General features: G+C 70.7%; 48 protein-coding genes (1 of these 48 cut by a window edge). 26 read left to right on the top strand and 22 right to left on the bottom strand.

Features of this window, described 5'->3' with window-relative positions; translation table 11 throughout:
• The first annotated feature begins 17 nt into the window (after window positions 1-17).
• Window positions 18-404 carry a VOC family protein gene (locus E0493_RS01805; RefSeq protein ID WP_160935187.1) on the top strand — a complete coding sequence of 129 codons (387 nt, stop codon included), beginning with the start codon at window positions 18-20 and terminating at the stop codon, window positions 402-404.
• Here the strand turns inward: E0493_RS01805 and E0493_RS01800 are convergent.
• Both E0493_RS01800 and E0493_RS01795 read right to left on the bottom strand, forming a co-directional pair.
• Window positions 401-2,059 (bottom strand): Na/Pi cotransporter family protein, encoded by a 1,659-nt coding sequence (locus tag E0493_RS01800; protein WP_160935186.1) that lies wholly within the window; start codon window positions 2,057-2,059, stop codon window positions 401-403. The genes E0493_RS01805 and E0493_RS01800 overlap by 4 nt on opposite strands.
• Before the next feature lie 71 nt (window positions 2,060-2,130).
• Window positions 2,131-5,052 (bottom strand): PAS domain S-box protein, encoded by a 2,922-nt coding sequence (locus E0493_RS01795; protein ID WP_160935185.1) that lies wholly within the window; start codon window positions 5,050-5,052, stop codon window positions 2,131-2,133.
• A 293-nt stretch (window positions 5,053-5,345) separates the two neighbouring features.
• On the opposite strand from E0493_RS01795, the gene E0493_RS01790 reads away from it, so the two are divergent.
• Complete coding sequence (locus E0493_RS01790; protein ID WP_160935184.1) at window positions 5,346-5,516, top strand: hypothetical protein; 171 nt, start codon at window positions 5,346-5,348, stop codon at window positions 5,514-5,516.
• Here E0493_RS01790 and E0493_RS01785 read toward each other — a convergent pair.
• Complete coding sequence (locus tag E0493_RS01785) at window positions 5,510-6,736, bottom strand: SH3 domain-containing protein (RefSeq protein ID WP_160935183.1); 1,227 nt, start codon at window positions 6,734-6,736, stop codon at window positions 5,510-5,512. The two genes, E0493_RS01790 and E0493_RS01785, sit on opposite strands and share 7 nt — an antisense overlap.
• 889 nt (window positions 6,737-7,625) lie before the next feature.
• Here E0493_RS01785 and E0493_RS01780 point away from each other — a divergent pair.
• From E0493_RS01780 to E0493_RS01770, 3 genes are all read left to right on the top strand, one after another.
• Window positions 7,626-8,609 (top strand): hypothetical protein, encoded by a 984-nt coding sequence (locus E0493_RS01780; RefSeq protein WP_160935182.1) that lies wholly within the window; start codon window positions 7,626-7,628, stop codon window positions 8,607-8,609.
• Window positions 8,610-8,615: 6 nt separating this feature from the next.
• On the top strand, window positions 8,616-10,151 hold the full coding sequence (locus tag E0493_RS01775) for an MBOAT family O-acyltransferase (protein ID WP_160935181.1): 1,536 nt from the start codon (window positions 8,616-8,618) through the stop codon (window positions 10,149-10,151).
• 131 nt (window positions 10,152-10,282) lie between these two features.
• Window positions 10,283-11,701: an MFS transporter gene (locus E0493_RS01770; protein WP_367614437.1), complete on the top strand. Its 1,419-nt coding sequence runs from the start codon at window positions 10,283-10,285 to the stop codon at window positions 11,699-11,701.
• Between the two features lie 44 nt (window positions 11,702-11,745).
• Here the strand turns inward: E0493_RS01770 and E0493_RS01765 are convergent, their stop codons facing one another.
• The 4 genes from E0493_RS01765 to rpsU form a co-directional block, all read right to left on the bottom strand.
• Entirely contained in the window at window positions 11,746-13,323 is a 1,578-nt protein-coding gene (locus E0493_RS01765; RefSeq protein WP_160935180.1) for an ArnT family glycosyltransferase, read from the bottom strand.
• Between the two features lie 416 nt (window positions 13,324-13,739).
• Complete coding sequence (locus tag E0493_RS01760) at window positions 13,740-16,820, bottom strand: efflux RND transporter permease subunit (RefSeq protein WP_160935179.1); 3,081 nt, start codon at window positions 16,818-16,820, stop codon at window positions 13,740-13,742.
• 12 nt (window positions 16,821-16,832) lie between these two features.
• Window positions 16,833-17,972 (bottom strand): efflux RND transporter periplasmic adaptor subunit, encoded by a 1,140-nt coding sequence (locus E0493_RS01755; protein WP_160935178.1) that lies wholly within the window; start codon window positions 17,970-17,972, stop codon window positions 16,833-16,835.
• Between the two features lie 298 nt (window positions 17,973-18,270).
• Window positions 18,271-18,474, bottom strand: a complete 204-nt coding sequence (gene rpsU / locus E0493_RS23225; RefSeq protein ID WP_007006360.1) for a 30S ribosomal protein S21 — start codon at window positions 18,472-18,474, stop codon at window positions 18,271-18,273.
• Between the two features lie 191 nt (window positions 18,475-18,665).
• Between rpsU and def the strand changes: the two genes are divergently transcribed.
• From def to E0493_RS01725, 5 genes are all read left to right on the top strand, one after another.
• Complete coding sequence (gene def, locus E0493_RS01745) at window positions 18,666-19,205, top strand: peptide deformylase (RefSeq protein ID WP_160935177.1); 540 nt, start codon at window positions 18,666-18,668, stop codon at window positions 19,203-19,205.
• Window positions 19,202-19,786 (top strand): COQ9 family protein, encoded by a 585-nt coding sequence (locus tag E0493_RS01740; RefSeq protein WP_160935176.1) that lies wholly within the window; start codon window positions 19,202-19,204, stop codon window positions 19,784-19,786. The genes def and E0493_RS01740 overlap by 4 nt, the downstream gene beginning before the upstream one ends.
• 129 nt (window positions 19,787-19,915) lie before the next feature.
• Window positions 19,916-20,371 (top strand): 5-(carboxyamino)imidazole ribonucleotide mutase, encoded by a 456-nt coding sequence (purE, locus tag E0493_RS01735; protein WP_235913538.1) that lies wholly within the window; start codon window positions 19,916-19,918, stop codon window positions 20,369-20,371.
• The gene (locus E0493_RS01730; protein ID WP_160935174.1) at window positions 20,371-21,525 is read left to right on the top strand and encodes a 5-(carboxyamino)imidazole ribonucleotide synthase; all 1,155 of its coding nucleotides are present in this window, start codon (window positions 20,371-20,373) and stop codon (window positions 21,523-21,525) included. Before purE ends, E0493_RS01730 begins: the two co-directional genes overlap by 1 nt.
• Window positions 21,526-21,695: 170 nt before the next feature.
• Complete coding sequence (locus tag E0493_RS01725; RefSeq protein ID WP_160935173.1) at window positions 21,696-22,811, top strand: OmpA family protein; 1,116 nt, start codon at window positions 21,696-21,698, stop codon at window positions 22,809-22,811.
• Window positions 22,812-22,932: 121 nt separating this feature from the next.
• Here the strand turns inward: E0493_RS01725 and E0493_RS01720 are convergent, their stop codons facing one another.
• Window positions 22,933-23,133: a DUF465 domain-containing protein gene (locus E0493_RS01720; RefSeq protein WP_160935266.1), complete on the bottom strand. Its 201-nt coding sequence runs from the start codon at window positions 23,131-23,133 to the stop codon at window positions 22,933-22,935.
• Window positions 23,134-23,358: 225 nt separating this feature from the next.
• On the opposite strand from E0493_RS01720, the gene E0493_RS01715 reads away from it, so the two are divergent.
• The gene (locus E0493_RS01715; protein ID WP_160935172.1) at window positions 23,359-23,529 is read left to right on the top strand and encodes a YdcH family protein; all 171 of its coding nucleotides are present in this window, start codon (window positions 23,359-23,361) and stop codon (window positions 23,527-23,529) included.
• Between the two features lie 200 nt (window positions 23,530-23,729).
• Window positions 23,730-23,984 (top strand): DUF3126 family protein, encoded by a 255-nt coding sequence (locus tag E0493_RS01710; protein WP_160935171.1) that lies wholly within the window; start codon window positions 23,730-23,732, stop codon window positions 23,982-23,984.
• A gap of 67 nt (window positions 23,985-24,051) precedes the next feature.
• On the opposite strand, the gene E0493_RS01705 is transcribed toward E0493_RS01710, so the two are convergent.
• Window positions 24,052-24,621 (bottom strand): DUF1013 domain-containing protein, encoded by a 570-nt coding sequence (locus tag E0493_RS01705; RefSeq protein ID WP_160935170.1) that lies wholly within the window; start codon window positions 24,619-24,621, stop codon window positions 24,052-24,054.
• 170 nt (window positions 24,622-24,791) lie between these two features.
• Here E0493_RS01705 and E0493_RS01700 point away from each other — a divergent pair, with 170 nt between their 5' ends.
• The 4 genes from E0493_RS01700 to fzlA all read left to right on the top strand — a co-directional run bounded on the left by E0493_RS01700 (window position 24,792) and on the right by fzlA (window position 32,769).
• Window positions 24,792-25,742 (top strand): complex I NDUFA9 subunit family protein, encoded by a 951-nt coding sequence (locus E0493_RS01700; protein WP_160935169.1) that lies wholly within the window; start codon window positions 24,792-24,794, stop codon window positions 25,740-25,742.
• 234 nt (window positions 25,743-25,976) lie between these two features.
• Window positions 25,977-27,416 carry an NAD(P)-dependent oxidoreductase gene (locus E0493_RS01695; RefSeq protein ID WP_160935168.1) on the top strand — a complete coding sequence of 480 codons (1,440 nt, stop codon included), beginning with the start codon at window positions 25,977-25,979 and terminating at the stop codon, window positions 27,414-27,416.
• 5 nt (window positions 27,417-27,421) lie between these two features.
• Window positions 27,422-31,963: a glutamate synthase large subunit gene (gltB, locus tag E0493_RS01690; protein ID WP_160935167.1), complete on the top strand. Its 4,542-nt coding sequence runs from the start codon at window positions 27,422-27,424 to the stop codon at window positions 31,961-31,963.
• A 137-nt stretch (window positions 31,964-32,100) separates the two neighbouring features.
• Window positions 32,101-32,769: an FtsZ-binding protein FzlA gene (gene fzlA / locus E0493_RS01685; protein ID WP_160935166.1), complete on the top strand. Its 669-nt coding sequence runs from the start codon at window positions 32,101-32,103 to the stop codon at window positions 32,767-32,769.
• A 12-nt stretch (window positions 32,770-32,781) separates the two neighbouring features.
• Here fzlA and E0493_RS01680 read toward each other — a convergent pair whose 3' ends face one another.
• Window positions 32,782-33,669 carry a polysaccharide deacetylase family protein gene (locus tag E0493_RS01680; protein WP_160935165.1) on the bottom strand — a complete coding sequence of 296 codons (888 nt, stop codon included), beginning with the start codon at window positions 33,667-33,669 and terminating at the stop codon, window positions 32,782-32,784.
• A gap of 98 nt (window positions 33,670-33,767) precedes the next feature.
• Between E0493_RS01680 and cydD the strand changes: the two genes are divergently transcribed.
• The 3 genes from cydD to E0493_RS01665 all read left to right on the top strand — a co-directional run bounded on the left by cydD (window position 33,768) and on the right by E0493_RS01665 (window position 37,792).
• Window positions 33,768-35,450 (top strand): thiol reductant ABC exporter subunit CydD, encoded by a 1,683-nt coding sequence (gene cydD, locus E0493_RS01675; RefSeq protein WP_160935164.1) that lies wholly within the window; start codon window positions 33,768-33,770, stop codon window positions 35,448-35,450.
• Window positions 35,447-37,111, top strand: coding sequence for a thiol reductant ABC exporter subunit CydC (gene cydC, locus E0493_RS01670; RefSeq protein WP_160935163.1), 1,665 nt, complete (start codon window positions 35,447-35,449; stop codon window positions 37,109-37,111). Before cydD ends, cydC begins: the two co-directional genes overlap by 4 nt.
• A gap of 78 nt (window positions 37,112-37,189) precedes the next feature.
• Entirely contained in the window at window positions 37,190-37,792 is a 603-nt protein-coding gene (locus E0493_RS01665) for a YidB family protein (RefSeq protein WP_160935162.1), read from the top strand.
• On the opposite strand, the gene E0493_RS01660 is transcribed toward E0493_RS01665, so the two are convergent.
• Genes E0493_RS01660 through E0493_RS01650 form a run of 3 tightly spaced genes read right to left on the bottom strand, consistent with a single transcriptional unit; the run spans window position 37,786 to window position 40,790 of the window.
• Window positions 37,786-38,592: a tetratricopeptide repeat protein gene (locus E0493_RS01660; RefSeq protein WP_160935161.1), complete on the bottom strand. Its 807-nt coding sequence runs from the start codon at window positions 38,590-38,592 to the stop codon at window positions 37,786-37,788. The genes E0493_RS01665 and E0493_RS01660 overlap by 7 nt on opposite strands.
• A gap of 57 nt (window positions 38,593-38,649) precedes the next feature.
• Complete coding sequence (locus E0493_RS01655; RefSeq protein ID WP_160935160.1) at window positions 38,650-39,591, bottom strand: hydroxymethylglutaryl-CoA lyase; 942 nt, start codon at window positions 39,589-39,591, stop codon at window positions 38,650-38,652.
• Window positions 39,588-40,790 carry a CaiB/BaiF CoA transferase family protein gene (locus tag E0493_RS01650; RefSeq protein WP_367614436.1) on the bottom strand — a complete coding sequence of 401 codons (1,203 nt, stop codon included), beginning with the start codon at window positions 40,788-40,790 and terminating at the stop codon, window positions 39,588-39,590. The genes E0493_RS01655 and E0493_RS01650 overlap by 4 nt, the downstream gene beginning before the upstream one ends.
• A 41-nt stretch (window positions 40,791-40,831) precedes the next feature.
• On the opposite strand from E0493_RS01650, the gene E0493_RS01645 reads away from it, so the two are divergent.
• A complete protein-coding gene (locus E0493_RS01645; RefSeq protein WP_160935159.1) occupies window positions 40,832-41,512 on the top strand; it encodes an IclR family transcriptional regulator in 681 nt (226 codons plus the stop codon).
• Window position 41,513: 1 nt separating this feature from the next.
• Here E0493_RS01645 and E0493_RS01640 read toward each other — a convergent pair whose 3' ends face one another.
• Genes E0493_RS01640 through E0493_RS01630 form a run of 3 tightly spaced genes read right to left on the bottom strand, consistent with a single transcriptional unit; the run spans window position 41,514 to window position 44,962 of the window.
• A complete protein-coding gene (locus E0493_RS01640) occupies window positions 41,514-42,338 on the bottom strand; it encodes an ABC transporter permease (protein ID WP_235913522.1) in 825 nt (274 codons plus the stop codon).
• Window positions 42,335-43,267 (bottom strand): ABC transporter permease, encoded by a 933-nt coding sequence (locus E0493_RS01635; RefSeq protein WP_160935158.1) that lies wholly within the window; start codon window positions 43,265-43,267, stop codon window positions 42,335-42,337. Before E0493_RS01635 ends, E0493_RS01640 begins: the two co-directional genes overlap by 4 nt.
• Window positions 43,268-43,288: 21 nt before the next feature.
• Window positions 43,289-44,962 carry a peptide ABC transporter substrate-binding protein gene (locus E0493_RS01630; protein WP_160935157.1) on the bottom strand — a complete coding sequence of 558 codons (1,674 nt, stop codon included), beginning with the start codon at window positions 44,960-44,962 and terminating at the stop codon, window positions 43,289-43,291.
• Window positions 44,963-45,050: 88 nt separating this feature from the next.
• Here E0493_RS01630 and E0493_RS01625 point away from each other — a divergent pair, with 88 nt between their 5' ends.
• Window positions 45,051-45,464 (top strand): DUF4345 domain-containing protein, encoded by a 414-nt coding sequence (locus tag E0493_RS01625; protein ID WP_160935156.1) that lies wholly within the window; start codon window positions 45,051-45,053, stop codon window positions 45,462-45,464.
• Window positions 45,465-45,491: 27 nt separating this feature from the next.
• On the opposite strand, the gene E0493_RS01620 is transcribed toward E0493_RS01625, so the two are convergent.
• Both E0493_RS01620 and E0493_RS01615 read right to left on the bottom strand, forming a co-directional pair.
• Window positions 45,492-46,829 carry an Nramp family divalent metal transporter gene (locus E0493_RS01620; RefSeq protein ID WP_160935155.1) on the bottom strand — a complete coding sequence of 446 codons (1,338 nt, stop codon included), beginning with the start codon at window positions 46,827-46,829 and terminating at the stop codon, window positions 45,492-45,494.
• Window positions 46,830-46,989: 160 nt separating this feature from the next.
• On the bottom strand, window positions 46,990-47,715 hold the full coding sequence (locus tag E0493_RS01615; RefSeq protein WP_160935154.1) for an orotate phosphoribosyltransferase: 726 nt from the start codon (window positions 47,713-47,715) through the stop codon (window positions 46,990-46,992).
• A gap of 51 nt (window positions 47,716-47,766) precedes the next feature.
• On the opposite strand from E0493_RS01615, the gene E0493_RS01610 reads away from it, so the two are divergent.
• The 3 genes from E0493_RS01610 to E0493_RS01600 all read left to right on the top strand — a co-directional run bounded on the left by E0493_RS01610 (window position 47,767) and on the right by E0493_RS01600 (window position 50,645).
• Complete coding sequence (locus tag E0493_RS01610; protein ID WP_160935153.1) at window positions 47,767-48,696, top strand: mitochondrial fission ELM1 family protein; 930 nt, start codon at window positions 47,767-47,769, stop codon at window positions 48,694-48,696.
• 536 nt (window positions 48,697-49,232) lie between these two features.
• Complete coding sequence (locus tag E0493_RS01605; RefSeq protein WP_160935152.1) at window positions 49,233-50,306, top strand: tartrate dehydrogenase; 1,074 nt, start codon at window positions 49,233-49,235, stop codon at window positions 50,304-50,306.
• Window positions 50,307-50,405: 99 nt separating this feature from the next.
• Window positions 50,406-50,645 (top strand): hypothetical protein, encoded by a 240-nt coding sequence (locus tag E0493_RS01600; RefSeq protein WP_160935151.1) that lies wholly within the window; start codon window positions 50,406-50,408, stop codon window positions 50,643-50,645.
• 284 nt (window positions 50,646-50,929) lie between these two features.
• Here E0493_RS01600 and ggt read toward each other — a convergent pair whose 3' ends face one another.
• The gene (gene ggt, locus E0493_RS01595; protein ID WP_160935150.1) at window positions 50,930-52,615 is read right to left on the bottom strand and encodes a gamma-glutamyltransferase; all 1,686 of its coding nucleotides are present in this window, start codon (window positions 52,613-52,615) and stop codon (window positions 50,930-50,932) included.
• Window positions 52,612-53,364, bottom strand: coding sequence for a gamma-glutamyl-gamma-aminobutyrate hydrolase family protein (locus tag E0493_RS01590; protein ID WP_367614435.1), 753 nt, complete (start codon window positions 53,362-53,364; stop codon window positions 52,612-52,614). The genes ggt and E0493_RS01590 overlap by 4 nt, the downstream gene beginning before the upstream one ends.
• 146 nt (window positions 53,365-53,510) lie before the next feature.
• On the opposite strand from E0493_RS01590, the gene E0493_RS01585 reads away from it, so the two are divergent.
• Window positions 53,511-54,029, top strand: coding sequence for an ankyrin repeat domain-containing protein (locus tag E0493_RS01585; protein ID WP_160935149.1), 519 nt, complete (start codon window positions 53,511-53,513; stop codon window positions 54,027-54,029).
• A 23-nt stretch (window positions 54,030-54,052) separates the two neighbouring features.
• Here the strand turns inward: E0493_RS01585 and cuyB are convergent, their stop codons facing one another.
• Both cuyB and E0493_RS01575 read right to left on the bottom strand, forming a co-directional pair.
• On the bottom strand, window positions 54,053-54,805 hold the full coding sequence (cuyB, locus tag E0493_RS01580; RefSeq protein ID WP_367614434.1) for a cysteate racemase: 753 nt from the start codon (window positions 54,803-54,805) through the stop codon (window positions 54,053-54,055).
• Entirely contained in the window at window positions 54,802-55,614 is an 813-nt protein-coding gene (locus tag E0493_RS01575) for a sulfite exporter TauE/SafE family protein (protein ID WP_367614433.1), read from the bottom strand. The genes cuyB and E0493_RS01575 overlap by 4 nt, the downstream gene beginning before the upstream one ends.
• 41 nt (window positions 55,615-55,655) lie before the next feature.
• On the opposite strand from E0493_RS01575, the gene E0493_RS01570 reads away from it, so the two are divergent.
• Window positions 55,656-55,910 carry the 5' portion of a sulfite exporter TauE/SafE family protein gene (locus tag E0493_RS01570; RefSeq protein WP_160935147.1) on the top strand. It continues 576 nt past the right edge of the window, so the window shows 255 of its 831 coding nt (coding positions 1-255); it begins with the start codon at window positions 55,656-55,658; its stop codon lies off the right edge, out of view.

Below are 55,910 nucleotides of genomic sequence, written 5' to 3'. Positions count from 1 at the left end.
ACGGAAGGAACCCCCGCATGGCGCGCTTCAAGAGCGACCACATCCATCTCCGCAGCCCCGACCCGGAGGCCGCCGCCCGCTTCTATGCCGAGGTGCTGGAGGCCAGCGAGGTCACCCGGATGAAGAACGGCGAGGCGCTGCGCATCGTCATGGACCTTGGCGGGCTGCCGCTGTTCATCGAGCAGGTGCCAAGCGGCACGATGGCCGCGCCGCCTCCGCCCTTCATCGGCATCGAGCATGTCGGCCTGGCCGTCACCGGCTTCGACGACATCATCGCGGAGCTGAAGGGCAAGGGCGTGCGCTTCCTTGGCGAGCCCAGCAGCCCGCGCCCGGGCATCAAGATCGCCTTCATCGAAGGCCCCGACGGGGTGCGGATCGAGCTGCTGGAGCGCAGCGCCGCCTAGGGCTCCGGCGCCACCCGCGTCGGCAGCAGGGCGCCCTCGCTGCGCAGCACCGGATAGGCCGCGGCCTCCACCAGATGCGCGTTGACGCGCTTGAGGTCGCGGATCATGTCCAGTTGCAGCGCGTCCACCTCGGCGACGCCGCCCTGGCCCTGCCGCAGGGCGGCGAAATGCGCCTGGGTCGCCGCCAGCTCGATGGCGCGGAACTGCTCCTTCTCCTCCGCCAGCAGCCGCGCCGCCCGCCGGTCCTCGGTCAGGAACAGCGAGGCGGCGAGGCCGAGATTGGCCGCCAGCCGGTCCGCCATGACCAGCAGCGCCTTCCGCTGCTCCGGCCGGAAGGCCAGGCCGCGCTTCAGACGCTTGCCGGCCAGCGCCATCAGGTTGCGGTCCACCACGTCGCCCGCTTGCTCGATCTGCGTGGCGAAGATCAGGATGCGCTCGGCGCGGCGCTGGTCCGCCTCCGTCATCGCCTCCGGGTCCAGCGCCATCAGATAGGCCTTGATCGCGCCGTTCAGTCGGTCGAGCACGTCGTCCATGCGCCGCGTCTCGGTGATGCGGCGGCGGTTGTCCTGGGCGAAGGCGTCGCGCACGCCCTGCAGCATTTCCTGCAGCACGTCGGCCAGCCGCAGCGCCTCCCGCGCCGCGAGACCCACCGCCACCACGGGCGCCTCCAGCGCGGCCTTGTCGAGGTGCCGCGGGCGGGTGGGATCGTCCTGCTCCAGGCGGGCCGGCAACAGGCGCTTCAGCAACGCGGCATAGGGCGGCAGCAGCGGGAGAAAGGCCAGCGCGAGGATCAGGTTGAAGGCGGTGTGGAAGTCGGCAAGGGCACGGGGCGCATCGGGTTCGGCGGCGAGCAGCAGCGGCGCCAGCCAAGGCAGCAGCGGCAGCGCCACCAGGCAGCCCAGCGCGCGGATCAGCAGGTTGCCGAGGGGCAGGCGTCGGGCCGCGGGATCGTCGGCCGGAGCGCCCTCCAGCACGGGGTTGGCCGCGGTGCCGAGGTTGGCGCCGAGCACCAGAACCAGCGCGGCTTCCGGCGACACCACGCCACGCCCGGCCAGCGACATCACCAGCAGCACCACGGCGACGCTGGAATGCGCCGCCCAGGTCAGCGCCGCAGCCAGCAGCAGCGCCACCACCGGTTCCGCCGAAAGCAGCGCGAAGACGTCCCTGAGCGCCGGCAGCGCCTCATAGGGCGTCAGCGCGGCGAGCAACTGGTGCAGCGCCATCAGCATGAGCCCGAGCCCGATGGCGACGCGGCCAAGATCGCGCGTGCGGGTCGCCATGCCGCGGCGGAACATCAGGAATCCGGCCAGCACCAGCAGCGGCGCGACTTTCGCGACATCGAAGGAAAGCAGCTGCACGATCAGCGTGGTGCCGATGTTGGCGCCCAGCATCACCGCCAGGGCCGGCACCAGCCCGACCACGCCGCCCGCGGCCAGGCCCGTCACCATCAGGCCGGTGGCGGTGCTGCTCTGCAGCAGGGTGGTGACGCCCAGCCCGGCCAGGAAGGCGCGTGGCCGGCTTCCCAGCGCCGCCGCCAGCACGACCCGCAGCCGCGGCCCGAAGGCCCGCTGCACCCCGGTCTGCACCATGCGCACGCCCCAGAGCAACAGCGCGACGATGCCCGCGAGGTCCAGCAGGGTCAGGATGATGGTCATGCGCGCCTCCCGCTTCCGCGCCACCGCTTCCGAGGAAGGAGCGCGCTACAAAGGAGGGCGCCGCGAGGCCGTCATCGCCGGTTCCGCCGCAGCACCGACCGCATCTTCGCCGCCAGCTCCTCCATGCTGAAGGGCTTGGTCATCACGTCCATGTCGGGCCCTAGCGTGGCCTCGCCGATCGCCGCCTTCTCGGCGTAGCCGGTGATGAACACGACCTTCAGCTCGGGCCGGCGCACCCGCGCGGCATCGGCCAGCTGGCGGCCGTTCATGCCACCAGGCAGCCCGACATCGGTCAGCAGCAGGTCCACCCGCGCATCGCCCTCAAGGATGAGCTGCGCCGCCGCCGCATCCGCGGCTTCCAGGACGGCATAGCCGACCTCTCGCAGCGCCTCGGCCATGAGGATGCGGATGGCCGGCTCATCATCCACCACCAGCACGGTTTCGTTGCGCCGGGCGTGGCCGAGGGGTGCCGGCCTCCGGCCGGCGGCCTCCTCATCCGTCCCGCCGAGGTGCCGGGGCAGGTCGATCTCCACCGTCGTGCCGCGGCCCGGCTCGCTGGCGATGCGCACCTGGCCGCAGCTCTGCCGCGCGAAGCCGTACACCATCGAAAGGCCGAGCCCGGTGCCCTGGCCCAGCGGCTTGGTGGTGTAGAAAGGATCGAAGGCGCGCGCGAGCACCTCCGGCGCCATGCCGGTGCCGGAATCGGTCACGCGGAGCGCGACATACTGCCCCGCCTTCATCTCCGGCGCGGGAGGGCGCCCGTGGCGGAAATCCGCATTCTCCGTGCCGATGATGAGGCGTCCGCCATCGGGCATGGCGTCACGGGCATTGATGCAAAGGTTCAGCAGGGCATTCTCGAGCTGGTTGCGGTCGCAGCGCGTGAGCCAGAGATCCTGGGCGAGCGCGAGCTCCACCGCGATGGCCGGCCCGACGGTGCGGCGGATCAGCTCCTCGATCTCCTTGACCAGCCGGTTCATGTCGGTCGGCTGCGGGTCGAGCGTTTGCCGGCGGGAGAAGGCAAGCAGGCGGTGGGTGAGGGCGGCGGCCCGGTCGGCGGCGCCGCGAGCCAGGCGGATATAGCGGTCCAGTTCCTTGAAGCGCTGCTGCGCGACGCGCGTCTGCAGCATCTCCAGCCCGGCGATGATGCCGGCGAGCAGGTTGTTGAAATCGTGCGCCAGCCCGCCGGTCAGCTGGCCGACCGCTTCCATCTTCTGCGAGTGCCGGAGTTGCTCCTCGGCTTGCGCCAGGGCGATCGCCTGCTCCTTCTCGGCCGTGACGTCGCGGACAACCGTGTAGACCAGCCCGCCTTCGGTGGCCGTGCTCCAGGAAAGCCAGCGGTAGCCGCCGTCGGCGGTGCGGATGCGGTTCTCGAAGTGGGGGCGCGGCTCGCCGCGCGCCACGCGCGCCAGCTCGGCGCAGGTGGCCGGCCGATCCTCCGGGTGCACCATCCACTCCGGCGGCCGGCCGACCAGCTCCTCCTCATGCCACCCGAGCGTGCGTGTCCAGGCGGGGTTGACGCTGAGCAGGGTGCCCTCCGCATCGGCGATGCCGAGCATGTCCCGGCTGAGTCGCCAGATCCGGTCACGCTCGCGCGTACGCTCTGCCACACGCTGCTCAAGCGTGTCGTTGAGCTGGCGGATGGTCTCCTGCGCGCGGTACTCGGCGTCAACGTCGGTGGAGCCGCCGAACCAGCGCAGGATGCGGCCGGTCCGTGGGTCGCGGTGGGGTTCGCCAACGGTGAGGAGCCAGCGGTACTCGCCTTCGGCGGTGCGGAGGCGGTGGTTGACGCGGAAGCTGTGGCCGGACGCCTTCGCACCCCGCCAGGCCGCCAGCGTGACCGCCACGTCGTCGGGGTGCAGCAGGTCAAGGACGCGGTTGCCCGAGAGGCCCTCCTCGACGGGCAGGCCCGTGAACTCCGCCCAGCGCCGGTTGAGGAAGTCGAGCCGGCCCTCCGCGTCAGTCTGCCAGACGATCTGCGGCACGGTATCCGCCATCAGCCGCAGCCGCATCTCGCTGCTCCGCAGGGCCTGCAGGGAGCGCTCCTCCGCGAGGCTGCTCAGTCCCGCGCTGATGATGCCCACCAGAAGCTGCGCCAGGGCGGCATCCCGCTCGCTGAAGGCATCGGGCCGGCTGGAGGCCAGCTTCAGCACGGCGACGAAGGCGCCCCGGTGCGGCACCGGCACGGTGATCACCGACCGCGTGCCGAGCTTCCGGTACAAGGCAGCATCGTTCTGCGGGTCGGCCAGAACGTCGTTGCAGAGCAGCATCCGCCCTTCATCCAGGCAGCGGCCGGACAGCGTGCGGTGGCGGGGAAGGCGCGTTCCCACGGTGCAACTGCCCGCGGTCACGCGATAAACCAGCTCCTCGCCTTCCTCCGTCTCGATGCAGCCGCTCTCCGCCGAGCCAATCACGCCCATGGCGGCCGAGATCACGGCCCGCCAGATCGTCATCTCGTCGCCCGGGCCGTGGGTTGCGGCCTGCTGCGCGGCGAGGAGCCGCTGGTACTCGGTCGCCGGCTCAGGCTTGCCGCCCTCCCGCAGCACCTTCACACGGCTGACGTGCACATGGCTGACGTGCAGACCTTCCTCGCCATTTCCCCGGAAACGGCCGCGCCGCCGGCGCCGTGGCGTGGCCGCTGCAGCCTCCAGGAGTGGTGCAAGCTGCGCGCTGGCTTGCCCGGCGAGTTCGCGCAGCTGCCCGTGCTGCTTCGCGCTCAGGGTGCTCCGACGCGGCTGCGTGTCGAACACGCAGAGCGCCCCAAGGGGCCGTCCTTCCCATTCGACCGGGACTCCGGCGCAGAAGTGCAGCGCGCCGGAGGATTGCCAGGCATCAGGCAGGATCTCCGCAGCCTGCGCGACCTGGGCGCAGAAGGCGAGCGCCTCCGCAAGATGGGAGCGGGGCACCGCGTGCTCCACCAGGAGGGGCAGGATCTCGCTGGAGGAAAGGTGGAGGATGGCGGCGGGCGCCTCCAGCAGTTCGGCCGCCGCTCGCACCAGCACCCTCAGCGCGGGCCCACCGGGGGCATTTGACAGCTCGGGCGGCGGCTGTCCGCCATGGCGCAGCGCTTCCCGCGCTGAAGGTAAGGGAGGCTGCGCGGTCATCCGCGCCCATCCCAAAGGCCGCATTCTCGCCCGAAAGGAGCCTGATGGGCGGAAGAGCCGGGCATGTCCCCCATGGAAACTTCTGGACCTCCCCGGAGTATCGGCATCCGTGACCGCCGCCGCCTTGCGCGGCTCAGGCTGCTTGAGGCACGCCTGCGAGCGTCATGCGCGCCGCTGGAGGGTCCTTGAGCAAGCCGCAAGAGCCGGCCGAGGCAACGGTCTTAAACACCTTCCTTGGTAGCGACGGAAGTGTAACGGATTCGCGCTGTGGTGGAGCAGAAAAACGTGATCCGCAGAATGCGAGCGGCGGAAAAATTTCGACCGCGAGCGCAAAACGGGAGTTGTCCGTCTACTGAATCAATCCGCCGTAGATCCATCCGAGCGTCGTGCCATCCGGCAAGGCGACGCGCAGCCAGCCTTCGCTGTTTTCGATGATGCGGACCTGTGTTCCCCCTGGCACCACCCGCAGGATCGGCGCGCCCCCGAAGGGCGCCGCGCGCACGTTCGAGTCCTGTGTGACCAGGCCAGGACGCCACATGCCACCCAACTGGCCACCGGACGGTGGTGCGGGGGTGGCGGAAGGTGCCTCGGCCGCGGCAGGCGGCGCGGAAGGCGGAGACCCGGGCTGCGCGGGGGCCGGAACCGGAGGCGGCGCAGCGGCGATGGGCGGCGGGGGCGGCGCCGGAGGAGGCGGCAGGGGCAGCTCAGTCCCGCCATTCTGCGGCGGCGGTGCCGTCACGCCCACGGGGGGAACCGGCATGGGCGCGGCAGGCCCGGGAGCCTGCTCAAGCCGCGGCTGCGCGGCCGGCGGCGCCTGCAATGGCGGCGGCTGCGGCGCCCTGGCCGGTGCGGGCGTGTCCGGGCCGGTGGCGAGAACGCCAAGCAGATAGGCCGCGGCAAGGGCGGGAGGCACCGCCAGCCAGCCCCAGACCAATCCGGGATGGCGGCCGCGTTCCGGGGCCGACTGACGGGCACTCAGCGGCGCCGCCGGGCGGGGCGGGGCGGGGCGTTGCGGCTGCTGCGGCGACTGCGGCTGCGTTGCGGGGTCGGCTGCCGGCGCGACGGAAGCCCCAAGCTGCCGGTAAGGGTGCAGCATCTTATAAGGGCAGCCCGCCAGCACCTCGAGATAGGCCCGGTAGGCGGCCACGAAGGCCCCCCCGAGTGCCGCATTGCTGATCGCCAGGGATTTCACCAGGCCATCGCCGCTGATGTCGATGCGCATGTACTGCGCCAGCGGTCCGGTCTCGGCCTGGCCGATGATCTCGGCATCGCCGGACGGCGAGCTCTCGACGAAGCGGAAACTGCCGACATCCATGGCGATGCGGCGGCCTTCGATCACACGCTCGCTGCCGTAGAAGAAGCCCGGCAGGAACTCCCAGAAGCCGACGCCCATCAGCACGACGGTGTGGCAGTCCTTCTCGATCCCCTGCTCGGGCACGGCGGCGACGGAAAGGCCACGCGGTTCGCGCGGGGCCATGCCTCCCTCAGGACCGCTGCGGTGTACCATCTCGAACACCATCCCGGCCTCGGCGAGGTCGGTGGCGGCGCGCACGAAGGCTTCATAGGCCTGGCGCAAGGCCGGATCCTGCAGCACCGCCCGCGCCTGCGGCAGAATGGCCCGGCGGCGCTCACTGGTGGCCGGCTGCGGCCCGAACTCCCCTGTCAGCGCCGGGTCGAGCGGATGCTGGGGAGCCGCTTGCTCGGAAGCGGGTTTTGGTAGGTCCGGCATAGGCGGCACCGGGCGTGCCTGCCGCCCGGGTCCGGCAGGATCGGCCCCCGGGCGGGGCTGGGAGCTGTCAGGCGTATGCAGGCGGGAGAGCATGGCGAACCCTTCGCATACGAGATTCTCGCGTCAAGACACCGGGCCCGACGCAGTGGCCGTGACGATGTGCAAATCCTTGCCAGCACCGCATGGCCATGGCGGGGGCAGCGCAACTCGGACGCGGAAGGCAAGGTCAAGCCTGCCGTGGTTTGCCGGAAGCGGCGAAGGCTTTCTTCCCTGGCGAAGGCGCCGCTCGCCTCACATCCCTGTTAGAGCTGGCGGCATAGGACCTGGCCGCACTCCCTGATTGAACAAAGGGATTGGGCGATCGCTGCTCCCATGAACGTGTCCAGAGGAAATGCCTTCAGGCAGAACGCCAGATTGAAAACTCATGGCCAAAATGTCAGAAAGTTTCCATGAAACAGCCATGTTTCCTGGCGGCCGTTGGTGCGGCCATCACGCCGCCATAGAGAATCTGGCCTTGCCGTCACGCGGCCAGGGAAGGGCAGGTTTCTCCTGCCTTCGGCGGGGCTGAACGGGCTGCGGCGCTGCGCTGCGATCCGTTCCTCCGCCCACCTCCCGCGCTGAAGGCGAAGGGTGCCGCCCGCCTGCCGGCGCCCCACTCCCCCCGCTTGTTCACCGACCCGTACCGAGATGTGACGCGCGGCTCCATGACTCGCGCGCCCAGCCGAAGGGGCCGACCGTGTCTGATCAGCACTCCTCCCACCGCAAGGACACCACCGCCGCTGCGCCGCTGAGGCGTCCAGCCATGCGCTTCCTCGCCGCCTTTCTGCTGCTGGTGCTGAGCGGAATCGGCGTCGCCGCCGCCCTGCACATGGCACTGGCGCGCAAGGGGCTGCTGCCGCCGCCGCCGCTCGCCGCCACCTGGTGCATCGACGAGAAGTTCGCCTTTCTCCGCGAAACACGCCTGGAAGAGGTCACGCTCTTCGCAATCGGTTCCTCGGCCACCTGGCGCAACCTGGACATGCCGCTGCTGGAGCGGCGCCTGCCAGGCACGCGCGCGCTCAACGCGGCGCCCTGCTACCTGCATATCGACCAGACCGCCTTCATGGCCGGGTTCCTGCTGGAGCGCATGCCGCGGGTGGATACCGTGCTCGCCGTCGTCGCGCCGCGCGACTTCGAGGCCTGCCCGCTCAGCCAGCGCGCCTTCTTTGACCCGCATCTCGGCGGTGCCTACCTCAACGGCGCGGTGCCGGGCTGGCTGCCCTATGTCACCGGCTTCCGCCCGATGTACCTGGCGCGCGAGGCCATCGAGCAGGAGAACCTGCCACCCGGACCCGACGACGTCGCGCTGGATGGCCATGGTTCCAGCATCCTGCGCAAGCCACATTTCTGGCGCCCCGCGCCGGCCTTCGACCCGGCCTGCTACGAGGGGCTTGCCGCGCTGGAGGAGGCGGCCAGCTCACGCGGCGCCCGGCTGGTTGTCGCCACCCTGCCGGTGATGCCGGAATGGGGCGAGCGCTTCGACCGGAACGGCAGCCTGGTGGAAAGCTGGACGCGCGAGATGCGCGCGGCATTGCGGCAGCCCGAAACCCTTCTTCTGGACGGTCGCGGCCTGGCTTGGGGCAACCAGCGCTTCGCCGACCCGGTGCACCTGCTGTACCCCTACCATCGGCCCTTTACCGACTTCATCGCCAGCGCCCTTGCCCGGCAGACGGGGAGCTGAGGCGCCATGCTCTTCAACTCACACGTTTTCATCCTGCTCTTCCTGCCGCTGACCCTGGCCGGCTTCTTCCTGCTGGGCCGGCTGCGGGATAGGCGGCCGGCGCGGCTCTGGCTGCTGGCCGCCTCGCTGGTCTTCTACGGCTGGTGGAGCCTGACCTATCTCGGCCTGCTGCTCGGCTCGATGCTGGTGAACTACGCGCTGGGCCGGCGCATCGGCACCATCCGCTTGGCCGCGCCGGGGCGGGCGAAAGCGCTGATGCTGCTTGGCGTGGCCGGCAACATCGCCCTGCTGGCCTGGTACAAGTACGCCATCTTCATCGCAGGCAACCTGGCGACGCTGACGGGGCTGGACTTCGCGGTGGGCGGCGTCGTGCTGCCGCTCGCCATCTCCTTCTATACCTTCCTGCAGATCGCCTATCTCGTGGACACGCGGAACGGTCGCGCGGAGGACTACAGCCTCCTCGACTACACGCTGTTCGTGACCTTCTTCCCGCACCTGATCGCCGGGCCGATCGTGCACCACCACGAGCTGATCCCGCAGTTCCACCGGCGCGCCACCTACCGCTTCCAGCCGGAGGAGGTGGCGGCGGGGGTGACCTTTTTCGCCATCGGGCTGATCAAGAAGCTCGTCATCGCCGACCCCGTCGGAGCGCTGGCGACGCCGGTCTTCCAGGGCGCGGCGGAGGCGCCGCCCGGCCTGCTCGAGGCATGGCTCGGCACCGTCGCCTTCTCGGTCGGGCTGTATTTCGACTTCTCCGCCTATTCCGACATGGCGATCGGCCTTGCCCGCATGTTCGGCGTCCGTTTCCCCTACAACTTCAACTCGCCGTACAAGGCGGACTCGATCATCGACTTCTGGCGGCGCTGGCACATGACGCTGTCACGCTTCTTGCGCGACTACGTCTACATCGCCATGGGCGGCAGCCGGCGCGGTCCGCTGCGGCGGCACGCCAACCTGATGGCCACCATGCTGCTGGGTGGCCTGTGGCACGGCGCGGGCTGGACCTTCGTGGTCTGGGGCGGGCTGCACGGCGCCTATCTGCTGGCGAACCATGCCTGGAGGTCGGTGGCGCGGAGCGAGCATGGGCTGCCGCGCCTCGGCCCGCGCGCGGCGCAGCTGTTGACGCTGCTGGCGGTGATGCTCGCCTGGGTGTTCTTCGCCGCGCCCGATCTCGGTGCCGCCCTGGCGGTGCTCGGCGGCATGGCCGGATTGAACGGCCCGATGCAGGCGGGCACCGCCGACCTGCTTGGCGCCGCGCTGCAAGGTGGCCCCGCCGCGGTGGTGGCGATCACCGGCGGCATGGCGCTGCTGCGGGGCATGCTCAGCCTGCTGATCCTTGGAGGAGCGCTGCTGGCGATCTTTCTGGCGCCCAACTCCCAGGAGATCGTGGACGGCCGGGCCGGCGCGCCGGACGAGCCGCAACGCTGGCGTAGATTGCGCTTCCGGCCGCGGGCCACCTCCGCCTGCACCGCCGCGGCCGCCTTTCTGCTGGCGCTGGCGCTGATGGCCGATGTGAAGGAGTTCGTCTACTTCCAGTTCTGACCGGCTGCCCCGGCAGGCGCGGCGGCCGCGAGCGGCTCCGGGCGGCGCCGCTTCCGCCCTGTGCAGCGTGCAACGCGGCCTGACCGCCAGGGGTCATGGTCGCCGCGGGGGCCACGGCGTAGCCTGCTTCCGTGCGTGACGATTCGACCTCCCCCGAGCCCAGGCTCCCCGACCCCAGGGTGATGGCCGCCATCGTGGCCAGCGCCCTGTTCATGCAGAACCTCGACAGCACCGTGGTGGCCACCGCCTTGCCGGCGATGGCGCGTTCGCTCGGCGAGGACCCGCTGGTGATGGGGGTGGCCATCACCTCCTACCTGGTGGCGCTGACCGTCTTCATCCCGCTCAGCGGCTGGGTGGCGGACCGCTTCGGGGCGAAGCAGGTCTTCATGGCGGCCATCGCTACCTTCACCCTGGCCTCCGTCTTCTGCGGGCTTTCTGGCGGGCTGGCTGAACTGGTGGCGGCGCGCGTGCTGCAGGGCCTGGGCGGAGCGATGATGGTGCCGGTCGGGCGCCTGCTTCTGTTGCGGCGGATCCGGAAGGAGGAACTGCTCTCCGTCACCACCTGGCTGACCATGCCCGGCCTGCTCGGTCCGCTGCTGGGCCCGCCGGTGGGCGGCCTGCTGACGGACCTGATTTCCTGGCGTGCCGTGTTCTGGATCAACCTGCCGGTCGGCATCCTCGGCCTGCTGCTGGTGTGGCGGATCATCCCGGCGCTGCCGGCCAGCCTGCCGCCGCCGCCGGATCTCCGCGGGCTGACCCTGGTCGGGGCCGCGCTGGCCTGCCTGATGTTCGCTTTCGAGACGCTTGGGCGTGGCCTGGTGCCTGGCGGCGTGGCGGAAGCGATGCTGGTGCTCGGGCTGGTGCTGGCCGTGGTTGCCGTGCGGCACTGCCTGCGGGCGGCCAATCCGGCGCTGGATTTCAGCCTGATGGCCATCCCCAGCTTCCGTGTTCCGAACGTTGCGGGGGTGCTGTTCCGCATCGGCGCCGGTGCCGTGCCCTTCCTGGTGCCGCTGACGCTGCAGCTCGGCTTCGGCGCCAGCGCCGCGGAGAGCGGCATGATCAGCTTCGCCACCGCGCTCGGCGCCTTCGCCATGAAGCCCATGGCGAAGTTCGCGCTCGGCAGCTTCGGCTTCCGCAACGTGCTGGTCTGGAACGCGGTCCTCGCCTCCGGGGCCATCGCCGCCTGCGCCACCTTCCGGCCGGGATGGCCCACCGCGGCGGTGTTCGTGGTGCTGCTGCTGGGCGGCCTGTTCCGCTCGCTGCACTTCACCACGCTGAACACCCTGGCCTATGCCGACGTGCCGCAGGAGAAGCTCTCCGCGGCAACAAGCCTCTACAGCACCGCGCAGCAGCTGCCGCAGGCCATCGGCGTGGCGGTGGCCTCGGCGGTCTTGCAGACGAGCGTCGCGCTGGGCGGGCGTGAGGCGGCGGCCATGCCGGATTTCACGGCAGGCTTCCTGGTCGGCGCCCTGTTGACGTTGAGCGCCGCACCCCTGGCGGCGAGGCTGCCGAAGAATGTGGGGGAGGGGATCGTCCGCGGGCGCCGGTGAGGCCAGTCGGTGAGGCCAGCCGGTGAGGCCAACCGGCTCCCAGCTCAGCGCAGGCCCCAGATCTCCACCGTGCCGCCCGCTCCTTCCACCGTGTTCGCGAGGTGGTAGTCCCGCGCAAGCGCTTCGGTGATCAGCCCGGCCGCGTCGGGGCGGACCGAGCTCCAGCGGCCGCGATGCAGCACGATGGCGCGGGGGTGCTGGCCGAGAACCCGGGCAACCTCCTGGAGCTGGTCGATCATGGCGGGGTTGCTGTCGCTCCCCAGCCGGCTGTCGGTCTGGTCGGCGAGGTGCTGCGGGAAGACGTAGGGCGTAGCCACCCCGCCATGGGCCAGCATGTAGATGATCGGATCCTCGTTCACCACGTAGATCGGATCGCCGGGCCGGATCACCGCGGAGACGTCACGCGCCACCTCGACCAGCGGGTTGCGCAGGCCGAAGCCGGTGCGGACCCGCTCCGAGAGGGCGATGGCCCATGGCGAGAGGCTGGCGGCCAGCACCACCAGGGCAAAGGCAAGCCTTGCCTCGGCCGGCCGCAGGCTGCGTGCGAGCTGCCGGGCGCCGACGGCGCCGACCACCGAAAGCGGCGCCAGCCAGGTCAGGAAGTAGTGGTCGTAGAACTTGCTCAGCGTGACGATGCCGGCCGTTGCCGCAGCGAACCAGAAGGTACAGCCGAGCAGAAGCAGGCCCAGGCCGGCGGGACGCCCTTGCGCACGCGGCCGCCACACCAGGGCGACCAGCGCCACCGCTCCGAGGCCGAAGGCCCAGCAGAAACCGAGCAAGGCCAGGGCGACCTGCCGCAGCGCCTCGGTGCGCGACGCGCTTTCGGTGATGTAGTTCAAGGGCGCGACGAAGTTCGGAAAGGCGTAGGCCAGGAGCTCGCCCCGCAGCAGGTAAGGCAGGCCAGCCAGCAGGATTGGTGCCGCGCAGACCATGGCATAGCAGAGCGCAAGCCCGGCCAGGCGCGGCAGGGTCAGGGCATGGCAGCGCCAGGCCACGAGGACGACCAGCAGAAAGGCCGCTGATCCTTCCATGACCACGACGCTCTTCATCACCAGGGCAAGCCCGATGGGAACCCCCATCAGCAGCATGTCACGCCAGGCGGGTGGCGCGCCGCCTTCGAGGATTCGGCGGCAGGTGCGCAGCGTTGCCGCCATGCTCAGCGCAACAAGAGGCGCGAAAAGGATCTCGGTGTTGGTGGAGGAGCCGTTCAGGAGGAGGCTCTGGCCGACGTAGAGCAGCCCGGCCGCGAGCCCGGTGCTGCGCGACCCGCCGGCCGCCCGCACCACCAGGATCAGCGCCGAGGCCGCGGCCGTGACGGAAATGATGCCGAGCAGGCGGATGCTGAACAGGCTCTCGCCCAGCAGGGCGAAGGTGGCGGCGAAAACAGCCGGCACTCCGAGTGGATGCATGTCCCACACGGCGAGGTAGGGTAGGCCGCCGCGCAGCCACTCCCGTGCCTGGACCATGTAGAGGCCCTCGTCCGGGGTCAGCCCCACAGGAAAGAAGGCGGGAATCCGCAATACGAAGGCGGCCAGAAACAGGAAGCCGATGGCGCCGACCCACCAGCGCATCCCGGCCGAGACGCGGGTGCGGCGAAGGCTCGGGCGAGCAGGGTATGGCATCTCTCCGCCGCCAATCGGCACCGCGCCGGAGCTTCCCGGCAAGGCTGCAACTCCAGGCACGTCGTTCATGCATCCGGCTCCGCGGGTACGACGACCACCCCGCTGGTTGCCGTATGAGCCCCCGGTGATCGCAGTGCACATAATTGGATAGCGATCTTGCGGTGCGCCACAACGCACATAATTGTTTGGCGTCACAAGCCAGATACGAAACTAAATAGTTGAAAAGAAAAGAGAAAACGGTTTCTGAAATGGGGGGCTGCTCATGATTGCGCCCAAGAAACACAAATTCTTTATGAAAATTAAACATAATTCGCGCGATTTGGCGCGTCGCCTTACAACCAGGGCGAGCTGCCGGTGGTGCGGGCATGGCAGGGCGGAGCCTGGAGGGGGACAGATGGAAGTGATCGCGGAAGCGCTTACTCGGCGGCCTGCGGCGCGACCGAGCTCCGGCTGAAGCGGCGCGCCAAGCCCTCGAAAGCCAGGAACAGCACCGGGGTGACGAACAGCGTGAGTGCTTGGGAGACGGCGAGGCCACCCACGACCGCCAGGCCCAGGGGCTGCCGCAGCTCCGCCGAGGCGCCCCATCCGGCGGCGATTGGCACGGCGCCGGCGGCGGCGGCGAGCGTGGTCATCATGATCGGCCGGAAGCGAAGGATGCTGGCCTCGCGCACCGCCGTCAGCGGGTCCTCGCCGGTGCGCTGGCGCGCCAGCGCCACGTCCACCACCATGATGGCGTTCTTCTTCACCAACCCGATCAGCAGCAGCACGCCGATCACCGCGATGACCGAGAGGTCCAGCCCGAAAAGCCAGAGCGTCGCCAGCGCGCCCAGCGCGGCGGGCGGCAGGCCGGACAGGATGGTCAGCGGATGGACCAGGCTCTCATAGAGCACGCCCAACACCACGTACATGATCAGCACCGCCGCCAGCAGCAGCATGCCCTGGCCGGCCAGCGCCTCCTGGAAGATCTGCGCCGTGCCGGCATAGCCGGAGACGATGGTGGGCGGCAGGCCGAGCTCCTGCTCGGTGCGGGCGATGGCCTGGGTCGCGTCGCCCAGCGCCACGCCAGGGGCCGTGTTGAAGCCGATGGTGACGGCCGGGAGCTGGCCCTGATGCGCCACCGTCAGCGGGCCGACGCTGCGCGAGATGGTGGCGATGCCGGCCAGCGGCACCAGCCGGCCCGAAGCCGCGCGCAGGTAAACCTTGGCCAGCCCCGCCTCGTCCTGCTGGTCACGCGGCAGCGCTTCCAGGATGACGGCATAGCTGTCCGAGGCGCCGAAGATGGTGCTGATCTGCCGCGCGCCATAGGCGGAGTAGAGCGCCTGGCGCACCTGCTCCACGGTGACGCCCAGCGCGGCGGCGCGATCGCGGTCCACGTTCACGGAGAGGATGGGAGCGGCCATCTGCAGGTCGCTGTTGACGTCCTGCAGCTCGGGCAGCTTGTGCAGCGCCTCGGTCATGCGTTCGGACCAGTCGTAGAGCTCATCCGCCCGCAGGCCCTGCAGCGTGTACTGATAGAGCGTGCGGGAGGGGCGGGCCCCGAAGTTCAGGTTCTGGATCGGGTTCAGGAAGACCCGCATGCCCGGGATGCCGCTGGTCTGGCGGCGGAGCTGCTGGATGACCTCGCCCACCGGCGGCCGCTCGGCGCGGGGCTTGAGCTGCACGAACATGCGGCCCTGGTTCAGGGCGCCGCTGCTGCCGCTGATCCCGATGATGGAGTTCACCAGTTCGACCGAGGGGTGCTTCGCGATGATCTCGGCGATCCGCGCCTGCCGCGTCGCCATGTCGTTGAAGGAGGTGTCCTGCGGCCCCTGGGTGCCGACGCTGAGCAGGCCGGTATCCTCCACCGGAAAGAAGCCCTTGGGAATGGTGACGGCGAGCCAGGCGGAAAGCCCGATGGAGGCGAGGAAGACCAGCCAAACCGCCGGGCGGAAGCGCAGCGCCTTGTCCAGCAGCCAGCCATATCCGCGCTCGACGGCCCGGAAGCCCTTCTCCAGCGCGGCGTCGAAGCGGGAGGGGCGGCCATGCGCCGGCAGGCGGCTGGCCATCAGCGGCGTCAGCGTCAGCGAGACGAAGCAGGAGACGATCACCGCCAGCGAGACGGTGGCGGCGAAGGCGTTGAACACCCGCCCCACGACCCCGCCCATCAGCAGGATCGGCAGGAAGACCGCGATCAGCGAAAGGGTGATGGAGATGATGGTGAAGCCGATCTCCCGCGCGCCGCGCATGGCGGCGGCAAGAGGCTTCATGCCCTCCTCCATGTGCCGGACGATGGCCTCCAGCATGACGATGGCATCGTCCACCACCAGGCCGACGGCGAGCGTCAGGCCAAGCAGGGTGATGTTGTCGATGCCGTAGCCCAGCGCGTACATCAGCCCAAAGGTGCCGGCCAGCGAGATCGGCACCGCGACGCCCGGGATCAGCGTGGCGCTCAGCTTGCGCAGAAACAGGAAGATCACCAGCACCACGAGCCCGACCGCGATCATCAGGTGGTGCTGCACGTCATGCACCGCCTCGCGGATCGAGACCGAGCGGTCGAGCATCACGGTCAGCTCGGCGCCAGGGGGGAGGGCGGCCTGCAGGGCGGGAAGCGCCGCCTTCACGCCATCCACCACGTCCACCGTATTGGCGTCGGGCTGGCGCTGCACCGCCAGCGTCAGGCCGCGGGTGCCGTTCATCCATGCGGCGACGCGGTTGTTCTCCACCCCGTCCACCACCGCGGCGACGTCCTGCACCCGGATCGGCGCGTTGCCGCGCCCGCCGATGATGAGGCGGCCAAACTCGCGGGCGTCCTGCAGCTGGTCGTTGGCGCGCAGGGTGAGCTGCTGGCGCGGGCCGTTCAGCGTGCCAACCGGGGCGTTGCTGTTGGCTGCCGCGATGGCCCGCTGCGCCTCGTCGAATCCAAGGCCGAGGGCGGCGAGGCGGTCCGGGTCGAGCTGCACGCGGACGGCGTATTTCTGCTCGCCGTAGGTGATCACCTGCGCCACGCCCGGGATGCGCGAGAGGGCAGGGGAGATCAGCACCGCCGCCACCTCGTTGAGCCGGTAGAGCGGCACGTCGCCACCGCGCAGGTTCAGCAGCACCACCGGCGCGTCGGCCGGGTTGGATTTCCGGAAGGAGGGTGGGGTGGTCATCTCCTGCGGCAGTCGCCGCTGCGCGCGGGAGAGGGCGGACTGCACGTCGAGCGCCGCCGCGTCGATGTCGCGGCCAAGCACGAACTGCAGCGTGATCTGCGTGGTGCCCTGGCCGCTGCTGGAAGACATCTGCTCGATGCCGGAGATGGTGGAGAACTCGCGCTCCAGCGGCAGCGCCACCGAGTTGGCCATGGTTTCCGGGCTGGCGCCGGGGAGCTGGGCCGAGACGCTGATGACCGGGAAGTCCACCCGGGGGATCGCCGCCACGGGGAGCTGGAAATAGGCCACGATGCCCGCCAGCACGGCGGCGGCCGCCAGCAGCCCGGTCATCACCGGGCGGCGGATGCAAAGCTCGGAGAGGTGCATCGTGGCGGCTCCTCAGCTCTGCCGGTCGCGGGGCGCCGGGCGGCCCGGGCGTTCCGAGACCCGCGCGCCGTCGGTGAGGAGCTGCGCGCCCTCGATCACCACCTTTTCGCCCGCGCCGATCTCGGCCTGCAGCACGGCGCGGCCGGAGACCACCCGCTCCAGCGTCACCGGGCGCCGGCGGGCGCGGCCCTCGCCGTCCACCACATACACGAAGCGGCTGTCCTCGCTGCCGGTCTGCACCGCCTGGACGGGGACGCTCAGGGCATTCGGCTCGACCCGCGGCAGCAGCACCACGTTGACGTACTGGCCGGGCCAGAGATGACCCTCGGGATTGGCGAAGCGCGCCTTGAGCTGGATGGTGCCGGAGGTCGTGTCCACCTGGCTGTCCACGAAGACCAGCCTGCCGCGGGCGGGGGCGTGCCGGTCGCCGGGCGGGTGGGCGGCGACCTCCGGCGGGCCGTTCTCCATGGCCGCCTGGATCTCCGGCAGCCAGCGCTCGGGCACGGCGAACTGCACCTGGATGGGGTCCATCTGGGTGATGGTGGCGAGGGGGCTGCTGTCCCCCGCGCGCACCAGGTTGCCCGCCTTGGCGGGCAGCGCGCCGAGGCGGCCGTCGATCTCGGCGCGGATGGTGGCGTAGTCCAGGGTCAGCCGGGTCTGGGCGACCAGCGCCTCCATGGCGCGCACGGTGGCCTCGCCGGCGGCGGCGTCGGCCTGCGCCTGCTCAAGCCGCTGCGCGGCGGCGAATCCCTCGCCGCGCAGGGCGGCATAGCGGGCGGCATCCTGCCGCGCCCGCAGGGCCAGGGCGCGCTCGCGGGCAAGCTGCGCCTCCTGCTGGGCAAGCTGTGCCTCGGCCATGCGCGCATCGAGCGTGAACAGCACTTGCCCGCGCCGCACCTGCTGCCCCTCGGCCACATGCACCTCGCGAATCTGGCCTTCCACCCGGCTGCGTACCGAGACCGCCGCCTCGGCGACGACGTTGCCGCTGGCAGCGATTTCAACGGGCACGGAGCCGCGTTCGGCGAGGCTGACCACCACCGGCACCGCCGGCGGTCCGGCGTTCTGCGCCCGGAGGGGAGAGGGGGGCAGCGAGAAGGCCAGCGCAGCGCAAAGCGCGCCCGCCAGCAGGGGGTAGTGCGAACGCGATGCCATGGTGGTGTCCCGAATCAGGGGCGCTGTATGTCCCGCTTAATGCGGCACCACAGGATGGCATAGGCGACGTTACGTTGTGTAACTATTCTGTGCGGGAGGAACTGGTCCCACAGCCCGCAGCGGACCGCTCGCGCGGCACGTCGCCACGCGCAATACGATCAAACGCTTTGTGGACTTCCGCCTGAAACGACAAAACCGCGGCAGGCGAGCTCTATTGCCCGCCCCGCGGCTTGCGTCTCTCCATTGCCTGCCCCGCGGGCGCCCCGTCGCCGGGACAGCCTCGCCGGGCGAAGGGCGATCAGAAGCCCTCGCGCTCCAGGCGCTTGCGCTCCACCTTGCGGGCCCGGCGAACCGCCTCGGCGGCCTCGCGGGCGCGGCGCTCGGAAGGCTTCTCGTAGTGGCGGCGCAGCTTCATCTCGCGAAACACGCCTTCGCGCTGCAGCTTCTTCTTGAGGGCCTTGAGGGCCTGATCGATGTTGTTGTCCCGAACGACGACCTGCACGCTGTGCGGTCTCCTCTTTGAGCCAGGGCCTGAAAGCCGGGTGAGTGAACGCGGAAACACGTAGCGCCGGCAGACGCCGGTGCCTTCCAGCAAGGAGCGCAGCGAATAACACGCCTTCCCGCCGGATTGGAAGCCCTTCCACGCGCCCTTCCGGAAACCAAATGTCAGACTTTCCTCCATGGAGACGGCGCATGGCCATTCTGAAGATCGCCCGCATGGGCCACCCCGTCCTGTTGCAGGTCGCTGAGCCGGTGGCCGACCCCACGGCGCCGGAGATCCAGGACCTCCTTGAAAACATGGCGGAAACCATGCTCGACGCCTCCGGCCTCGGCCTTGCCGCGCCGCAGGTGCATGTTCCGTTGCGCATCTTCGTCTGGCGCAACGGCGACGAGGTGGCCGCGCTCATCAACCCGGAGATCGAGCTGCTGACCCCGGCCGACCAGCGTGGCTGGGAAGGCTGCCTTTCGATTCCCGGCCTGCGCGGCAACGTGGAGCGGGCCGGGCGCGTCGGCTTCCGCGGCCTCGATGCGGAAGGCCGGGCGGTGGAAGGGGAGGCGCAAGGCATGCTCGCCCGGGTCATGCAGCATGAGTTCGATCACCTGAACGGCATCCTTTATCCGAGCCGGATGAGCGATCTCGCCCTCTTCGGCTTCACCGACGAGCTGGCCCGCGCCGCCGCGCACCAGCACCAGCAGCAGCAGCAACAGGCCGCCGCGGAGTCGCCCCGATGAGCCTGGAGCGCAGCGCCGAGCGCGACGCCGCCCTGCGTGCCATGCTGCCCGAGGTGCCGCGGCTCGGCTGGACCACCGAGGCGCTGCGCGCGGGCCTCTCGGCCAGGGGCGACAGCCCGGAAGCGGCGGAATGGCTGTTTCCGCGCGGTCCGGTCGGCATGGTCGAGGCCTGGTGCGACCTGGCCGACCGCGACATGGCGGCCGAGGCGGCGGGTGCAGGTCTGGACGGGATGCGCATCCCGGCGCGGATCCGGGCGCTCGTCGCCATCCGGCTGCACCAGCAGGCGCCGCACAAGGAGGCGGTGCGCCGCGGGCTGGCGCTGCTCGCGCTGCCATGGAACCTGGGCGCCGCCGGCCGCGCCACGGCACGCACGGTGGATGCCATCTGGCAGGCCGCCGGCGACACCTCCTCCGACGCCTCGTTCTACACGCGCCGCGCCACGCTGGCCGGGATCTATGCCGCCACGCTCGGCTTCTGGCTGCAGGACCCCGATCCCGGGGCGGCGGCGACGCTGGCTTTCCTCGACCGCCGGCTCGGCGAACTGGGCCGGCTGCAGCGCTGCCGGCGCAAGGCGGCCTGAGCGCGAGAGGCCAGAAAAGCGATGGACAATCCGGCCTGGGCGCGGCACAGGCCGCACCTTCCGGCCATCTCTGCTGCAGGATCTTCGCGCGTGACCGAAACCGAAGCCGCGCCGCTCGTCGGCATCATCATGGGCAGCCGCTCGGACTGGGAGACGATGCGCCACACGGCGGAGACGCTCGCGCGCCTGGGCGTTCCGCATGAGACCCGCGTGGTCTCGGCGCATCGCACGCCGCAACGCCTGTACGACTACGCGCAGTCCGCCGCCGGCCGGGGCCTGCGCGCCATCATCGCCGGCGCAGGGGGCGCGGCGCACCTGCCCGGCATGGCGGCGGCCATGACCCGCCTGCCGGTGCTTGGCGTTCCGGTCGAGAGCCATGCACTGAAGGGCATGGACAGCCTGCTTTCCATTGTGCAGATGCCGGCCGGCGTGCCGGTGGGCACCCTCGCCATCGGCCGGGCCGGCGCGGTGAACGCCGCCCTGCTCGCCGCCGCCATGCTGGCCACCACCGACGCCGCGCTGGCTAGGCGCCTGGATGCGTTCCGCGCCGAGCAGACGGCCTCCGTGGCGGAGGAGCCGGCATGATGAGCGAGGCCGACGCCCCCGGCCGTTTCCCGCTGCCGCCCAACGCCACCATCGGCATCCTTGGCGGCGGACAGCTTGGCCGCATGTCGGCGCTGGCTGCCGCCGAGCTCGGCTACCGCTGCCACGTCTATGCTCCCGACGCGGATTCTCCGGGCATGCAGGTTTCTGCCGCGCGCACGGTCGCGGCCTACGAGGATGCGGCCGCCCTGGCCGCCTTCGCCCGCGCTGTGGACGTGGCGACCTTCGAGTTCGAGAACGTTCCGGCCGCCACGCTGGAGGTTTTGGCGCCGCTGGTGCCCTGCCGGCCAGGCCGCAAGGCGCTCGCGATCTGCCAGGACCGGCTGCAGGAAAAAAGGTTCCTCGCGCAGGCCGGGGTGCCCGTGGCCCCCTGGCGCGCGGTGGCAAGCCCTGAGGAGCTGGAGTCGGCGATCGCCGCGATCGGCCTGCCCGCCGTGCTCAAGACCACGCGCCTCGGCTATGACGGCCGGGGCCAGGTGGTGCTGCGCGCCCCGGACGAAGCGGCCGCCGCCTTCGCCCGGCTGGAGCCGAAGCCGCTGATCCTGGAAGCCTTCGTGCCCTTCGCGCAGGAAATTTCCGCGGTCGCGGCACGGGGCGCCGATGGTGCGACGGCGGTTTACGACGCGGTGGAGAATCGGCACCGGAACCACATCCTGGACCTTTCCTTCGCACCCGCCCGCGTGCCGTCCGAAGTGGCCGCCGCCGCGCGCGCGCACGCCGCCCGGGTTGCGGCCGAGCTGGAACTGGTCGGCGTGCTCGCCGTGGAGTTCTTCCTGCTGCCGGACGGCACCCTGCTGGGCAACGAGATCGCGCCGAGGCCGCATAATTCCGGCCACTGGACAATGGACGCCTGCCAGGCCAGCCAGTTCCACCAGCACATCCGCGCGGTCGCCGGCCTGCCCCTGGGCAGCGCCGAACGGCACTCCGACGCGGTGATGCGCAATCTCGTGGGGCCGGAGGGCATGGCGCTGGTCCCGGAACTGCTGGCACAGGCCGGCACCTCCGTGCATCTCTACGGCAAGGCCGCCCCTCGCGCCGGACGCAAGATGGGCCATGCCAACCATCTCCTGCCGCGCGAGATGCTCGGCGGCCCCGAAGGGGCGGCGCTGCTCACGAGGTTGCGAGTAACGCCTTGAAAAACCACTGTGGCGTGCATGCCACATGTGGCAGAAATCACAGCAGCGCATGCTGCGCTGTTTCCCTCGAGATGCTACATGATCCGTACGCGGCGCCCGGAATCGAAGTGCTCGATGTCTTCGTGACCAAGCGCAGCGAGCATGCCTCTGAAGGATCGAGGAGAATTCTAATGAGCCTCAAGAAGGCGCTTCTGGCCGCGACCGTTCTGGCGCTGCCGCTCGCGGCTCAGGCGCAGCCTGTGACGGGCGTGTATGTCGGTGCTGGCGCTGGCTACAACTATCTCCAGAACGGCAAGATCACGGGCCCTGACGACCGTACCTTCGATGTCGGCAACGACAACGACACGGTTCTCGGCGAGGTCGAGTTCGAGAATGGCTTCGGCGGCGTCGTGAGCCTGGGCTGGGGCTTCGGCAACGGTCTGCGGGCCGAAATCGAAGGCAACTACCGCCAGAACGACGTTGACAACATCTCGGCCGGCGGCCCGCTGCCCGGGATCGGCGGCACCGCCCGCACCTATGGCGCGATGGTCAACGCGCTGTATGACTTCAACCTCGGCCTGCCGGTTGTTCCGTATGTCGGCGCGGGCGTTGGTTGGGCCTGGACCGACTACGACACCGTCCGTAGCCGCTTCACGCCGAACAACGCCAACGTCAACAGCGTGACGATCAACGACAAGGACAGCCAGTTCGCCTTCCAGGGCATCGCTGGCCTCGCCTTCCCGATCGCCGCCGTGCCGGGCCTGGCGCTGACCGCCGAGTACCGCTTCTTCGGCACGCTGGAGCCGGAGCTGACGGTGGTCACCCGCGGTCCGACCGGTGTTGCGACCAGCTCCAAGGTCGACTCGGAGAACTACAACCACTCCGTGTTCGTCGGCCTGCGCTACGCCTTCAACCAGCCGGTGCCGCCGGCGCCGGTTCCGGTTGTCGCGCCGGCTCCGGCGGCCGCTCCGGCCCCGGCCCGCACCTACCTGGTGTTCTTCGACTTCGACCGCGCCGACCTGACGGACCGTGCCCGCCAGATCATCGCCGAGGCCGCGCAGAACTCCGGGCGCATGCAGACCACCCGCATCGAGGTGGCCGGCCACGCCGACCGCGCCGGCACGCCGCAGTACAACCAGCGCCTGTCCCAGCGCCGCGCCGACGCGGTCGCCGCCGAGCTGGTCCGTCTGGGCGTGAGCCGCTCCGCGATCACCGTGCAGGCCTTCGGCGAGAGCCGCCCGCTGGTGCCGACGGCCGATGGCGTGCGCGAGCCGCAGAACCGCCGCGTGGAGATCGTGCTGCGCTGAGCAGCACGGCTCACCGGCCGGAAACGGGAAGGGGCGCCGCAAGGCGCCCCTTCTGCTTTTCAGCCGCCGTTCAGGCGGGCGGGGCAGGGATGGGGGCCGCTCGGCGGCCCGTGCTCCCTGTTCAGGCGATGATGTCGGGCACCAGCCGGCTTTCCAGCCAGGCGATCTCGTCCTTCAGCTTCAGTTTGCGCTTCTTCAGGCGTTGCAGCTGAAGCTGGTCCAGCAGCGAGCCCTCCATGTGCGCGATCACGGTGTCCAGGTCACGGTGCTCACTGCGGAGCTCGTGCAGGCGGCGGAGCAGGCTGTCTCGGTCGGCCAGGATGGGCCTCATCGGTTGGTCGGTTTGAGTCGCATCTGAGCGTGAAAGCGCCATATCATGCCCGGGCGTGGTCGCACAGCACGCTCTGATCTCCGGCTTGTTCCGGTTTCAGCCGCGAAGGAGCATGGAGGGCAGGGATGCCGGCCATGTCTCGTGCGGAACGGCCTGGCCGTCTCGCCAGCCGGCACCGTTTCGCGGTACCGCAAAACATCGGAGGACAGCGCGTCGATGATGCAACAGCCCCGCCTGCGCAGCCTGCAGCAACGACATGAAACGCTGGAGCGGCAGATCGCCGTCGAGGGCGCCCGCCCGCAGCCCGACACAGGTGCCCTTGGCCGATTGAAACGCGCTAAGTTGCGAGTGAAGGACGAGATGGAGAAGCTACGCGTCAGCCGCTGATCCACGCCGTAGCCAAGGAGTGCCTCCACGGCGTCGCGTCGTGGGGGCGCTTGCTTTCCGCCAAGCTGTCACGGATGTGTGAAAAGCATTTGCGCATGGGCACCGGAGCGCGCAGAAGGCGGCGGAGTGCGTTTCTGCGCCAGGAAGCCGGGCTGCCAAGGCTTCCCGCATGATTCACAAGGAAGGAGCTTCGGCGCCGTATGGATGCCTCTGATATTGCACGCGTGCAGACCTATCTGCGCCGCCTTTTCGGAACCGAGCGAATCCGCCTCGTCCGCCCGGCGCGGCCCGGCCTCTCGGTTGAGCTGGCGGTGGAAGATGAGGTGATCGGCACCGTGCACCGCGACACGGACGAGGGAGAGGTGTCCTATGCGGTGCACCTGACGATCCTTGAGGAGGATCTGCCTCCAGCCGCTAAGGCGGCAGCCGCGGCGCCGGGTCGGCGGCGGATGTAGGGTGGGAAGGGGGCCGCGGCCCCTCCCGCAAGCCTCGGGCGGCGAACCGGCCGCCCGGCAGGATTGCTCAGACGGCTTCCTGGTCCTCGTCCTCGCCCAGGCCGGCCGGCGCGGCCGGGTTGCCGCCGGCGGCCGTAACGGCCGCATTGAGGTCGGACTGGCTGCACAGGCCGAGGATCACCGGGTCGCGCGGCTTGATGTTGGCGCTGTTCCAGTGCGTGCGGTCGCGCACCTTGGCGATAGTGTCCTTGGTGGTGCCCAGGAGCTTGCCGATCTGCGCCTCGGTAAGCTGCGGATAATTGCGCAGCAGGAAGGCGATCGCGTCCGGCCGGTCGTTGCGCTTGGAAATCGGGGTGTAGCGCGCGCCGCGCCCGCGGCTCCTGGGCGCCGGCGTGGCGCTTTCCAGCAGGCGCAGGCGCGCATCCGGGCTGCCCTCGCAGCGGGCAATCTCCTCGCGCGTCAGCTGGCCGTTCTGCACGGGGTCGTAGCCGACGATCCCCTGCGCGACCTCGCCGTCGGCGATCGCCTGCACTTCAAGCGGATGCATGCCCACAAAATCGGCGATCTGCTCGAAGCTCAGGGATGTCTTCTCGATCAGCCACACGGCGGTGGCCTTCGGCATCAGCGGCAGTGGCATCGGAAACCTTACCAGTCGGGTCGGGCGGATCGCTCGAACCGCCCCGGATACCCTGCATATAGAGAGGGGGCGAAGGAGGGTCAAAGCCCGACCGAAGCGGCGCCCCTGAACGCTTGGCGAGTTGGGAAGCACCCCATATCTCGGAGAACGCAACTCAGCAGGGGTTGGACATGGCTACACGGCGTCTGGCGACGGTCTTTGGCGGGACCGGCTTTATCGGGCGGCATCTGGTGCCGCGTCTGGCGCGGCTCGACTACGACGTCCGGGTGGTCACACGGAACCCGGACTCCGTGCGGCCGCTGGCCACGCAGGGTCGGGTCGGACAGGTCGAGCCGCATTTCGCCCGGCTCGGCTCGGATGCGGACGTGGCCGCCGCGGTGGCCGATGCCTCCCTGGTGGTGAACCTGATCGGCATCCTGGCGGAGAAACGTTCCGGCGACTTCCAGCGCCTGCAAGGCGAACTGCCTGGCCGCATCGGCCGCGGCGCGGCTGCGGGCGGGGTGGAGCGGCTGGTGCACGTCTCGGCCATTGGCGCCGATCCCTCCAGCCCCAGCGCCTATGCACGCAGCAAGGCGGCAGGGGAGACGGCGCTGCGCGTGGCCTTTCCAGGGGCGACGATCCTACGCCCCTCGATCATCTTTGGCCCAGAGGACCAGTTCCTCAACCGCTTCGCGGCGATGGCGCAGTGGCTGCCCTTCATGCCGGTGATCTGCGGCGCGACGCGGTTCCAGCCGGTCTATGTCGGCGATGTGGCGGAGGCGATCGTTGCCGCGGCGCAGCGGAGCGGCACCACGGGGCATACCTATGAGCTTGGCGGCCCGCGCGTGGTCACCTTCCGCGAGCTCATGGGCTACGTGCTGGAGGTGACCGGGCGCCAGAAGCGCCTGGTGGAGATGCCGGACGGGCTGGTGCGCCTGCAGGCCGCGATCGGCGAGCACCTGCCGGGCGCGCCGCTGACGCGCGACCAGCTGGCGCAACTCCGGCGCGACAACGTGGTGTCGCCGGAGGCGCAAGGCTTCGCCGCGCTGGGGCTGACACCCAAGGCGATGGAAGGGGTCGTGCCGACTTACCTGGCGCGCTTCCGGCGCGGCGGTGGAAGCAGGAACCGCACCGCCGCGTAAAAGTCCGAACCGGACCTTCATGCGGCAATACCTGCCTGAGTAGATCCAGAGGATTGGCTGCATCGGCGTTTAAATGGCAGCATTGCTGACCTAAACTGTGAATTTGGACTCGCGCCTCTCCGGCAGGTGTGGCACTCCTGCGCTTACCGGAGAGGAAGGGCCTGCGCGGCCGCCCTGTTGCCTGCCTGCCTCTCCGGCCTCCGCCTGACCTTCCTGCCCGAAGGACGTCCGCCGATGGCCGATCGCATGCTGCAATTCGTGCGCCTGTCGCAGCACCAACCCGACAAACGCGCCGCAGCCGCCCGCCGGACGGACTTCGGCGAGATCTACCAGCGCTTCAGCGCCGAGCGCGCTTCGGAGCAGTCGAGCCGCTGCTCGCAGTGCGGCGTGCCCTTCTGCTCGATCCACTGCCCGCTCAACAACAACATTCCGGACTGGCTGAAGCTGACCGCGGAAGGCCGGCTGGAGGAAGCCTACGAGGTTGCCTCCGCCACCAACACCTTCCCCGAGATCTGCGGCCGCGTCTGCCCGCAGGACCGGCTCTGCGAGGGCAACTGCGTCATCGAGAAGGGCTTCGAAAGCGTCACCATCGGTGCGGTCGAGAAGTACATCACCGACACCGCCTGGGAGAAGGGTTGGGTCAAGCCGCCCGCGCCGGCGCGGGAGGTGGCGCATTCCGTTGGCATCATCGGCGCCGGGCCGGCGGGTCTCGCGGCGGCCGAGCGGCTGCGCGGGCGCGGCTGGAAGGTCACCGTCTATGACCGCTACGACCGCGTCGGCGGGCTGATGATCTATGGCATTCCCAACTTCAAGCTGGAGAAGGAGGTGGTGCTCCGCCGCGCCGAGCAGTTCGCCGCCGGCGGCATCGAGTTCGTGCTGAATTGCCAGGTCGGCCGCGACATCTCGCTGGAGGAACTGCGGGCGAAGCATGATGCGGTGCTGATCGCGACCGGCGTCTACAAGGCGCGCGACCTCGGCGGTCCCGGCGCGAACCTGGCCGGCATCGTGCCCGCGCTCGACTACCTCACCGCCTCCAACCGGCAGAACCTGGGGGACGCCGTGCCGGCCTACGAGGATGGCACGCTGAACGCCGCCGGCAAGCGCGTCGTGGTGATCGGCGGTGGCGACACGGCCATGGACTGCGTGCGCACCGCCATCCGCCAGGGCGCCACGGGCGTCACCTGCCTCTACCGCCGCGACAAGGCCAACATGCCGGGTTCGATGCGTGAGGTGTCGAATGCCGAGGAGGAGGGCGTGCGTTTCGCCTGGCTCTCCGCGCCCGAAGGCTTCGAGGGCGAGGGCAAGGTGAGCGGCGTGCGCGCGGTGAAGATGCATCTCGGCCTGCCCGACGCCACCGGCCGGCAGCAGGTCGAGCCGATCCCGGGCAGCGCCTTCAGCGAGCCGGCCGACCTGGTCATCAAGGCGCTGGGCTTCGACCCCGAGGACCTGCCGACGATGTTCAACGAGCCCGGCCTGACGGTCAGCCGCTGGGGCACGCTGAGCATCGACCGCCGCAGCATGATGACCAAACTCGACGGCGTCTTCGCCGCCGGCGACATCGTGCGCGGCGCCTCGCTGGTCGTCTGGGGTATCCGTGACGGCCGCGACGCTGCCGACCAGATCGAATCCTACGTGCTGGCGAAGGCTTCCTCGCCGGCCCTCGCCGCGGAGTGAGCGCGATGGACATCCTCGAGAACGGCCAGGATTTCGCCGAAGCCTACCAGCGCAACGCCGCCGCGCTGGCGGATGCCGCGCAGCTCGACCTGACGGAGCACGATGCCTGCGGCGTCGGCCTGGTCGCCACGCTGGACGGAAAGCCGCGCCGGGACGTGGTGCAGGCCGGCATCGACGCGCTGAAGGCGGTCTGGCACCGCGGCGCGGTGGACGCCGATGGCAAGACCGGCGATGGCGCCGGAATCCATATCGAGATCCCGCAGGACTTCTTCGCCGAGGTGGTGGAGCGCGGCGGCGACCGGCTGCGCCCGGGCCGCATCGCGGTGGGCCAGGTTTTCCTGCCCAAGACCGACCTCTCGGCGCAGGAGCGCTGCCGCCAGATCGTCGAGACCGAGATCCTGAACGCCGGCTACAACATCTATGGCTGGCGGCAGGTGCCGATCGACGTCGCCTGCATCGGCGAGAAAGCCAACGCGACCCGTCCGGAGATCGAGCAGATCCTGATCTGGGACCCGGAGCAGCGCGAGACCGCCCTGGTCGAGCGGGACATGTACGTCATCCGCCGGCGCATCGAGAAGCAGGCCCTCGCCGCGCAGGTGCCGGAGCTGTACCTGTGCAGCCTCTCCAGCCGCTCGATCATCTACAAGGGCATGTTCCTGGCGGAGAACCTGACGGACTTCTACCCGGACCTGCTGGATGAGCGCTTCGTCAGCCGCTTCGCCATCTACCACCAGCGCTACTCGACCAACACCTTCCCCACCTGGCGCCTGGCGCAGCCCTTCCGGATGCTTGCCCACAACGGCGAGATCAACACCGTCAACGGCAACATCAACTGGATGAAGTCGCACGAGACGCGGCTTGCCCACGAGTTGCTCGACCCGTTCATGGACGACATCAAGCCCGTCATCCAGGCCGGCGGCTCCGACACCGCGACGCTCGACAACGTCTTCGAGCTGCTGGTGCGCGGCGGGCGCGACGCGCCGATGGCCAAGGCGATGCTGATCCCGGAGAGCATCGGCAGCAACGCCACCATGCCGCAGCCGCATCGCGACCTGTTCATGTACTGCAACGCCGTGATGGAGCCGTGGGACGGTCCGGCCGCCCTCTGCGCCACTGACGGCCGCTGGACCATCGCGGGGCTGGACCGGAACGGCCTTCGCCCGATCCGCTACACCGTCACCACGAACAAGCTGCTGATCGTCGGCTCCGAGACCGGCATGGTGAAGCTGGCCGAGAGCGACATCGTGGCCAAGGGCCGTGTCGGTCCCGGCCAGTGCATCGCGGTGGATCTCGACGCGGCACGCTTCTACGCCGATGGCGAGCTGAAGGACATGCTTGCGGCGCGGCACGCCTTCGGCGACTGGGTGAACCGCACCACCCGGATCGACGGCATCCTGCGCCAGGAGGTGGACGAGACGCCGGCGCTCACGGGCGACGCGCTGCGCCGCCGCCAGCTCGCCATGGGCTTCACCATGGAGGACCTCGAGACCATCCTGCACCCGATGGCCGAGGACGCCGCCGAGGCCATCGGCAGCATGGGCGACGACACGCCGATCGCCGTGCTGTCGAACGAGTACCGCGGGCTGCACCACTTCTTCCGGCAGACCTTCAGCCAGGTCACCAACCCGCCGATCGACAGCCTGCGCGAGACGCGGGTGATGACGATCAAGACGCGCCTCGGAAATCTCGGGAACATCCTCGACGAGGACCCGACCCAGTGCGACATGCTGATGCTGGACAGCCCCGTGCTCACCAATGCCGAGTTCACGGCGATGCGCGAGTACATGGGCGACACCGTCGCGGTGGTGGACTGCACCTTCGTCGTCGCCAACGGGGAGGCCGGGCTGCGGCGCGCGCTGGAGCGCATCCGGCGCGAGGCGGAGGAGGGCGTCCGCTCCGGCTGCGCCCATGTCATCCTCACGGACGAGAACCAGAACCCCGAGCGCGCCGCCATCCCGATGATCCTGGCGGTCGGCGCGGTGCACACGCATCTCGTCAAGCACTCGCTGCGCACCTTCACCAGCCTGAACGTGCGCGCGGCCGAATGCGTGGACGTGCACTACTTCGCCGTGCTGATCGGCGCCGGTGCCACCACGGTGAACGCCTATCTGGCGCAGGAAACCATCGCTGACCGGCATCGGCGCGGCCTGTTCGGCAGCCTGACGCTGCATGACTGCATCGCACGCTACCGCAAGGCGGTGGACAAGGGCCTGCTGAAGATCATGTCCAAGATGGGCATCTCGGTGCTCTCCTCCTATCGCGGCGGCATGAACTTCGAGGCCATCGGCCTCTCGCGCGCGCTGGTGGCCGAGTTCTTCCCCGGCATGCAGTCGCGCATCTCCGGCATCGGGCTCTCCGGCATCGCGCGGCGGGTGCTGGCGCTGCACGGCAAGGCCTGGACGGCGGCGGGGCAGGCGGCGGTGCTGCCGGTCGGCGGGCTCTACAAGCTGCGCCGCCGCGGCGAGGCGCATGCCTTCGACGGCAGCCTGATCCACCTGCTGCAGAACGCGGTGGAGACCGACAGCTACCAGACCTTCAAGCGCTACTCGGATGCCGTGCGGCGCCTGCCGCCGGTGGCGCTGCGCGACCTGCTGGACTTCCGCGCGGAAGGCCGCGCGCCTGTCGCCATCGAGGAGGTCGAGAGCATCACCGAGATCCGCAAGCGCCTCGTGGCGCCCGGCATCTCGCTTGGCGCCCTGTCCCCCGAGGCGCATGAGACGCTCTCCATCGCCATGAACCGCATCGGCGCCCGCTCCGACAGCGGCGAGGGCGGCGAGGATCCGGAGCGCGCCAAGCCGCGCGCCAACGGCGACAACCCGAACTCCGCCATCAAGCAGATCGCCTCCGGCCGCTTCGGCGTCACCGCCGAGTACCTGAACAACTGCAAGGAGATCGAGATCAAGGTCGCGCAGGGCGCCAAGCCCGGCGAGGGCGGGCAGCTTCCCGGCTTCAAGGTCAGCGGCATCATCGCCAGGCTGCGCCACGCGACACCGGGCGTGACGCTGATCTCGCCGCCGCCGCACCACGACATCTACTCGATCGAGGACCTGGCGCAGCTCATCTACGACCTGAAGCAGATCAACCCTGACGCAACGGTCTGCGTGAAGCTGGTCAGCCGCTCGGGCATCGGCACCATCGCCGCCGGCGTCGCCAAGGCGAAGGCGGATGCCATCCTGGTCTCCGGCCATTCGGGTGGCACCGGCGCCTCGCCGGTCTCCTCGATCAAGTATGCCGGCCTGCCCTGGGAGATGGGCCTCTCCGAGACGCATCAGGTGCTGATGCTCAACCGGCTGCGCCACCGCATCAAGCTGCGCACCGATGGCGGGCTCAAGACCGGGCGCGACGTGGTCATCGCCGCCATGCTGGGCGCCGAGGAGTTCGGCATCGGCACCGCCTCGCTGGTGGCCATGGGCTGCATCATGGTGCGCCAGTGCCACAGCAACACCTGCCCCGTCGGCGTCTGCACGCAGGACGAGGAGCTTCGCAGGAAGTTCGAGGGCTCGCCGGAGAAGGTCATCAACCTCTTCTCCTTCGTGGCGGAGGAGGTGCGCGAGATCCTCGCCAACCTCGGCTTCCGCCGCATCGAGGAGGTGATCGGCCGCACCGACCTGCTGAAGCAGGTCAGCCGCGGCGCCGAGGACCTGGACGACCTCGACCTGAACCCGCTGCTGGTGCAGGCCGATACCGGCCCCTATCCGCGCTTCTCCACGCTGGAGGGCCGCAACGAGGTGCCGGAGACGCTGGATGCCGACATGATCCGCGACGCCGGCGCGCTGTTCGAGCGGGGCGAGAAGATGCAGCTCGCCTACAACATCCGCAACACGCACCGCGCCATCGGCACCAAGATCAGCAGCAAGATCGTCCGCAGGTTCGGCATGAGCGGGCTGCAACCGGGCCACCTGACGGTACGGCTGCGCGGCTCGGCGGGCCAGTCGCTCGGTGCCTTCGCGGTGCGCGGCCTGAAGCTCGAGGTGCTGGGCGACGCGAACGACTATGTCGGCAAGGGCCTCTCGGGCGGCACTATCGTGCTGCGCCCGGCGCCCTCCTCCTCGCTGGTGTGGAACGAGAACGCCATCATCGGCAACACCGTGCTCTACGGCGCGACGGCGGGCGAGCTCTTCGCCGCGGGCCAGGCCGGCGAGCGCTTCGCGGTGCGCAACTCCGGCGCCACTGCGGTGGTGGAGGGCTGCGGCGCCAACGGCTGCGAGTACATGACCGGCGGCGCGGTGGCGATCCTCGGCCCGGTGGGGGACAATTTCGGCGCCGGCTTCACCGGCGGCCAGGCCTTCATCTACGACGCGGACGGCACCTTCGAGCAGCGGCTGAACCCGGACACGCTGCTCTGGCGCCGCATCGCCTTGCCGCACTGGGAGGAGTTCCTGCAGCGCCTGATCGCGCGCCATGTCGCCGAGACCGGCTCGCGGCTCGCCGCGCGGCTGCTCAACGACTGGGCCTCGGAGCGGGAGCGCTTCTGGCACGTGGTGCCGAAGGAATTCGCCAAATACCTGCCGCAGCCGATGGAGGCGGTGGCCGTCGCGGCGGAGTGACCGCCGGATGAGGCATGGCGCGCTCCGCGGGGGCGGGCCATGCCGTCACAATTTGCGCGTTCCTGATGCGGTCGCCTTTCCGCTCCGCGCTCGCCATGCCATAAGCGGCCCCCTTGTCACGGCCTGGCTCTCTGCGCATGCGAATCCTGTACCATCTGCCGTTGTCCCCCTATTCGCGCAAGGTGCGCCTGGTCCTGAGCGAGAAGCGCATCCCCTTCGAGCTGCGGATCGAGCGGGTATGGGAGCGGCGGGACGAGTTCCTGGAGCTGAACGCGGCCTGCACCGTGCCTGTGCTGGTGGAGGAGAACGGCCTCGTCCTGGCCGACAGCTATGCCATCTGCGAGTATCTCGACGAGGCCTACCCCGACGTGCCGCTGCTCGGCCGCACGCTGGGCGAGCGGGCCGAGGTGCGTCGCCTCGTTGCCTGGTTCGATGGCAAGTTCGCCCGCGAGGTGACGGACAACCTGCTCCATGAGAAGCAGATGAAGCGGCTGATGGGGCGCGGCAACCCGGATGCCGGGGCGCTGCGCGCCGGCTACGCGAACCTGAAGCCGCATCTCGACTATCTCGGCTGGCTGGCCGAGACGCGCATCTGGCTCGCCGGCAACACCCTCTCGCTGGCCGACCTGGCGGCGGCGGCGCACCTCTCCGCCCTGGATTACATCGGCGACATCGACTGGGGGCTGAACGACGCCGCCAAGGACTGGTACGCGCGGGTGAAGTCCCGCCCGGCCTTCCGCCCGCTGCTGGCGGACCGCGTGAGCGGCGTCAACCCGCCGCCCCACTATCCCGACCTGGACTTCTGAGGCGCCCGCGCCTCAGCTCATCATCCCCTCCGGCATGCTTGCCACGTGCTCGGCGATCTGCCCGGCGGTGGCGAACCAGGCGAGGTCCTGCCGCGCGGCGATATGTTCCAGCGCGCCACGCAGCGCCCGCAGCCGGTAGGGCTGGCCCACCAGATAGGGGTGCAGCGCGATGCCCATCACCTGGGGCCGGCCGTCCTGGATCTGCCGCAGGCGCTCCTCGAAGTCCGCCACGATCATGGCGGCGAACTGCTCGGCGCCGTCCCTGCGCACCGCGATCGCGGGGACGTCGTTGACTTCCTGCGGGTAGGGCACGGCCAGCAGCCGCCCGGCGCGCGTGCGCATCCAGATGGGCTGGTCGTCGGCGCACCAGTTGAGGGTATAGCGGTAGCCCGCCTCCGCAAGCAGGTCCGGGGTGTGGTGGCTTTCGGCGATCCAGGGCGACAGCCAGCCGCTCGGCCGCAGGCCCTCGGCATTGGCGATCGCCGCCGTGACCTCGGCGATCATGGCCCGCTCGGTGGCCTCGTCCATCGTGCTCTGCCGCTCGCTGTTGGTGCGGCCATGAGCGGCGATCTCGTCGCCGCGGGCGCGGTGCGCCGCCACCAGGCTCGGCGCGTAGTCGTACATGGCGCTGTTCAGCAGCACCGTGGCCGGCAGGCGGAGCGCCTCCAGCACCTCGATCAGCCGCCAGGCGCCGACCCGGTTGCCGTAGTCGCGCCAGGCGTAGTTCAGCACGTCGGGCTGCGGGCCTCCCGGTGCCAGTTCGGCGCCCAGCCCCTCGCCAAAGGCGAAGTGTTCCAGGTTGATGCCCAGGTAGACCGCGAGCTTGGCTCCCCCGCGCCAGGAGTAGGGAGGGCGGTCGGGCCAGGGATGATAGTCGTAGCGGCCATGTCTGGGCAGCATGAAGGGTCCCTCCACTCCTCTGGTTGGGCAGCAGGCGCAGCATAGGCCATCGTCGCTCTGCGGTTTTCGTACGGCATGAAACCGGCTAGAAGATGTCCATGTCCAAGCCCCTGCCGGCTGAGGCGGTCCGGGCGCGTTCCCTGCTGTCTGCCACGGCCCGAGAGGGCCGCGCGCGACTGTCGCGCCCGATCCTGCTCGGCCTTGCTTCGATCGCCTGCGGTCTTGCCCAGGCGTGGTTCATGTCGCACCTGCTCGCCACCCTGCTCGGCTACGGGCAGTCCGGCTGGCCGGACTTCGCCGCCGCCGCGGCGCTGGCGTTGCTGGCCATCGCGCTCGGCATCGCGCAGGAGCGCGCCCAGGCCGCTGCCGGCGCGGCCGCGCGAGCCGGCCTGCGCCGCCGCGCCTTCGCCCGCCTGCTGGCTGCCGGCCCGGCCGATCACCGGCCGGCGGGCGAGCGCGCGGCCCTGGTGGTGGACCGGGTCGAGGCGCTGGATGGCTATTTCGCCCGCTGGCTGCCCGCCGCCGCCCTCGCCGCCGCGGGGCCGCTGCTGATCGCCATCGTGGTGGCCTTCGAGGATCCGCTGAGCGGCCTCATCCTCTTCGTCGCCGGGGCGCTGGTGCCGGTCGGCATGGCGCTGACCGGCATCGGCGCGGCGCTGGCCAGCCGGCGGCAGTTCGACGCGCTGCAACACCTCTCCGGCCGCTTTCTCGACCGCATGCGGGGCCTGCCCCAGCTTGTGCTGTTCCGCCGCCAGGAGGCGGAGGCGCAGGCGCTTGGCGCCGCCGCCGACGAGCTGCGCCGCCGCACCATGAAGGTGCTGCGCGTCGCCTTCCTTTCCGGCCTGACGCTGGAGGTGATCGCCGCCGCCGTGCTGGGCTGCCTCGCCTGGCGCCACGGCAACATGCTGGTGGGCGGCCATCCCGATCCACAGGCGGCGTTGTTCTGCCTGCTGATGGTGCCGGGCTTCTTTGCGCCGCTGCGGGCCTTCTCCGCCGCCTATCACGAGCGGATGGCGGCGCAGGGCGCCGCCGCCGCGCTGGCGCCGCTGCTGCAGGAACCGGCAGCGGGCGAGACCGGGCTGCAACTGGCCGAGATCCCGCCCAGCGTGGTCGTCACCTTCGAGCATGTCAGCCTGACCTACGACCCGGCGCGCGGCCCTGCGCTGGCCGACCTTTCCTTTCGCGTCACGCCCGGCGAGGCGCTGGTGCTGGCGGGGCCTTCCGGCTCCGGCAAGTCCTCGGTGCTGCGGCTGCTGATGGGCTTCCAGCGGCCCGATGCCGGACGCCTCGCCCTGAACGGGCGCGACGCCACCACGCTGCGCCCGGAGGAGCTGCGCCGCCTGACCGCCTATGTCGGGCAGAAGGCGCATCTGTTCCGCGACACCATCCGCGAGAACATCCGCCTCGCCCGCCCCGAAGCCACTGCGCCCGAGGTGGAGGCCGCCGCGCGCGCCGCCCAGGTGGCGGACTTCGCCGCCGCCTTGCCGCAGGGGCTCGACACGCTGGTGGGGGAGGGCGGCTTCGGCCTTTCCGGCGGGCAGGCGCAACGCGTGGCCATTGCCCGCGCCTTCCTGCGCAACGCGCCGCTGGTGCTCCTCGACGAGCCGACGGTGCATCTCGATCCCGGCACGGAGGTGCAGGTGCTGGATAGCCTGCGACGCCTCTGCGCCGGCCGCACGGCGATCATCGCCACCCATTCCCCGGCGCTGCGCGCCCGTTTCAACCGCGTGCTGGAACTGGAACAGGGGCGCGCCGTCACCTCCCGGATGGCCGGCGAATGATCGCGATGCTGCATGACCTCCTGCGCGTGCTCGGCCTTTGGCGGGCGCGCCGGGGCTGGCTGCTGGCCGGCGCCCTGATCGCCATGCTGGCGGCGTTGGCCGGCGTGGCGCTGCTGGCGCTGGCCGGGCGCGGCGTTTCCGAGGGGCTGCGCCACGGCGCGCTGACCGGCGTCGCGGTCGGGTCGCTGCTGCTGTTGCGGCCGTTGATCCTGGTGCGGCCCGCCGCCCGCTACCTGGAGCGGCTGGTGACGCACGCCGCCACCTTCCGTGCCCTGGCCGATACTCGCATCTGGTTCTTCCGCCGCCTCGCGGAACGGCTGCCCTCCGGCCTGGGCATGCGCCGCGCGGGCGACCTGCTGGGGCGCCTTGTTTCCGACGTCGAGGCGCTGGACGGGCTCTATCTCCGCGCCCTGGTGCCCGGGGCCGCCGCGCTGGCGGTGGTGCTGGCGCTGGCGGTGCTGCTGGGCTTCGCCGGGCCGGCTCTCGCCGCCGTGGTCGCCCTGCCGCTCGCGCTCGCCCTGCTGCTGCCGCCGCTGCTCGCCCCCGGTGCCGCCCGTGCCGCGGCCGAGGTGGCTGAAGCCCAGGGCCGGCTGCGCACCGCCGCCGTGGATCCGCTGCTGGGCCTGGAAGATACGCTGGCGGCCAACGCCGAGGGGCGCGCCGCGGCGCGCCTCGACGCGGCCGGCCAGGACCTTGCCCGCACCCAGGCATCCCTGGCCCGTCGCGCCGCCTGGAGTGGCGCCAGCGGCACACTGCTGACGCAGGCGGCGCTGCTCGGTGCGCTGGGGTACGGCCTTGCCGGCGGCCCCGGCGCGGCCGCCGGTGCGGTGATGGGCCTTTTTCTTGCGCTCGCGGCGGGCGAGGTGCTTTCCGGCCTGCCACGTGCCGGCACTGCCTTGGCCGCGGCCGGGGCCGGCGCGCACCGTCTCTTTGAAGCTGCCGATACGCCGCCGCCCGTCACCGAGCCGGCGCAGCCGGCGGCGCTGCCGACTGGCCATGCCATTCGCGCCGAGGATCTGCGCTTCGCCTGGGCCGGGGACCGCGCACCCGTCTTCGAAGGGCTCAGCTTTGAGCTTCCCGAAGGCGGCCGGCTGGCGCTGCTAGGCCCCTCCGGCGCCGGCAAGTCCACGCTCGCAGCGCTGCTGCTGAAGCTGGCGGCGCCGCAGGGCGGGTGCATCACCCTGGGTGGCGTGGACATCGCGGAGCTTTCCGCCGACGCGGTGCGCAGCCGCATCGCCTGCCTGACCCAGGATGCGCGCCTGTTCGACGACAGCATCGCCGCCAACCTGCGCATCGCCGCGCCGGACGCGGATGATGCCGCGCTCTGGCAGGCGCTGGAGCGGGCCGGCGTGGCCGATGTGGTGCGCGCCTTGCCGGAAGGCCTGCAGACGCAGTGCGGAGAGGGTGGCGCCCGTTTCTCCGGCGGCCAGGGACGGCGTCTCGCCCTGGCGCGTGCGCTGCTCTCGCCGGCGCGCGTGCTGATCCTGGACGAGCCCGCTTCCGGCCTGGACGCGCAGGCCGAGCGCACCTTCCTGGAAACGCTGGAATCCGCCACCGAGGGGCGCAGCGTCATCCTCATCACGCATCGCCTGCTTGGCGTGGAACGGCCGACGCGGATCCTGCGGCTGGTCGGCGGCCGCGCCATGCCCGCCATGGGATGATCCGCCGGCCCCATCGCGCCACGGCAACAGCGCCGGCCATGGCGCGTTAAGTCCTCCAAGTGTGAGGAGAATCGAACGATGAGCGGATTGTTTTCCGGGCGCGGCGGCGGCGGCCTGACCGGTGGCCTCTCTGGCGGGGTCAAGATGGCAGCGATCGCGCTGCTTGTGCATCAGTTGATGAAGCATGCGCGGCAGGAGGGCGGTGCCGCGCCCGCCCAGGCCACCCCCGCCGGCTCGGAGGGTACCGGCTCGGAGGGTATGGGTGGCCTGGGCGGGCTTCTCGGTGGACTTCTGGGTGGAGGCGCGACCGGCTCGGCCGGAGGTGGCCTGCTCGGCGGCTTGGCTGGGATGCTCAATGGTTTGCGGAACCAGGGCATGGGCCCGCAGGTCGACTCCTGGGTTGGGCACGGCGAGAACCGCCCCGTCTCCCCCCAGGAGTTGGAGCGGGAGTTCGATCCGCAGGAGCTGGATGAGGCGGCACGGCAGGCGGGCACCGATCGCCAGCGCCTGCTGGAGGAGCTGAGCCACACGCTTCCCCATTTCGTGGATCGCGCCACACCGAAGGGCGATGTTCCGCAACGCGAGGAGGAGATTGGCGGCGGCGGGATCGGCGGCCTGCTGAGCAGCCTCCTTGGAGACAGGCAGGGCTCAGGCCCTGGTGCTGCGCCGCCGCGTCACTGAGCTTGTGCGGCGCCCGCTTCGGCGTCGAGCAGCGGCACCAGCCTCGCCCTGATCTCTGCGGCAAGGGCGCGGAGGGCCGGCTCGGGGCGGGCCGCCAGCCGCGCCGCCATGCTGCCGAGAAAGCCGGGCGAGCCGGTGGCGGCCGCCTGGCGGAACCAGCGCAGCGCCGCCTCGGCGTCGCCTTCCGCGAGGACCAGCGTGCCCAGGTTGAACTGCGCGCGGAAATCCCCTGCCGCGGCGGCGCGGGCATAAAGGGCGAAGGCGGCCTGCCGGTCGGTCGGGCCTTCCCAGCCTTCCTCCAGGAAGCGCCCCAGCAGGGTCAATGCCTTGGGGTGGCCCTGCACGGCCGCGCGGCGCACCCAATGCAGCGCCTCGGCCCGATCCTCAGGCGCGCCACTGCCACGCGCCAGCAGGACGGCGAGGTTGTACTGTGCCCAATCAAGCCCTTTTTCGGCGGCTTCGCGATACAGGACGGCGGCCTGGGGCAGGTCCACCGGCACGCCCCAGCCCAGCTCGTGGCAGCGCCCAACCATGTTGATGCCTTCCAGGCTGCCGGCCTGGGCGGCGGTGCGGAACCACGCATGGGCGGCGGCACGGTCCATCCGCACGCCGCGCCCCTCCAGCAGAATCTGGCCCTGCAGCAACTGCGCCTGGAGCAGCCCCGCTCGGGCGGCGGCCGCGATCCAGCGCGCCGCCTCCTCGGGCGGGCCTGCGAAGGCGGCCTGGAGCTGTGCCGGACTGGCGGCGCGGATCTCGGCGAGGCTGAGGGGCGGCGGATGGTCGGCGCGGCGGCGAAGCATGCGCCATATATGCGATTAAGAATCCCTCGCAACAATCCCCTTTGCCGGTGAGGTGCTTCAGCCGCGCGCCGTCAGCCGTCCGCCTTGCTTCACCCGCCCGGGCAGGGAATGGCCGACCACCGCCTCGGCCAGACGTCCCGCCGCGATCAGCCGGTCGAGGTCGAGGCCTGTCCCGACGCCGCACTCGGCGCAGAGCAGGGCAAGATCCTCGGTGCAGAGGTTGCCCGCGGCGCCTTCGTGCTTCGCGAAGGGGCAGCCGCCGAGGCCGGCGATGGCGGCGTCGAAGCGGGCGACACCCATGCGCAGGCCTTCCCAGGCGTTCACCATGGCCATGCCGCGCGTGTCGTGCAGGTGCAGCGAGATCTCCAGCTCGGGCCACTTGTCCCGCACCGCGCCGACCACCCGCTGGATGGTGAGCGGCGTCGCCCAGGCCATGGTATCCGCCAGCGAGATCACCGGCCGCTCCAGCCCGGCGCCGCCGGCAAGGGAAAGGATCGCCGCGATGCGGTCCAGCACCGCGCTGACCGGCACCTCGCCCTGAAAGTTGCAGCCGAAGGCCGCCATGATGGTGGCGCGGGCGAAGGGGATGCGATGCTCGGCATACAGCGCCATCAGGGCCGCGGCGGCGGCGAGGTCCTGCTCGCGGTCGCGGTTCTGGTTGCGTTTGCCGAAGACCTCGGAGGCGGAGACCGAGACGCTTCCGTCCAAGGTCAGGTTCGGCGCCACCAGGGCGCGCAGGAAGCCTTTGGCGTTGAGCCAGAGCGCGCCGAAGGCGACGCCCGGCGGCGGCTTCAGCGCGGCGCAGACGGCCTCGGCGTCCGCCATGCCGGGCACCCGGCGCGGGTCCACGAAGGAGACGGTCTGGATGCGCTTCAACCCGGTTTCGGCGAGCGCGTGGATGAGTTCGAGCTTTCGGGCAGTCGGAATTTCGCCCTTCTCGAACTGAAAGCCCTCGCGCGGGCCTTCCTCGCGGATCTCGATGCGGTTGGGCAGGCTCATGCTTCGGTCTCCGCGTCCGGCAGGGTCAGGATGCCGTCCCGCCGCAGCGCCGCCTGCTCCTCCGGCGAGAGGCCGAGGCTGGCCAGCACTTCGGCCCCGCCTTCGCCGACATGCGGCGGCTGGCGGCGCAGGGTCAGCGGGGTGTTCTCGAAGTGCAGCGGCGTCATCGGCAGCGGCGCGCGGACGGTGTCGGTCAGCGCCGTCTCGCCCATGGTGCCGCTGGCCAGCAGGTGCGGGTCGGCGAAGAGATCCTCGGGATGCGCCACCGGGGCGCAGGGGATGAAGGCGGCGCGGCAGCGGCGCAGCACCTCCCCGACCGGCCAGCCGGCGATCAGCTTCTCCAGCACGGGCATGATGCGCTCCCGCCCGGCGACGCGCTGGCCGTTGCTGTCAAGGGAGAGGTCGGCGCCGAGCTCCTCCAGGCCGAAATGCTGGCAGAGGCGCTGCCAGTGCTGGTCGCTGGTGACGCCGACGAAGACCTGCCCGTCCTGCGCCTGGAACACGTCGTAGATCGCCCAGGTGATGCGGCGGGCGGTCATCGGCGGCACGCGCTCGCCGGCGATGGCGCCGGCCGCCATGTGCTGGCCGACCATGAAGGCTACGCTTTCGAACAGCGAGGCCTGCACCTTCTGGCCCTCTCCGGTCTGCTCCCGCTGGCGCAGGGCCGCCAGGATGCCGACCACGCCGAAGACGCCGCCCATGATGTCCACCACCGAGGTGCCGGCACGCATCGGGCGTCCGGGCAGGCCGGTCATGTAGGCCAGGCCGCCCTGCATCTGCACCACCTCGTCCAAAGCCGGCAGCTTCTCATAGGGGCCGGGCAGGTAGCCCTTCAGCGCGCAGTACACGAGTCGCGGGTTGATTGCCCGCAACTGCTCCCAGCCGAGGCCGAGCCGCTCCATGGTGTCGGGCGCGAAGTTCTCCACCAGCACGTCGGCGGTGGCGACCAGCTTCTCCAGGACGGCCTTGCCGCGCGGGTCTTTCAGGTCCAGCGCCAGGCTGGCCTTGTTGCGGTTGTAGGTGGCGAAGAAGCCGGTGCCGAAGCCGCCCAGCCGCCGCGTGCGGTCGCCCTGCGGCGGCTCAACCCGGATGACCTCGGCGCCCAGGTCGGCCAGCACCACGCCGCAGGAGGGACCCATCACGGTGTGGCCAAAATCCAGCACACGGAGGCCGGCGAGGGGGAGGGCGTTGGTTGACACAGGAATGTTCCGCTAGACAGAATGGTGTTCTGTGGAACAGCATGGAACTCCCGCTCATGGCGGTCAAGCCGGAAGCGCCGGCCGAAGGCGTTGGCGCTGTGGACCGGGCCCTGGCCATCCTCTTCGCCTTTCAACCCGGCGACAGTGTTCTGACACTGGCGGAGCTCGCGCGCCGGACAGGGTTCTACAAGAGCACGCTGCTGCGGCTGATCGCCTCGCTGGAGCGGGCACGGATGCTGGTGCGCCAGGGCCAGGAGGCGCGCTGGCGGCTTGGTCCGGCCTTGATCGGCCTCGGCCTGCAGGCGGAGCATGGCCTGGCTCCGTTGCGCGAGATGGTGCCGGCCGTGCTGCGCCGGCTGGCCGCGGACACTGGCGAGAGCGCGAGCTTTTATGTCCGCGAGGGCGAGTTCCGCCTTTGCCTTTTCCGCGAGGAGGGCCACCACCCCGTGCGTGACCATTTGCTGCCCGGCTCCCTTCTGCCGCTCGACCGCGGGGCGGCGGCGCATGTGCTGCGTGGCGCCGGGCTTTCGGTGAGCATCGGCGAGCGGGATCCGGAACTGGCCGCCATCGCCGCACCGGTGCGTGGCACGGGCGGGGTGCTGCTCGGCGCGCTCTGCCTCTCCGGCACCGCCACGCGCTTCGGCGACAAGGTGCGGCGGGAGGCCTTGGCGGCGGCGCTGGAGCGGGAGGCGGTGCAGCTCTCCCGCCAGCTCGGCGGCTGACTCAGGGGCGGGAAAGGCCGTCCGCCACCAGGCTGCAGCCGGCGATGGCGAGCAGGATGGCCAGCCCTGGCCAGAGGGCGGCCAGCGGCGCGGCGAAGACCGCCTCCTGCGCGTTGGCCAGCATGTTGCCCCAGGAAGGGGTGGGCGGCTGGATGCCGAGGCCGAGGAAGCTCAGCACGCTCTCGGCCAGGATGGCGCCGGCCACCGCCAGCGCCGAGGCCACCGCCACCGGGGCCACCAGCCCGGGCAATACGTGGCGCCACAAAAGCCGCGCCTCCGTGACGCCGAGCGCCCGCGCTGCGCGCACGTAGTCGCTGGCCAGGATGGTAAGCGCCCCCGCCCGCGTCAGCCGCGCGACGCCCACCCAGCCGAACAGAACCAGGATGGTGACGATGCGCAGCATGTCGGTCACCGCCTCGCCGCGCGGCAGGCCGAGCCGGGCGGGGTCCATGGCGGCGAGCAGCACCAGGATGGGCAGGGCGGGCAAGGCGAGCAGCCCGTCGGCGAGGCGCATCAGCACCGTATCCACCCAGCCGCCGCGCCAGGCTGCCAGGACGCCGAGGGCGGTGCCGAGGACCGAGGCGGCGAGCGCCGTCGCCAGGCCGACGCCGAGCGAGATGCGCGCGCCATAGAGCAGGCGGGTGAGGAGGTCCCGCCCCAGCTCGTCGGCGCCGAGCGGATGGTCGGGCGAGGGCGGGGCGTAGCGGGCGAAGAGGTCGGGGGCGAAGGGGTCCTTGCCGATCCAGCCGGCGGCGAGGGGTGCGATCAGCGCGGCCAGGGCCAGCAGGGCCAGCAGCAGCAGGCCGAGGCGCAGCCGAGTCATCATGCGTCGAGCCGCGGATCGAGCCAGCGCTGGGCGAGGTCGGCGGCGAGGGTGGCCAGCATGGTCACCAGGGCCACCAGCAGTAGCGCCAGCAGGGCCAGGTTGTAGTCGTTGCCCATGACGGCGTCGTAGAGCAGCTTGCCCATGCCGGGGCGGGCGAAGACCGTCTCCGTCACCAGCGCGCCGGAGACCAGGCCGCCGGCATCCAGCGCCAGCAGGGTCAGCAGCGGCACGGCGGCATTGGGCAGGGCATGGCGCCAGAGCACCCGCGCCTCGGAGCCGCCGCGCGCGCGGGCGCTGGTGATGTGCGGCCGCGCCAGCTCGGCGGTGAGGGCGGCGGCGGCGTGGCGGGCATAGGCGGCCATCTGGCCGAAGGCGATGGTGGCCACCGGCAGTACCAGGAAGGGCAGGACGGAGCCGCCCGGCTCCGGCGCGCCGCCCGCCGGCAGCCAGCCCAGCCGCACGGCGAAAAGGATGATCAGCAGGATGCCCAGCCAGAAGGAGGGCACCGCCTGGGCCAGAAGCGTGGCGGCATCCACCAGCGGTGCCGCGCGCGGCCGCAGCGCCGCCAGCCCACCGAGCGCGACGCCGGCCGCCGCCGCCAGCGCCACCGCCGCGCCGACCAGCACCAGTGTCGAGCGCAGCGCCGGCCAGAGCACCGCCGGCACCGGCTGGGCGAAGAGGCGGGAATAGCCGAACTCGCCGCGCAGCACGCCACCGGCCCAGGCGAGGTAGCGCTCCAGCATGGGTTGGTCGAGGCTGTGCAGGGCGCGCAGGCGCGCGATGTCCTCCGGCGTCAGGCGCGGGTCGGAGAAGAGTGCGAGCGAGACCGGATCGCCCGGCATCAGCCCGATCGCGAACCAGGCGGCCAGCGAGAGCAGCGCCAGGGTCAGCGCGATCTGCGGCAGCCGCAGGGCGGCCAATCTCAGCATCGGGGCCTCAGCATCGTGACCTCAGGGCGCCCGCCATTCCGTCACCCAGAGCGAGGAGTAGTTCTGGTGGCCGGTGGGCGTCACGCCCTCCAGCCAGCGCGGCCCGACATATGCGTCCGAACGGTGCCAGAGCGGCAGCACCGGCAGGTCCTCGGCGATGCGGCGCTGCAGCTCGAACCAGAGCGGCCTGCGCTTCGCCGCGTCCAGCGTGACGGGGATCTGCTCGATCAGCCGGTCCACCTCGGCATTGCTGTAGCCCGTGTAGTTCTGACCGGACCAGTTGCGCTCCGCGCGCGGGATCTCCTCCGAATGGAAGGTGGAGCGCGGCACGTTCTCCGGACTGCTGACCCAGGCGAACATCGCCAGGCCGGTGAAGCGGCGCTTGCTCACCGTCTCGCTGAAGAAAACCCGTGGCGGCTCGTTGCGGATGCGCGCCTCGACACCCACCGCGCGCCACATGCCGGCCAGGATCTGCTGCACCTGCTCGCGCGCGCGGTTGCCGGCGGTGGTCATGAACTCCAGCGAAAGCTTCTCGCCGGCGGCGTTGCGCCGGATGCCGTCCGTTCCCGTGCGCCAGCCGGCCTCGTCCAGCAGCTTCGCGGCGCGGGCGGGGTCGAAGGGATATTTCGGCGTGTCCGGGTCGTACATGACGTCGCGCGGATGCACGCCGCCCGCCGCCACTTCCTGCCGCCCCTCATAGAGCCGCGCCACGATCTGCGCGCGGTCGGCGGCCAGCAGCAGCGCCTGCCGCACGCGCCGGTCGGCGAGGGCCGGGTTGTCGAGCATCAGGTCGATGTGCTCGTAGGTAAGGCCGGGCACGAAGTCGAAGCGGAACCGGTCGCCGGTGCGGCGTTGCAGGGCGATGGCCTGTTCGAGCGGCAGGCCCAGCTCCCCCGCCACCATGTCGAGCTGCCCGGCGAGCAACTGCGCCTCCAGCGCCGCGGTGTTCTCCACCGTGCGCACCTGGATACGGTCGAAGGCTGGCGCCTGGCCGGACCAGTGCGCGTTGCGCTCCAGCGTCACGCCCGCGCCAGGCTGCACGGCGCCGACGCGGTAGGGGCCGTTCCACAGCGCGGGGTTGGTGGTCTCCGTCTCGTAGGCGGAGCGGGTGCGGTAGTTGGCGCGGCCGGCCTCCCAGCGCGGCCGCTCGATGCGCGCCGGCAGCGGCTGGAACTGGCCGAGGCTGGCGTAGTCGAAGGTCACCTTGTCGAAGCGCAGGGTGAAGCTGTGCGGATCGTCGCTGAGGAACTCGTAGGCCGAGCGGTAGAACTCGGCCGGGCCGAAGCCGGTCTCGAAGGCGCGGCCGGCCTCCCAGGCGAAGCGCATGTCCTCGGCGGTGACGGGCGTGCCGTCGCCCCAGGTCCAGTCCTTGCGCAGGCGCCAGGTGATGCGGATGCCTGCCTTGCCGTCGGGCGTCTGCTCCAGCACGGCGTCGCCGTTCTCCAGGCTGGGCAGGCGCTCGCAGCCGAGGCAGGCGAGCTTCCATTCGGCGTCGTAGGCGGTGACCGGGCGCAGCGCGAAGCCTTCGATATACGCCTTGGCGGCCATGTTCTCGATGTTGGGATGAAAGTTCGCGGGATACTGGCTGAGGCCGATGGTCAGGCTGTCGCGCGCCAGGGCCGGCGGCGCCCCGGGCAGGCTTGTGGCGAGCAGGAGGAGCAGCCCACGGGCAACACGGCGGACGGCACGGGCCATTCGGCAACTCCCCTCAAGCTTCAGGCAACCGCAGGCCGCGCCGCCGCTTTCACCGATAGCGAAATCAGCAACAGGACGCCAAGGCCCGATGACGCCGCACGGACACAGGATGCTGCTGCGGGCGGCGGTCGCGGCTGGAGGCGTGGTGCCGGTGGGCGCCGGCCTGACCGGCGTGCTCATCGGTCCGGCCATGCTCCAGGGCATGCCGCCGCTCGACGCGCTGCCGCTGGAGAGCCACTATCGGTACCTGTCCGGCCTGCTGCTGGCCATCGGCCTCGGCTTCTGGAGCACCCTGCGCGATATCGACCAGCAGGGCGAGCGGTTCCGGCTGCTCACCGCCATCGTTGTCGCCGGGGGCGTCGGCCGCCTGCTCGGGCTGGTGGTGGTGGAGCCGCCGGACGTCGGAATGATGTTCGGCCTGGGCATGGAGCTGGTGGTGACGCCGCTGCTCTGCCTCTGGCAGGGCGCGGTGGCCCGCATCAGCCAACGGGAGGAGGGCTGAAGGCCCCCCTCCTCGCTCCGGCCGGGCTCAGAAGGCGCTTGCCAGCATCCAGACGTTCAGTGCGACGATCAGCAGTGCCGCGGCCCAGCCGATGGCGAGCTGCCAGGCCGGCGTCACCAGTGCGCCCAGGCGGCGGCGGTCGCCGGCGAAGATCATCAGCGGAATCGCGGCGAAAGGCAGCTGCAGCGAAAGGATGACCTGGGAGAACACCAGCAGCTCGGCGGTGCCGCTTTCGCCGTAGAACCAGGTGACCAGCACGGCGGGGACCACGGCGATCATGCGCGTGACCAGCCGTCGCACCACCGGGCGCAGCCGCATCCGGATGAAGCCTTCCATCACCACCTGGCCGGCGATCGTGGCGGTGACGGTGCTGTTCAGCCCGCAGGCCAGCAGGGAGACGGCGAAGAGGATCGGCGCCGCCGCGCCGAGCAGCGGCGCCAGCAGCGCATGCGCCTGGCCGATCTCGGCCACCTCGGTTTCGCCGCGGACATGGAACGCCGCGGCGGCGGTGATCAGGATGGCGGAGTTGATCAGCAGCGCCAGCGCCAGCGCCACGCTGCTGTCGATGCTGGCGAAGCGGATCGCCTCGCGCTTGCTGGCCTCGTCCGGGCGCGTGGCGCGGGACTGCACCAGCGCCGTGTGCAGGTAGAGGTTGTGCGGCATCACCGTGGCGCCAAGGATGCCGAGCGCCAGGTAAAGCTCCGTCGGGTTGGTGACAATGGAGGCGGAAGGCAGGTAGCCACGCAGCAGGTCGCCCCAGTCCGGATGCGCCAGCACCACCTGCGCCAGGAAGCAGCCCGCGATCAGCGCGATCAGCCCGATGACGAAGGCTTCCAGCCAGCGGACGCCCTTGTTCTGCAGCCAGAGGATCAGGAAGGCGTCAAGCACCGTCAGCACCACCCCCTGCAGCAGCGGCAGGCCGAACAGCAGTTGCAGGGCGATGGCGGTGCCGATCACCTCGGCGAGGTCGGTCGCCACGATGGCTGCCTCGGCCAGGATCCAGAGCGGGATGGCGGCGGCGGGGTGGAAGCGCTCGCGGCAGAGCTGGGCCAGGTCGCGCCCGGTGGCGATGCCGATGCGCGCGCAGATCGCCTGCAGCAGCATGGCGATCAGCGAGGAAAGCAGCGCGACGACCAGCAGCTTGTAGCCAAAGGCCGAGCCGCCGGCGATGGCGGTCGCCCAGTTGCCCGGGTCCATGTAGCCGACCGCGACGAGGTAGCCCGGACCGACGAAGGCCAGCAGGCGGCGGAACCAGTGGCCGCTGCGCGGCACCGCCACGCTCTGGTGGATCTCGGCCAGGCTGGGCGGCAGGTGATCGGTGGTCCGGGCGCGAACGGCGCCGGCTTCAACGGAGCAGTCGTTCATCGGGCATCCTTCTCTTGCCCATCATGAAACATGTAGCCTAGGCTACAATCAAGAGGGAACTCAGCACGAAGAAGGCGGCGCCCCCACCGTGCGTTGCACGGGGGAGGCGCCGCCTTGCCGCGGTGCGTCTCGTCGGGGTGGCGGCGGGCGCCGCCGCGCCTCAGCCGGCGCTGGCCTTGTACTGCTCGGCCTCCTCCAGGCTGCCGACGCCGCCGCGCTCGCGGCTCCAGCTCACCGGGTCCTCCAGGAACTTCCGCACTTCCTTGAGAGCAGCCTCGGAGAAGTAGGGGCGCTCGCGGCAGACCTCCAGCACGTCCCACCAGGTGGCGAGGTGAAGCAGGTTCAGGTTCATCGCCTTCAGCTTGTCCTGCCCGCCGGGAAAGACGCCGTAGTAAAAGACCACGAAGGTGTCGTCGCAGATCGCGCCGGCGTCGCGCAGGGCCTGGGCGAAGCGGATCTTGCTGCCGCCGTCGGTGGTCAGGTCCTCCACCAGCAGGGTGCGCTTGCCCTCGGGCACGTCGCCTTCGATCTGCGCGTTGCGGCCGAAACCCTTCGGCTTCTTCCGGACGTAGGACATCGGCGCCATCATCCGGTCGGCGATCCAGGCGGCATAGGGGATGCCCGCCGTCTCGCCGCCGGCCACCGCCTCGATGGTCTCGTAGCCGATATGGCGGCCGATCTTCTCAACCGCGAGCTCGCAGATGCGCTTGCGGGCGCGCGGAAAGAAGATGATCTTGCGGCAGTCGATGTAGACGGGGCTCTTCCAGCCCGAGGTGAAGGTGTAAGGCTCCTCCGGCCGGAAGTTGACGGCCTTGATCTCCAGGAGGATGCGGGCGGTGGTCAGTGCGGCGTCGCGGTCCCAGTCGGAAGCGTGCGTCGAGGGCATGGCGGAAGCTCCTTTTGGGGCGGTTCGTAACCCTCACGGGGCGGCACGTCCATGACGGAAGAAGGCGAGGTGTGGGTGCTGGCTGACCCGCGCGCCGGGACCGCCGCGCAGGCGCTGGGCATCGCCGAGCGGCTGGAGGTGCCGTTCCGCACCGTGCCGCTCGCCTGGGGCGGAATGGCGCGCCTGCCCTGGCCCTGGCCGACCCTGGCCGCCCTGACGCCGGAGGCGCGCGCCCAGTTCACGCCGCCTTGGCCAAGACTGGTGCTCTCCGCCGGGCGGCGCTCCGCACCGGTGGCGCGCTGGCTGCGGCAGCGGGGTGCCCGCGCGGTGCATGCCATGCGGCCAGGACCTGTGGCCAGAGGCTTCGACCTGCTGGTGATCGGGCAGCATGATGCGCCAACTCCCGCAGCCAACATCCTGCCCATCCTCGGCGCCACGCACCGCATGAGCCCGGCGCGCCTGGCGGCGGCACGCGCCGAATGGGCGGAACTGGCCGCGCTGCCCAGCCCACGCGTCGCCTTGCTGCTGGGCGGCCAGGTGCGGGGCGAGGGGATGGCGCCCGCGACTGCCGGCGAGCTGGCCCGCCGGGCGGCCGCTTTCGGTGGCAGCGTGCTGGCCAGCACCTCGCGCCGGACCGGGGCCGGCGCGCGGGAAGCGGTGGCGGCTGCGCTGCAGGGCGTCCCGCACCGCCTTTTCGGCTGGGGCGATGCGGGGCCAAACCCCTATGCCGGCTTCCTGGCCTGGGCGGATGCCGTGGTGGTGACGGGTGATTCGGTTTCCATGCTCAGCGAGGCGATGGCCACGTCAGCGCCGCTTTGCGTCGCCGAGACGACCGACGCGACACGCCACCGCCGGCTGTGGCGCAGCCTCTACGCCGCCGGGCAGGCGTGCCCCTTCATCGCCCCCGTATCCTTCCCGCGCACGCCTCTGGACGAGGCGGCGCGGGTCGCGCAGGAGATCCGGAAGCGGGGATGGATCTAGCAGCGACCTGTGTGGCCGCATGCGATCGCGCCCGTCGGGAATAACCCTTACGGCGGGTTGTTCATCCAGCTGGCAAGGGCTGCCATCGCTCCAACACGAACCAAAGGCAGCAAGAGGCGTGCGCCATGCCGTCCGGTGCGTTCCCAGGCGGCGATCCGGCTGCTGCGCCAGATTTCTCCCTGCTGGACAAGGCGCTCCGGTCGCCGAGCAGCTCGCCACGCGGCCGCAGGCGATCGGCGTGGTCGTGCTCGGCCACGGCGGCTGCGGCGTGACGGTGACTATGCCCCATGAGCCGCGCCGGCCCCCTCCTGCGGAGCTCCGCGGGGTGGTGCCGGTGGCCTATGATGTCGCCGCCGGCCGTCCGGCGCCGCTGGCAGGTGCCCGCGGGGGGGGGCGGTACAGCGACGTCGCGGCGGGCCGGGACTGACCTCAGGCCGGCCGCCCGGCACAAGGGGGGCCGGCCCGTCGGCAGCCGGTTGCCGAGAGGGGAGAGTGAGGCCACTCTGCGGCTTCACCGGCCTTGGAGGAAATCCCGCATGTCCCGCGCCTATCGGATCGCCGTTGTGCCAGGAGATGGCATCGGGAAGGAAACCGTTCCCGAAGGGTTGCGGGTGCTGGATGCCGCCGCGCGTCGCTTCGGCTTCGACCTGAAGCTGGCGCATTATGACTGGTCCTGCGAGACCTACCAGAAGACCGGCCGCATGATGCCGGAGGACGGCATCGAGCAGCTTCGCGACAGCGACAGCGTGTTCCTCGGCGCCGTCGGCTGGCCCGGCGTTCCGGACCATGTCTCCCTCTGGGGCTTGCTGATCCCGATCCGCCGCGAGTTCGACCAGTACATCAGCCTGCGGCCCTGCAAGCTGATGCCCGGCGCCAAGACGCCGCTGGCCAACCGCACGCCGGCCGAAATCGACTTCTATGTGGTGCGCGAGAACACCGAGGGTGAATACTCTTCCGCCGGTGGCAAGATGTTCGCCGGCACCGAGCGCGAGTTCGTCATGCAGGAGAGCGTGTTCACGCGGAAGGGCGTGGACCGCGTGTTGAAATACGCCTTCGAGCTGGCGCAGACGCGGCCACGCAAGAAGCTGACCAGCGCCACAAAGTCCAATGGCATCACCTTCACCATGCCTTACTGGGACGAGCGCTTCGCGGAAATGGCGAAAAACTATCCAGGTGTCACCACCGATCAGTTCCATATCGACATCCTTTGCGCCCATTTCGTGCAGCACCCGGACTGGTTCGACGTGGTGGTGGGCTCCAACCTGTTCGGCGACATCCTCTCCGACCTTGGCCCGGCCGTGGCAGGCTCGATCGGCATCGCGCCGTCGGCCAACATCAATCCGGAAAAGGCGCATCCGTCGATGTTCGAGCCGGTGCATGGCAGCGCACCGGACATCGCCGGCAAGCACATCTGCAACCCGATCGGCCAGATCTGGTCCGGCGCGATGATGCTGGAGCATCTCGGCGAAAAGGAAGCCGCCGACTGCATCGTCCGTTCGATCGAGAAGCTGCTGGCGGAAGGCGGCCCGCGCACGCGCGACATGGGAGGGCAGGCCGGCACCGCGGATGTTGGCAAGGCGCTGGCCGAGGCGGTCGCGGCGGGTGGCTGACGCAGACGAAACTTGAACGGTCGTTCAGATGAGCCTATAAAAACGGCCAGACAAGTTGCGAGCGATTCTCATCTCGCTCGCAACTGCAGGAGGATGCTGATGGGCCATGATTTCAGCCACATCACACGCCGTTGCGAGCGAGCGGTGGTGACCGCGTACCGGGAGCTGCGTGAAACGGGGAATGACGACCTCTCGTCCTTCCGTGCCTGCACGGCTCTCTACCGGATTCATCACCCCGAATCCTCGGTCAGCGAGGCACGGCGGCTGGTGTCGGAATGGATTGACCATCATGTCGTCCGCGGCGAGACCGGCCCGACCGACGGCTGCGAATGCCCCTGAGCTGAACGGCTCAACCGGCGCGTTTCAGGCCTGGAAGGGTGACCTTCCAGGCCTTTTGTACGTCTGGTGCCCGGATCGCGACGTCCTTCGGACTGAAGGATCAGGGCACCGGCTTTGCTTGCAGGGGCCTGCTGGTCCGCTGCGTTCGTGGATGGATCCACGAACCCGGCGGGCAGGGCGCTGGAGCATCTTCCGTTCGCTCCGGCTCACGGGAAATGATCCAGCCGTTTGTTTTGATGAGCATCTTCACCCGTCCCGATGATGCCATCGGAACGGGATCTGCTCTAGCGCCGGGTAAGATCGGGATTGAAGCGCACGTCCGGCCGCGCCAGGCCGCCCGACATTCCGACCGGCGTGCCGTCGGCCCGCCAGCAGGCGGCGCCTTCCAGCATGCCGTCATCATGGAAGCGGATGGCGCCCATGCCGCCGCCGATGTGCTTCACCCGCTGCACGCGGTGGCCGAGGGCGGCGAGCTTCGCCTCCACCTCGGCCGCGACGGTCGGCTCAAGCTCCAGCGTATGGCCGTTGGTCCAGATGCGCGGCGCTTCCACGGCGTCCTGCAGGTCCATGCCATGGTCGATCAGGTTGATCACCGCCTGCATGGCCGAGCCGAAGATGCGCAGGCCCCCCGGCAGGCCGAGCGCGAAGGCCGGCCTGCCGCCCTTGCGCACGATGGTCGGCGCCATCGAGGTGAAGACCCGCTTGCCCGGCGCGACGGAGAGCGCCTTGCCCGGATGCGGGTCGAAGTTGAACATGTAGTTGTTGGCGATCAGCCCGGTGCCGGGAATGGAGAAGCGGGCGCCGAACAGGCTGTTGATGGTCTGCGTCGTGGCGACGATGTTGCCGGCCGAATCCGCCACCGTGACATGCGTGGTGTTGGCCGACTCCGCCGGCGGGATGCCCGGCGCCCAGTCCTGCGCCGCGTCCCGCCGCAGCAGGGCGCGGCGCTCGGCGGCATAGTCCTTGCTGGTGAGCTTTTCCACGGGAACGTTGATGAAGGCCGGGTCGGCGGTGGCCACGGCGCGGTCGGCGAAGGCCATCTTCAGCGCCTCGGCCAGCAGGTGCACCGTCTCGGCGCTGCCGGAGCCAAGCGCCGCCAGGTCGAAGCCCTCCAGCAGGTTCAGCATCTGCGTCATGTGCACGCCGGAGGAGGAGGGCGGCGGCGGCGCAAGCACTTCGAAGCCCCGGTAGTGCCCGATCACCGGCTCCCGCTCGACGGTGGCGTAGCTTTCCAGGTCTCCGGTCCCGATCAGGCCGCCGGTGGCGGCCATGTGCGCCGCCAGGGCGCGGCCCAGCTCGCCGCCATAGAGCGCGGCTGGGCCCTGCTCGGCGATCAGCCGCAGCGACTCGGCCAGCACAGGCTGGCGCAGCAGCGTGCCGACGGCAGGCGGGCCGCCGTCGGGCAGGAAGGTGGCGGCGAGGCCGGGGTCACGCGCCAGGTCGGCAGCGGCGTCCTGGATGGCGCCGGTGAGATAGGCGGTGACGCGGAAGCCCTCGGCGGCGGCGCGCACCGCCGGGCGCAGCACCTCCGCGAGCGGCAGGGTGCCGTGTTCCGCCAGCGCCTTGCACCAGCCGGCCAGCGCGCCCGGCACGGCCATCGCCAGCACGCCCACCGCATTCTCGCGGCCTTCGGTCTCCTGGTAGTCGGGCAGGGTGTCGGAGAGGGTGCAGTACATGTCCGGCCGTGCCGCCGCGGGCGCGGTGGAGAGCCCATCCAGCACCAGGTGCCGGCCGTCCGCCAGGCGCAGATGCGCGACGCCTCCACCGAGCGGGCCGACCATCATCGGCTCCACCACCGTCAGGGTGAACAGCGCGGCGATGGCGGCATCGATGGCGTTGCCGCCGGCCAGCAGCATCTCCGCCCCTGCCGCCGAGGCGACGGGATGGTTGGTCACCACCATGCCCTTGCTGGCCAGGGCCGGGCGCTTCTCGCAGGCGAAGGGGCTGCCGGCCCGGTCCTTCCAGCTCATGGGGCAACTCCCTGGCAGGCGGCGCCGAAGGCGCGGAACAGGGCGGTGCTGGCGGGGTCCTCGCCGAAGCGCCACTCGGGATGCCACTGCACCGCGAGCTGGAAGCCGCGCGCGCCGGCGGGGCGGACGGCCTCCACCGTGCCGTCCGGCGCCACCGCCTCCACCACCAGCCCCTCGGCGACGCGATCGATCCCCTGCATGTGCACCGAATTCACCCGGATCTCCTTCTTTTCCGTCACCGCCCGCAACAGGCCTTCGGCGGTGATGTCGTGGCGGGGGCGGTAGCGCTCCGCCAGCGTCTCGCCATGGCCGCGATGGTCCTCGCGGCCGGGCAGCAGGTGCAGGCGGCTGTGCAGCGTGCCGCCGAGCGCCACGTTCATCTCCTGCAATCCCCGGCAGATGGCGAAGACCGGCAGGCCCCGCTCCAGCGCCGCGCGGATCAGCGGCAGGGTGGTGGCGTCGCGCGCCGGGTCCTCCAGCTCGCCTCCGGGCGCGGCAGGGCCGCCATAGAGGTCGGGCCGCAGGTTGGAAGGGGAGCCGGGGATCAGCAGCCCGTCCAGCCGGTCGAGATAGCCCTCGGCGTCCAGCGCCTCGCCGAGCGGCGGGATCAGCACCGGGCGCACGGCGGCACCCTCGGCGAGCGCGGCCATGTAGCGGGAGGGGGTGGCGTGCTGGGAATGGCCGGCCAGTTCGCGGCAGCAGGCGGGAACGCCCACCCAGGGCCGGCGTGGCATCGTCAGGCGAGGCAAGGCGGCATGCTCCGAAAGCGGCGACAGTGAAGTCAGGCTCGCGCCATGGCGGACGCTTGTCCAGAGGCGCGGCCAAGGCCTGGGCGTATGGCGCGACCGCCCCATATGGCCGGGCAGGAACTCACGATTCAGCAGGAGAGCCGCCGATGCAGGACGACAGCCCAGGCAACCCGCCGGAAATGGACGAGGAGCTGATCGCCTTCGCGGGCCGTGTCTTCCAGGCCGCTCGCGCCGGTGACGCGGCGGTGCTGGATGACCTCCTGCGCCAGGGCCTGCCGCCCAACCTGCGCAACGACAAGGGTGACACGCTGGTGATGCTGGCGGGCTACCACGGCCATGCCGGGGCGGTGCGCGTGCTGCTGGAGCACGGCGCCGACCCCACCATCATCAACGACCGTGGCCAGACGCCGCTCGGCGCCGCGGCCTTCAAGGGCGCGGGCGAGGTGGTGGCGCTGCTGCTGAAGCATGGCGCGGCGGTGGATGGCTGCGGCCCCGATGGCCGCACCGCGCTGATGTATGCTGCGATGTTCAACCGCGTCGAACTCGTGCGGCAGTTGCTGGCGGCCGGCGCCGACCCCGCGGCGCGGGACGTGGCGGGCAACACCGCCCGCATGGCCGCTGAGGCCATGGGCGCGCCCGACACGCCCGCCCTGCTGCCCGCCTGAGCCGGCTGCGCGGCGCCTCGCCTTCAGGCCGGAAGGTGCCCCGACCAGCGCAGCGCGGCGAGGGCCAGCGCGTCGATGGTGTCGATCAGCGGCAGGCCGATCTCCGCATGCGGGCCGGCCTGGATGCCGAGCGGGATCTCGGTGCAGCCCAGCACCACCGCCGCCGCGCCGCGTGCCCTGAGGTTGCGCGCCGCCTCGGCCAACGGCGGATAGGCCTCGGCCACCCGGTTGGCCTTCACCAGTGCGATGCCGGGCGAGACGAGCGAGGCCATCTCGGCCTCGTCCGGCACGATGCACGCGTAGCCGCGCCCCTCCAGCCGCTCCTGGTAGAGCCGCATGGCCAGCGTGCCGGCGGTGCCCATCACGCCGATGCGGCCGTTCGGGATGCCCTGGCGCGCCAGTTCCTCCGCCGCCGCGTCCACGATGTGCAGCACCGGCAGGTTCGTCGCCGTCGCCATGCCCTCGTACCAGCCATGGGCGGTGTTGCAGGGAATGGCGATGGCGCCGCAGCCCGCCGCCTCCAGCCCGAGGATGCCGCGCGCCAGCCAGGGCAGCGGGTCCTCGCCGCCGGCGAGGCGCGCCGCCGTGCGGTCCGGCACACGGGGGTCGGACCAGAGCACGGCGGGCAGGTGGTCCTGGTCGCGCGTGGCGGGGGTCAGCAGAGTCAGCCGCAGCATGAACTGGGCGCTGGCCAGCGGACCCATGCCGCCGAGCACGCCGAGCACCGGGCCTTCGCTGCCCGCCAGGGGGACGGAAAGGGAGGCGGCGCCGCTCACAGGCCCAGCCCGTCCCAGACCAGCTTCACGCCGGTGATCGCCAGAAGGGAGTAGATCAAGCGGTAGAAGACCTTGTCGCTGATGCGGCGCTGGAGCCAGACCCCGAGCCGCACGCCGATCGGTGCCAGCGGCAGCAGCACCAGGCTGGTGAGCAGGTTGGCGAGCCGGAACTCGCCGAGCGCCGCATAGGGAACGAGCTTGATGTAGTTCACCGTGCCGAAAAACACCACGGTGGTGGCGGCGAGCTGGGCCCGCTCCAGCCGCAGGGGGTAGAGATAGACGGCCAGCGGCGGCCCGCCGGCATGGGCGATGGTGCTGGTGAAGCCGGAGACGGCGGACCAGAAGCCGCCGCGCCAGCGACTCGGCCGCGCCGGTTCCGCCGCCGCCCCGCGCCGCGCCAGCCAGAGCGAGCGGGCCAGGAAGGCCAGGGTGATGACGCCGACCATCATCTTGGTCATGCGGTCGGTCATGGCGCCGAAGGCGAGGGCGCCGAACAGGATGCCGAGGATGCCACCGGGGATGATGATGCCCATCTCGTGCCGGTTCCAGCGGCCCCACCAGGCGCGCAGCCCGGCCAGGTCCATCAGGCAGAGCACGGGGAGGGTGATGGCCGCCGCCTGCGGCGCGGGCACCAGCAGCGCCATCGCCGGCACGGCCAGGTTGCCGCCCCCCGAGGCGAAGCCGCCCTTGCTGATGCCGGTGACCAGCAGCGCCGGGATGGCCAGGGCATAGAAGCGGGGATCGGTGATCAGGAGGTCGCTGGAAGGCAGGGGCACGGGCTGACGGGACCAGGAGGTGCGTGTAAGCACAGGCTGCATCCCTCTTTCACCGCCGCCAAGGTCCTCTTCGCATGAACCATATGTCCGACCCGCTCTGGCTCGCGGGTCTCGCCGTCGCGATGGCGCTCACCGGCCTGTTCTCCGGCACCCTGGCCGGGCTTCTCGGCGTGGGCGGCGGCATCGTCATCGTGCCGGTGCTCTACAACGTGTTCCCGCTGCTCGGCATCCCTGAGGCGGTGCAGATGAAGCTGGCGGTGGGCACCAGCCTCGCCACCATCATCCCGACCTCGATCGTCTCGGCCCGCAAGCACCATGCCCGCGGCGCC

The organism is Teichococcus coralli (assembly GCF_009829925.1).
Lineage (GTDB): Bacteria > Pseudomonadota > Alphaproteobacteria > Acetobacterales > Acetobacteraceae > Pseudoroseomonas > Pseudoroseomonas coralli.
Note: the sequence above shows the minus strand (reverse complement) of the source record. Positions and strands in the feature narration are given on the sequence as shown.

What these genes read in the sequence shown, in the direction of transcription:
- E0493_RS01760 (WP_160935179.1), bottom strand. Translation starts at nt 16,820, where the DNA reads ATGCACCTCTCCGAGCTTTGCATCCGCCGCCCGGTGATGACCGGGCTG.
- def (WP_160935177.1), top strand. Translation starts at nt 18,666, where the DNA reads ATGGCCATTCTGAAGATCGCCCGCATGGGCCACCCCGTCCTGTTGCAG.
- E0493_RS01640 (WP_235913522.1), bottom strand. Translation starts at nt 42,338, where the DNA reads ATGATGACTCGGCTGCGCCTCGGCCTGCTGCTGCTGGCCCTGCTGGCC.
- E0493_RS01700 (WP_160935169.1), top strand. Translation starts at nt 24,792, where the DNA reads ATGGCTACACGGCGTCTGGCGACGGTCTTTGGCGGGACCGGCTTTATC.
- E0493_RS01740 (WP_160935176.1), top strand. Translation starts at nt 19,202, where the DNA reads ATGAGCCTGGAGCGCAGCGCCGAGCGCGACGCCGCCCTGCGTGCCATG.
- gltB (WP_160935167.1), top strand. Translation starts at nt 27,422, where the DNA reads ATGGACATCCTCGAGAACGGCCAGGATTTCGCCGAAGCCTACCAGCGC.
- E0493_RS01775 (WP_160935181.1), top strand. Translation starts at nt 8,616, where the DNA reads ATGCTCTTCAACTCACACGTTTTCATCCTGCTCTTCCTGCCGCTGACC.
- E0493_RS01680 (WP_160935165.1), bottom strand. Translation starts at nt 33,669, where the DNA reads ATGCTGCCCAGACATGGCCGCTACGACTATCATCCCTGGCCCGACCGC.
- E0493_RS01630 (WP_160935157.1), bottom strand. Translation starts at nt 44,962, where the DNA reads ATGGCCCGTGCCGTCCGCCGTGTTGCCCGTGGGCTGCTCCTCCTGCTC.
- E0493_RS01695 (WP_160935168.1), top strand. Translation starts at nt 25,977, where the DNA reads ATGGCCGATCGCATGCTGCAATTCGTGCGCCTGTCGCAGCACCAACCC.
- E0493_RS01710 (WP_160935171.1), top strand. Translation starts at nt 23,730, where the DNA reads ATGGATGCCTCTGATATTGCACGCGTGCAGACCTATCTGCGCCGCCTT.
- cydC (WP_160935163.1), top strand. Translation starts at nt 35,447, where the DNA reads ATGATCGCGATGCTGCATGACCTCCTGCGCGTGCTCGGCCTTTGGCGG.
- E0493_RS01805 (WP_160935187.1), top strand. Translation starts at nt 18, where the DNA reads ATGGCGCGCTTCAAGAGCGACCACATCCATCTCCGCAGCCCCGACCCG.
- E0493_RS01645 (WP_160935159.1), top strand. Translation starts at nt 40,832, where the DNA reads ATGGAACTCCCGCTCATGGCGGTCAAGCCGGAAGCGCCGGCCGAAGGC.
- E0493_RS01800 (WP_160935186.1), bottom strand. Translation starts at nt 2,059, where the DNA reads ATGACCATCATCCTGACCCTGCTGGACCTCGCGGGCATCGTCGCGCTG.
- E0493_RS01605 (WP_160935152.1), top strand. Translation starts at nt 49,233, where the DNA reads ATGTCCCGCGCCTATCGGATCGCCGTTGTGCCAGGAGATGGCATCGGG.
- E0493_RS01730 (WP_160935174.1), top strand. Translation starts at nt 20,371, where the DNA reads ATGAGCGAGGCCGACGCCCCCGGCCGTTTCCCGCTGCCGCCCAACGCC.
- E0493_RS01755 (WP_160935178.1), bottom strand. Translation starts at nt 17,972, where the DNA reads ATGGCATCGCGTTCGCACTACCCCCTGCTGGCGGGCGCGCTTTGCGCT.
- E0493_RS01585 (WP_160935149.1), top strand. Translation starts at nt 53,511, where the DNA reads ATGCAGGACGACAGCCCAGGCAACCCGCCGGAAATGGACGAGGAGCTG.
- E0493_RS01655 (WP_160935160.1), bottom strand. Translation starts at nt 39,591, where the DNA reads ATGAGCCTGCCCAACCGCATCGAGATCCGCGAGGAAGGCCCGCGCGAG.
- E0493_RS01665 (WP_160935162.1), top strand. Translation starts at nt 37,190, where the DNA reads ATGAGCGGATTGTTTTCCGGGCGCGGCGGCGGCGGCCTGACCGGTGGC.
- E0493_RS01765 (WP_160935180.1), bottom strand. Translation starts at nt 13,323, where the DNA reads ATGCCATACCCTGCTCGCCCGAGCCTTCGCCGCACCCGCGTCTCGGCC.
- E0493_RS01635 (WP_160935158.1), bottom strand. Translation starts at nt 43,267, where the DNA reads ATGCTGAGATTGGCCGCCCTGCGGCTGCCGCAGATCGCGCTGACCCTG.
- E0493_RS01620 (WP_160935155.1), bottom strand. Translation starts at nt 46,829, where the DNA reads ATGAACGACTGCTCCGTTGAAGCCGGCGCCGTTCGCGCCCGGACCACC.
- cydD (WP_160935164.1), top strand. Translation starts at nt 33,768, where the DNA reads ATGTCCAAGCCCCTGCCGGCTGAGGCGGTCCGGGCGCGTTCCCTGCTG.
- E0493_RS01615 (WP_160935154.1), bottom strand. Translation starts at nt 47,715, where the DNA reads ATGCCCTCGACGCACGCTTCCGACTGGGACCGCGACGCCGCACTGACC.
- E0493_RS01660 (WP_160935161.1), bottom strand. Translation starts at nt 38,592, where the DNA reads ATGCTTCGCCGCCGCGCCGACCATCCGCCGCCCCTCAGCCTCGCCGAG.
- ggt (WP_160935150.1), bottom strand. Translation starts at nt 52,615, where the DNA reads ATGAGCTGGAAGGACCGGGCCGGCAGCCCCTTCGCCTGCGAGAAGCGC.
- E0493_RS01610 (WP_160935153.1), top strand. Translation starts at nt 47,767, where the DNA reads ATGACGGAAGAAGGCGAGGTGTGGGTGCTGGCTGACCCGCGCGCCGGG.
- E0493_RS01600 (WP_160935151.1), top strand. Translation starts at nt 50,406, where the DNA reads ATGGGCCATGATTTCAGCCACATCACACGCCGTTGCGAGCGAGCGGTG.
- E0493_RS01715 (WP_160935172.1), top strand. Translation starts at nt 23,359, where the DNA reads ATGATGCAACAGCCCCGCCTGCGCAGCCTGCAGCAACGACATGAAACG.
- E0493_RS01725 (WP_160935173.1), top strand. Translation starts at nt 21,696, where the DNA reads ATGAGCCTCAAGAAGGCGCTTCTGGCCGCGACCGTTCTGGCGCTGCCG.
- E0493_RS01625 (WP_160935156.1), top strand. Translation starts at nt 45,051, where the DNA reads ATGACGCCGCACGGACACAGGATGCTGCTGCGGGCGGCGGTCGCGGCT.
- purE (WP_235913538.1), top strand. Translation starts at nt 19,916, where the DNA reads ATGGGCAGCCGCTCGGACTGGGAGACGATGCGCCACACGGCGGAGACG.
- fzlA (WP_160935166.1), top strand. Translation starts at nt 32,101, where the DNA reads ATGCGAATCCTGTACCATCTGCCGTTGTCCCCCTATTCGCGCAAGGTG.
- E0493_RS01705 (WP_160935170.1), bottom strand. Translation starts at nt 24,621, where the DNA reads ATGCCACTGCCGCTGATGCCGAAGGCCACCGCCGTGTGGCTGATCGAG.